Genomic DNA, 57,671 nt, shown 5'->3' with positions numbered 1-57,671 from the left:
GCGCAAGTTTTTCCTTTTCCTGATTAAAAAACGCTGCAAATGCCGAATCAAGGCAGCGAGTTTCATGACCCGGGGCGGTCTCCAGCAAAACGGTATTGGTGGCAGCGATGGCCTGTTCCTGAAATTGCGGCTGGATGGCGCCTGTAGTTACAGCCTCTTTTGTGTATAAGTAGGATGTTCCCATCAGCACGCCAACTTTAATCCCCCTGGCTGCAAGGGGGGCAGCCATGATGGCAACAAATGAAGCGGATAATGCATCGTGAATACCTCCTGCAAAAAAAACACTGATTTCTTCCGGATGATCTTCTAACAGTAACCTTTCAATTTGCTTTTCCCAGAGGACCATGCTGGATAAGGGCCCCACATGGCCGCCGCATTCCCTGCCTTCAAATACAAACCGGCGGGCACCCTCTTTTAAGAACATATCCAGTAATGACACTGATGGCACATGCAGAAATGTCTTAATGCCAAGTTTTTCCAGTGATTTTGCCTGTGAGGGCCGACCGCCGGCAATCAGAACTACGGGTGGCATGGCTTCTTTAATATACTCCATCTGTTCCTCACGTAAGTCCTGAGGTGCAAAGCCCAAAATTCCTATTCCCCAGGTCTTCTCTCCCGCCAGGGATTTTGTGTCATTTATCAGCTCCCTGGCCTTATCCCCTCTTAAAAGGGAAAGTGCAATGAAAGGCAATGCCCCTGCCGCAGCCACCGTATCAGCAAAGGGAGCTACATCACTCACCCTTGTCATCGGCCCCTGAGCAATTGGAAAGGGGATATTTAAATCTCTTGCAAGCGCATTTCCAGGACTGATGATATTCAGTGCCTTCGCCTGCTTTAAATGACCGTGTATTGCCTCGTAAAGGGCCGGAATAAATCTGCTTATTTTTTTGTAACGATTCACCAGATCTGCTGCAATAGTAATATCCTGCCCTAATGGTATATAACTATGCTCAAGATTCAGATCCCCAACATATTTTGTAATATCCTTATCCCCATTTGGTAGTTGGGGAGAATTAGGTCGCACCAGGACACGAAAATCTGCGAAAAGCCGGGTTTCATTACCACTCAGTTTTTCACATACCTTCCTGATTTCCTGCGGCGTACCGGCCTCCGGGAATAATGCCAGCTGGCTATCAAATACAACCCCCTGTGCTCCTAAAGCTATTACTGCCGCAGAAGTATGTACGCCAAGACCACCCTGTACATAGACCGCAGTTTCTTTAACTGCGCTAATAACCCGCTGAAAAAGCACAAAAGAAGATTCATAACCCACCTTACCCGCGGCTTCATTTCCTTTAACAATAATTGCATCCGCACCTGCCGCGGCTGCCTCCGTTGCTTCCTCTATGTTATGGACCTGATAAAAAAACTTCAGCCCATCCCTACCTTTAAATTTTAGTCCCCAGGGTAAGACAATCATACTAACTTGTTCAGGAAGCGGGATATCCAGGCAGGAACCAGCAACCACACATACTCCAAATTCTCCGGAATATTCTGATGAGAGTTGATTTAATGCCTGAACAGCCGTATCAGGATCTCTTCCCAGATGAAGTATCGGGAAAGCCTGAGAGATATATAACTGGGATATAAGATGGACATCAGGTTTTTCAAATGGGGTAATCGCGAGAATCTGGGTAGCTTTCATATCGATAAATAATAGTTTATAGTTAAATAAGAGGCACAGCAGGGTTAAATAACAAACATGACGTATTATATATTGATAAAAATAAATGTCTAAAATCTACATATTTTTATCAACATCAATGATACTAATCATAAAGCTATAGATTTATAATTAAATCTTGCTACAAAATTTTTCAGTCGCATAAATATTACAAACATCTAATATATAAACAATTAGCTGTTTAAACGGTTTAAAACAGGCCTGTGATAATGAACAGAATGAATACGGTTATTAAGTAATGTTTAAAACGTTTTATAAGATATAGACTTAATACCGATTTAACATTAATATAAAAGAAATTTAAAACCAAAAAAATGCATTCAGTTTCATTCATTTTTGTTCACTTTAAAAACTTATTATACTTGATCAGAAATTTGTTTAAAAGAAGAGGATCGCCTGTGACAGAGGAAATGATCTTGTAAAAAAAATGCCCTACCTGCAATAAAGCAGATAAGGCGTATCAGGTGGATCACCAGAAAAAATTTCAGGCGGAAATAGCGCTATGTGTTCTGATCAAAATTCAATAGCCACCTTATCCCAAACTTGTCAGTGATCATACCAAATAATGCCCCCCAGAACTCAACCTTTAAAGGGGAGATATCGCTTCCACCTACAGACAGTCCGTCAAATAAAGTTCTGATCTCATCCTCACTACTGCAATTCAGGGAAAGAGCCGTTGCATTACCCCTGATCAGTTCAGTTGCCCCCATCATATCAGAGGCCATCAGCTGAAGGCTGCCCCTGATCAACTGGGCATGCATTACCGCTCCCGGATTTGCTGCCCCACATTCTCCTTCCATAGGAGTATCCCCCACGGTATTAATCATCAATTCTCCGCCGATACATTCTTTGTAGAAGTTCATGGCTTCTGCACAGTTACCATCAAAAGTCAGGTATGCAATAATTTGTGTCATTTCTTTAAGATTTTGGTTAGTTTTAATAACAGCTAAGGTACATCTCCCATACCTATGAGATGATTCCCGCATCAGTCAAATTAGGGGGGTAAATGCGACAAGCTTCAGACCAACCATGTCGCAAAACACCACTGACTTTGACTTGTTTAGCCCTCATAGGTAATTACCCCAATGGTTAAGTTTGTATAATCATCTAAAAAACCTGATCATATGAACATCTTTATCAAAATTCTAATTGTACTGGCAGTGATTGTTGCCATTCCTTTCATTATGGCGCTTTTTATAAAAAAAGAGTACCACGTTGTCAGAGAGATAACCATCAACAAAGACAGGCAGACCGTGTTTGACTATATCAGGTTCTTAAAAAACCAGGAGTATTACAGTAAATGGGTAATGATGGATCCTCACATGAAAAAGACACTAACAGGCACGGATGGCACAGTCGGTTTCAGGTATGCCTGGGATGGAAATAAGCAGGCCGGAAAAGGTGAGCAGGAAATTATCAAAATTAATGAGGGCGAGGGAATTGATGTTGAGGTACGTTTCATCAAACCATTTGAGGGCATTGCCTACACTCCTATTACCACTTATTTTGTAACAGCTGGCCAAACAAGAGTAAAATGGGAAATGAAAGGAAATAGCAAATATCCACTTAACTTTACCAATCTTTTTGTAGATAAAATGCTGGGGACGGACCTTGAAAAAAGTCTGATCATTTTAAAAGGGATCCTGGAGAAATCGTAAACAATTCAACAGGATCCCCCTGTTAATCTATGTTACAGGAACAATTTCATCTTCAGGAATCTCTTCATCTGTAATTGGTTTGCGATGCCAGTATGACGCAAGAATAGACCCTGTGACGTTCATCAGCGGTCCAAAAACTGCCGGTGCCAGTCCTACAGTGGCCATTTTACCCATCTCTTTTGCCAATCCGGAGGCTAGTCCTCCGTTTTGCATTCCTACCTCAATTGCCATGGTACGGCAGTCGCGTTCTTTCATTCTGAATAAGCGGCCTGACCAGTAACCCAAAGTATAACCCAGCAAATTATGGATCAGCACCAACAGGATTAGCTTGAAACCAATATCCAGCAGACTGTCATGTCCTGCAGCAGTGATAATCACAATGATAAACGCAATACCTGCCATCGAGATCATTGGCATGATCGTTTCGAGCCATTTATCACGTCCTTTCAAGAGTTTGTTTACGATCAATCCTGCAGCAATAGGGACGATTACCATTTTCAGGATATCCAGCATCATATGCATCACATCGATCTTTATAAAAGCTCCTGCAAAAAACTTCATTAGTAGCGGTGTCAGCAAGGGCGCCAACAGAGTAGAAACTGCGGTAATCGTAATTGAAAGCGCCAGATTCGCCTTCGCCAGATAAGATATCACATTTGATGCCATCCCATTTGGCGAGCAGCCAATCAGGATAATTCCCGCAGCGATCTCCGGCTCGAATCCACTAATATTAGCTAACGTATATCCCAGCAACGGCATAATCAGGAAATGACTGAACACACCGATAAAAACCCCTTTTGGCATTTTTACTACACCTACAAAGTCACCCAGACTCATTGAAGTACCCATACCAAACATGATCACCTGGATCAAGGGGGTAATCAGTACCGCAAACTTAAAACCATCATATTCTACAAAATAAGAAGGATAATAAAGTGCTGTGGATACAGCAGCGAAAATAATTACAGTATAGGCAAAGCCTTTGAGTGTTGGAAAACCTCTGAAACCGATAGCCAGCAAAATAAAGAAAGCGATCACAACTGGCCCTGCCTGTGCAAGACCAGTTGTGAAAAGGAGTACCAATACGGTAAGTACGCACAAAGCTGCTAAACCTAAAGACAGCTTGTAGATATTAAATTTGTTCACAGTAAAATTTGGTTAGATAATTTTAAACAGTCTTCAACAATACTTCCTTAACGCGGTTGACAACAATATCAACTTCCTCAGGTTTCAGCAACACAATACCTACATGCAATGCATTTTTATTACCGTTGATGACAATACTTGGGGTACCGTTTTTTAGAGCCGTTTTAACATCTTCACCAGTTACTTTATATTTTGATTGGTCCCATGACACTTCCAGACCAGGAAAGGCATTTGCAGGTCCCGGAGCGATCACAGTTTTTGACTTAACAGTTGGGACAGCTTCCAAAGCTTTATTCATACGGGCAGCGCGGTCCAGCCAGTCTTGCCATTCTTTTTTATGATCCTTCTCAATATATGCCTTCAACGCGGCATACATACCAAACATCTCTTCTTTATTCACTTTCATCGGTCGTCCGATCGGAGCTTCATTTGGGCTGTGGTTCGCCCTTGCGGCTTCAATGAGATCTTTCCGGCCAAACAAGACACCAGCACTCTGAGGTCCTCTGATCATTTTACCACCTGAGAAAGTAACCAAGTCAAAACCTATTTTTTGGAATCTAAACAGGTTCTCAACTGGTGGCACATCCGCGGCAGCATCTATAAATGAAGGAACTTTGTGCTTTTTAGCGAGCTCTACAAACTTCTCGTGACTGATCGGGTTTTTCCCAACTTCGCCAGCATTGAAAAACAGTGCCATCACGGTGTTTGCATTAAATGCTTTATCCATCTCTTCAGCACTTTCCACTTCTACGAATTTTGCGCCAGTCGTGGTAATTGCCTGATCAAATAAATAACGGTGTGATTTCTGGATGATCACTTCCGGACGTTCACCCGTAAAGTTCGGAAGCATCTTGATTTTTTGCTCATCCAATCCTGTGATACATGCTGCTGTTCCCAACAGCATTGCACAGGCAGCCCCAGATGTAACCATCGCTGCCTCAACATGAAGCATTTCAGCAATCTTTGCCCCTACCTTATCTTGCAGTTCATACATGTTTGCAAAGTGGTGGCTCGTAGAGTTGATCGCATCCATTACTTCCGGAAGCATCAGTGAACCTGATAAAAATGTCATCGTTGCAGCTGCATTAATAACAGGTGTTACACCCAGTTCCTTAAAAAAATCACGTATCGGTGCCACTGGTTTCTCTGCTGCAAAAGCAGATAATCCACTGCCGATAATACCTCCCGCCAGAGGCAGTGCTGCTAAACTTTTAACAAGTTCTCTTCTTTTCATAATATAATTAGTAAAATTCAGGCTGATTCAACGTAAAGACACTTAAATCTGGCAATCAGACTAATTAAATCTACGAAATTTCAAAATAAAAGATAAATAGGTAAAACCTTATCAGATAAATCTTGCATTGTTGAAAATTAATATTTTACTTTGTATTTCAAAGTTCTTTCAATAATGCAAGAAAAAGACATCTATAACGAACTCAGCTCCATCAGAAATCTAATGGAACGTTCCACTAAGTTCATCTCACTCAGCGGACTTTCAGGTGTGTTGGCGGGGATTTATGCACTGATAGGCGCATTTATTGGCTACAAACTGGTTGATAGTGACTTTGGAGAGTTGGACTACAAAGACCAATACGTTACCGAACCCCGGGTACTACTAGAATTGTTTCTGATAGCGGTTACCGTACTGTTGTTATCATTACTTACATGCATTTTCCTCACCATCAGACAGGCACGCAAAAGAGGTGAAAACTTCTGGAACCCGGTTAGCCAGCGTTTAGTAGTTAACATGTCTATCCCGCTCTTTACGGGCGGACTGTTCATGCTGATCTTACTATTTCAGGGTAGTTATGGGATCATTGCTCCGGCATCACTGATATTTTATGGACTCTCGCTGATTGCAGGAAGTCAGTTTACCTTTTCCGATGTTAAATGGCTGGGCTACTGCCAGATCATCATAGGTCTTGCGGCAATGCTTTTTCCCGCTTATAGTATACTATTTTGGATGATGGGCTTTGGTCTGCTTCATATCATCTACGGTTCTGTCATGCATTTTAAATACAAACAGTGAACGTATCATTAGAAGAATTTGATAAAGCCTTTGAAAACCGTATACGCCTGCAAATTATGAGCGTATTGGTCGCAAACGACCGTTACGATTTCAATTCACTGAAAGAGTTATTAAATGTAACTGACGGAAACCTTGCGTCCCACTTAAAAGCTTTAGAAAAAGAGGATTATATTTCAGTTAACAAGACCTTTTTAGGCAGAAAGCCCAACACGCAGTATGCTGCCTCTGATAATGGCCGTCATGCTTTTAAAAAGCATCTGCAGGCACTTGAAAATTTAATCAAACAGCAGCGGAAATAATTTTTTTATCTATACACTTTGAAATACAAAGTACTTTCATTATAACATAACTCATCATGGACACTCAACAAACATCGCAGTTAACTGCCGCAAGGAACTGGTTCGGGGAATCAGTTTTAGTCAAATTAGGTTTCATAGGTTTTTTAACCCTCATTTTGCTGATCCCATCCAACGCAATTCAGGAGCTAATCAAAGAGCGAGAGGAGCGGCAGGATGAAGTAGTAAAAGAAATATCTGATAAATGGTCAGGTAAGCAACTGATAGAAGGCCCGGTGCTTGTATTACCTTACACTCCATCCGGCACCAATATCTATATCTTACCCGAAGTATTGAATATTAATAGTCATGTGGATCCTGAAGTATTACACAGGGGAATATTTGATGCAGTGGTTTACAATACCAAAATCAGGGTAGACGGAAAGTTCAGCGAACTGGAAATCAGCAAATCCGGAATCAACCCGGCGCTGATCCAATGGGACAAGGCGAAAGTAATTATCGGACTAAGTGATCTGAAAGGCTTAAAAAACAACCCGTCTATTAAAATTGATGGTTTGTCCCAGGCTGTAGAGCCGGACTTTGGCTCCCTGGATCTCTTTACGAATAACCTGGTCAGCCTGCCTAACCTAAGCACACAGAAGAACACAGCCCTGACTTTTAATTTTGAGCTCGACCTCCGTGGAAGTACAGAACTGAACTTTCAGCACCTGGGTAAAAGTACGAATGTTACTGTGGAAGGAGCTTGGAACAGTCCTAGTTTTACCGGCCGCTATCTTCCGGAAAGGAGAAAAATCTCTGCAAAAGAATTTACTGCCAGCTGGAAAATGGCTCACTTCAACAGAACAGTACCCCAGCAATGGATAGCAAAAAATACGGTACTCAACACCAGGGGGCCTGCAAAACAAAAAAATGAAAGAGATTTACCCTATGACACCCTAAAACCTGAAAATGCCGCAGATGACAACACATTTGGCCTGAAGTTTATATTAGGTGTTGACCAGTACCAGAAAACAATGCGTTGCGCCAAATATTCAACATTAATTATCCTGCTCACCTTTATATCTCTTGTCTTTTCAGAACTCATGCTCAAAAGGAAAGTTCACTTTTTACAATATATACTGATCGGGGCAGCGATGACGATCTATTATACTTTGCTCATTTCTTTCAGTGAACAAATTGGTTTTGACAGCGCTTATCTGATTGCTTCCTTGTGTACAGTAGTTCTGATCAGCTCTTTCATAGCTGCTCTGTTAAAAAGTAAAAAACCGGCAGTTGTCTTTGCCGGGATACTCAGCCTTTTTTATGGCTTTATCTATGTGATCATTCAGCTCCAGGACCTCGCATTGATCGTAGGCAGCATAGGGTTGTTCGTAATTATATCTGTTACTATGTTCTTATCTGCCAGAATAGATTGGACTAAAAAATAATACGACATTATTCCATAGTTGTAAGAACACGCTGAAAGCCTGAATGTCAGGCTTTCAGCGTGTTCTTACAAAAATTTGAAAAATTAGATTTTCACGTATAATGAAATTTACTATTTTGCATTTTACAAATCGAACAGACAACAATAACGACAAAATAGTTCTTTTATTAATAATTATTACTAACTTTAGTTATCTGAAATGAAAATATTTGTAGAAAATAAAATTATTTTAGAAAAGTAGCAAAAACCTTAAACCAGACGCAGCAATTTTACGTAATACCTTATAGACCAGACCCTATAGCTATGAAACTACTAAGAAACCGGCACCTTGTAAAGGTGCGTATGATCCCGATGCATGCTATATCTTCAGATTACTTCAACAAGATGCGGGAACTCAACTCAGATGAAAAAAGCAGATTATTGAAACAGGGTTTTGAAGATGGTTACGACAGATGTCTCAGAGACCTTGGAATAGAAGAAAAAGATCACCCAAGAGGTCGTCGGGAAGCGTAGTTAAATATAAGAGTATCCTTGTGAAGTTGAATCAAAGTCGAGCTCCTCAAACACGGCGTTGAGTGATTTTGTATTGACATTCATATTCAAAAACTGGAGATTACCAAAAATACTCGCAAAGGCTGTATCTACAGCATCGACCCCTGTAGCAATTTTCACCAGGCCATTTAAGGGAGCGAGTTTAGTAGCATCAATCACGATCCAGTGACCACCCAAATAGGCTTCAAAACAGGCATGAAAATCTGGTGGGGTAAGGCGGTAAGCATATCCTGTGAAATATCTGGCCGGAATGGTCAGCGCTCTGCACAGCGCCACTCCAAGATGAGCGAAATCACGGCACACTCCTATTTGTTCGGTAATGGTATCATATGCTGATGTTTGTGCGGTGGTAAAACCACCATATTGCACATTTCTATAAATCCAATCGCGCACAGCCATTACTTTTTGATACGCATGCTGATGACTTCCAAACTGATGGTAAGCGAATCTGTATAATCTATCCGACTGGCAATAACGGCTGGGATTTAGATAATTCAATGCAGAGGCAGGCATCAAACTAATCGGCACATCATCAAGTTTTTCAGCAGGTATAATCTTGAATCGATTCTCCACAATTGCCTTATAGCTAACCGTAATATCACCTGCCTCGGGGATCTCAATAATTTTGAACCTTTTCTCACCGGACATCGCGTTCAGTTCTTTCATTTTCAATGCCGGACTGGTTGTAAAACTCTCTTCCAGCACCACCTGCTCTGAAGATCTGAATGGCTGCACATTCAGAATCAGCGTGGCATCTGAAAATGCTTTATAAGATACATTTGCAGCTACTTCAAACTTCATATTTCATTGTCATTAGAAACCTGCATTTTATTAAAGGCTGTATCCATCCAGTCGGTTGGGATCCTATCCAATGCCATTTTTAGTTCTTCTGCCCACTGCTCAGAAATATTCTCAAGATCTTTTTTTGTATACCGCTGTTCAATCATCTCAAAACTGTTGTTTTGATATAACACCACATCAATCGGAAAATCAACATCATTTGCACTCACCCGGGTAGAATCAAAAGAGAGAAAGCCACTTTTTAATGCCATGTGCATACTCGATTCATTACTCAGCGTCCTGTTCAGAATAGCCTTACCATGACCTGAGTTACCTACAATTACAAATGGCGCTCCCTGTCCCAATTCTACCCAGTTTCCTTCGGGATACAACAAAAACAACTTATGTTCTTCATCGTCTTTCAGCTGCCCGCCGATAATGGTATTCAGGTTAAATTTAAATCCTGATGCTTCCAGCGATTCTTTGTCTTCCCTGGCTACACGTTTTACCTGCTCCCCAAAGTCATTTACTGCTTTATACAACTTATTGTGTTCTATACCTTCATCAATCCGCTCTTTAAAATAGAGTACCGCTTTGTCCCTCACAGACCTCAAACCGCTGGTCATGATGAAAAGCGAGTATTTGTCTTTCTGATAGAGATATATTTTCTTTTTCTCAGTAGTATCGGTACCCGACGTGACCCTTGTATCTGCGATTGCCACCAATCCATCCTTAACTTTTATACCCAAACAATACGTCATAACATCTCTTTACATTAAATCTATTGCTAATTACATCTGCCAGCTCTAAAATCAGTTCATTTTACTAAAATAATTCGATATTAACAGATGTTATCTATAATAAACTTGTTTATAACACATAAATATTCATATTTTAACAAAATAAAACACTCATACTCTCAATATTTCACCTGAAATTATATCATCCGGCTAATATGATTAAAAATACACACACAGAATTATATAATATGCCCGGCAATACCTGGGATGAAATGTTTGATCATTCGAAACAGGTCAGGAATGAGTACAAAATAGTTATGGATTACCTTGAACTTGAATCTACTGAGGAACTCAATAAAAAAGAAGAGTTATCCAAAGTTCTTTTTATGAGTCAGGGAATCACCTTTACTGTCTATAACAGTGGGGAGGGCATCGAAAAGATCTTCCCTTTCGATATCATTCCGAGGATCATTAATGCTAAGGAGTGGGAATATATTGAAAAAGGTATTAAACAAAGGGTGACAGCCTTAAATCTTTTTCTAAAAGACGTTTATAGTGATCAGTTCATCATAAAAGATGGAATTGTACCCATCGAGATTATTTATTCCTGCCCTCATTTTCTGAGGGAAATGTGTAATGTAAAAGTACCTCATGACATTTACATTCATATTGCAGGTATTGACCTCATCAGGGACAACGACGGCACATACTATATTCTTGAGGATAATGTGCGTACCCCTTCAGGAGTAAGCTACATGCTCGAGAACCGCGAGATTACCAAGAGGCTGTTTCCGGACCTGCTACCGCAGTGTAAGGTCAGGAGTGTAACAGAATATCCAAATGTATTATACAATAATCTTCGGGAATTATCACCGCGGCAAATTGACAACCCTACGATCGTACTGCTGAGTCCCGGCAGCTTCAACTCGGCATATTTTGAACATACCACCCTTGCCCGATTAATGGGAATTGAACTGGTAGAAGGTCCCGATCTGATTGTTGAAGATCATAAAGTCTATATGAAAACTACTGCCGGATTGCAGCAGGTAGACGTTATTTACCGGCGGGTTGATGATGAGTACCTGGATCCGCTGGTTTTTAATGCCAATAGTTTGCTGGGGGTAGCGGGCCTGATGAATGCATACCGCAAAGGAAACGTCACCATCGTAAACGCAGTTGGCAATGGTGTAGCAGATGATAAAGCGGTTTATGTATATGTACCCGACATGATCAGGTACTACCTGAACGAAGAACCTTTGTTAAAAAACGTACCAACTTATCAATTGGGAAATAAAGAAGAACGTGCGCATGTTTTTGATAATATTCATAATATGGTGGTGAAACAAACCAACGGCAGCGGAGGTTACGGGATGCTGATGGGACACGCAGCCAGTCCTGAAGAAATTGAAGCATATAAAACGGAGATCATGAAGGATCCGCGTCAGTTTATCGCGCAGCCAACGATCAGCCTGTCCTCAGCACCATGTTATATGAATGGAGTATTACAGCCCAGAAGAGTCGATTTCAGGCCTTTTGCCGTTTGCGGACCCAGCGGGATCACCATCGTTCCCGGCGGGTTAACAAGGGTAGCCCTAAAAGAAGGCTCATTGGTAGTAAACAGTTCACAGGGCGGTGGCAGTAAAGATACATGGGTACTTTCATAAATTAAATGATCAGAATAATATGTTAAGCAGGGTTGCAGAGAGTTTATATTGGATGAGCCGTTATGTAGAAAGAACGGATGGTATGTTGCGCATGCTTAAAATAAATTATGCAGCTTCGCAGGATGCAGTGTCCGAATTTTCATGGCGCCCGGTGATCCGCATTTTTTGTGGTTCCGATCCCGGGGGTGCTGAAGGGATTGAGTTCAACAGTCGTGCTGTACTGCAGTTTATGGTGACGGACAGGAATAACCCCAATTCTATTATCAACATCATTACGCAGGTTAGAGAGAACGCGCGCAGTGTGCAGGATCACATTACGAAAGATGTATGGCAGTGTCTCAATGAGTATTATCATACGGTAAAAGATCCAAAGCTCAGGCTCATGCTAAAAAAGGATGATCCGATCTCGGTGCTGGATATTCTGATCAAGCAGGGAACTTTGTTTTATGGCACTACAGAGGTTACAATGCCCAGAAATGAATGCAGTAGTTTTATGCGCATAGGAAAATACCTCGAACGCAGTATTCAATCGGTTGATGTCCTTGATATCAAGTTTGGATCCGTAGATCACAATCCCGACCTGCTCACCAACACGAGTTACTGGAAACATCTGTTACTATCGATAGGCGGCTATGAATTGTATTTAAAAACTTATCGCCAGGGTATTGAAGCAGAAAATGTACTCGCTCAGGTGGTACTGAACAACGAATTTCCGAGGTCGGTTATCTATTCCATGAACCAGCTGAATAAGTATTTTGAGCGTTTAAAGGTTGACGGGCATATTAATCCGGGAGACCTGGCGTTTCTAATCGGCAGACTGCAGAGCAAAGTAAAATACAGTGCACTCAAGGGACTGAAACAAGATGACCTGCACCTGTTTCTCGCAGAAATCAAGTCCGAACTGTACGGCATAGGAAATGCTTTCAACCAAACTTGTTTTTCATTGTCTTAAAAACTTTCAACATGCCCGAGTTTAACATTAAACATATTACGAAATATACCTATGAGTCCCTGGTGAAAGACAGTGTGAATCATATCATCTTATATCCTAAAGAAAATGAGCACCAGAAAGTGCTGAAACACGATTTGAAAATTTCAGGAAAACCCCGTGTAGATACATTTGTAGATTACTATGGTAATCAGGTTGGATTCTTCACCTATAGCGAGCGGCACAGGGAACTGGAAATTTATTCTGAACTCACGGTAACTACAACAGCGAAGGAATTACCATCTGAGACGATGTTTGGAGCAATGGAATGGGACGAAATCCAAAGGTTACGCTACCAGGTTCCCTATATTGATTACTTGAAATGGGAAGCATTTGATGGCTTAACGCAATTGCGAATGATGATCAGTGAGAGCATTCCAGAAATTGGCACCCCCTATCAGACTGCCCTCAGTTACTGTACTTTCGTCTATGAAAAATTTAATTACATACAGGGGGTAACAACTGTTCAAACCCAGCTGGACGAAATCTGGAAGCTGAAAGCCGGCGTATGTCAGGATTTCGCCCATATTCTTTCACAAATGCTGAGGATGGTTAATATTCCGGCAAAGTATGTAAGTGGTTATATTTGCCCCAATAAGAACGGTATGCGCGGTGAAGGTGCTACCCATGCCTGGGTAGAAGCATACATACCTTCTTACGGATGGCTGGGACTTGATCCCACTAACAACTGTATTGCCAATGAAACCTATGTTGTTCTTGCCTATGGCAGAAGTTTTACAGATTGCTCACCGGTCAAAGGAGTTTATAAAGGTGCCTCAAGTCATAAATTGACCGTCCAGGTGATTGTAAGTTATGATGACGGAGTAACAGAAACCCTTGATCCTGTCGCAGAAATTAATGATCCGGAACCAGAAATTCCGGTAGGTCAGAGCAATAGTTATCGCAGAAATCTCGAATTAATGCAGCAAATTCAGCAACAGCAGTAACTCACTGCTTCAGCAGTTGTTCAACAATAAATGCTGCATCTTCCTTCATACCATAGATCACTCCTGATTTGCGGCTGCGGAGCCATGGAAATCCCAGAAAAAAAAGCCCCCTGATCGGTGATACTCCCTGCTCATGAACCAACTTACTTTGCTGATCAAACACTGGCAGTTTTAGCCATCCGAAACTACCTCGCAACCCAGTAGCCCAGATTACAACAGTAATTCCATGTTCTGCGATATCCAGTTCGGTATCAGGCGAAGCGCTTAATCCGGTAGGGTCCGGCAGATCAGCTTCATCCAGTTCGCCCTCTACAGCCTCAATGCCATTTTTCTCTAGATAACCATCAACCATCTGTTTTAATTTTGCAGATACCTCATCACCAAAACGGATGTTATCAACGGTATCTGACGCAAAAAGAAGCTTTCCTTCCTCTGCCCCGAGCAGTCTGCCCAAAAGTGTTACTCCCTCCCTATATAATCCCTGTAAACTCAAAGTATGCCCCAGAAGACCACCGCCAGAGATTAAAAAAGGAGCTCCATTACCAGAAAGTGCAGGATCGGAATCATCACCTTTCATGTCAAAATTGCCTGAGCCAACTAACCACTTCGTGATTTCCTCGCCCCTGTACCGCCGTGGTATCCGGCCGACCTTACTTGTTGCAAGGTAAACTTTATGTACTGTTGCGGCCAGTTCTTCAGCGATCTGAGCCCCTGATTTTGCACCACCTACGATTAATACATTGCCTGCAGGCAACTGGTCAGGATTTCGGTATTGGGAAGAATGAAGTTGCATCATCTGAGCTGGTAATTCTTTACTCATTAAAGGGATCACAGGCTCGTTCAATGTTCCTGAAGCCACAATTACTTTCTTCGCAAGCCAGATTTTCATTTCTCCCTTATGGATGGTTTCTATATCGAACAGTCCTGTGCTGTCATCTTTATCTACAGCAGTTACCTGATAATGCTCCTTTACTATAATATCATTTATCCGAACATATTCAACCAGTCCCTGATAAAAATCTTTTGCTTCCGTAAATCTGCCGCTGTTTACCGGATCAGGAATTTCTCCCGGTAAACAGTTCATCCATGAGGGTGTATCCAGTTGTAAAGAATCCCAGCGCTGGTTGAGCCAGGATTCCCCGATGTTGCCACGTTCAAAGATTACATAGCTGAGATGATGCTGGTTAAGCAAATATCCTGCGGAAAGGCCGGCCTGGCCGGCGCCGATGATAACGACATCGTATATTTCAGAAGTGTTTAAAATCATTCAGCAAAATTTGCTAAAAAGCACAAAATTTTAAATCCCCTATAGCGGTGAGTATTTTTCAGCTAAACATGGTAAATTGCGGCATGAATAATGAAATTGCTGTGATCTTTGATATGGATGGTGTAATCTGCCATACCAACCCCTATCATTCCCTAGCCTTCCGCGAGTTTTTTTCTGCAAGAAATCTCGCTCCCACAGATGAAGAGTTTGCCCAGCATATGTTTGGTAAAAGCAATAGTTATATCCTCAGTCATTTTTTAAAAAGACCTGTTACCGGAGAAGAGTTTCTTCAGATGGAAGACGAAAAGGAGGGACTATTCCGGAAGATCTATGAACCGCATATTGATCCGATTGCCGGCATTGTGGATTTCATTGCAGACCTAAAAAGCAATGGTGTGAAACTTGGGGTAGCTACCTCTGCACCGCGTGCAAACCTGGACCTAATTCTCACGAAAGTACCCATCAGAAAGCATTTCGGATCTGTACTCGCCAGTGAAGACGTCTCCAAACATAAACCTGATCCTGAGGTGTATTTGAAATCTGCAGGCAATCTTGGAGTCTCCCCTGACCAGTGCCTCGTTTTTGAAGATTCATTTTCAGGCGTATCGGCGGCTTTAAACGCAGGAATGCGTGTTGTGGGCGTACTCAGCAGCCATACTAAGGAGGAGTTGCCGCCATGTAGCATCTACATAGAAAATTATAAAGATTTGCAGTATAGCGATATCAGGGCACAATTTGCACCCTGATATCAGCAATTATTTTACCGCTGTAAGCGTAACTGTAAAATCAAGGATGGAGTTTGCCGGAATAGCGCCGGCACCTGAATTTCCGTAACCATATGCAGAAGGAATAATCATACGGATCTTACCTCCGGCCTGTATACGCGGAATTGCGATCTGCCAACCGGTAATTACACCGCCCAATGCAAAGGTAACTGGCGATCCACTTTTTGTGGCATCAAAAACAGCACCATCTAATAATTTCCCTTCATACTCAGCAGTGATTTGAGTATTTGCAGTATAGGTAGCTGAGCCAGTACCAGGAGCAATGATTTGGTAAAACAAGCCAGAGTTATCTTTTACTGCAGGAATGTTATTGGCAATAATAAATTTGCGGATAGCTGTAGTATCGTACCTGAACTGTGCATCAGCGTCGAAACTATCTTTTGAACAAGAGGTGAAACATACAGTTGCACACACCAGTAGAAGTAGGTATTTAATTTTCATGATTACGGCAAATATAGATAATCATCGCAAACAATTTCTGATGATCAAAAAATCGTTTTAATATTTTAATAGCTAAAGATTCATCGTTTTATTTGAAATCCAACACATTTACTTAAAATAACGACTATTTATACTTTCAAACGAGTAGTTTGTCATCTTAAAAACATATCTTACTGCTTCCTAGCAAAACTACTACTATGAATAAAAAAACTAGCTTCAACTGGTCGGACGAAGTGGAACCGCATAAGCTGCGTACAAAAACGATTATAAAAGAACATCCGGAGATCAGATCGCTGATCGGCCGTAACCCATACACCTTCCTCATTATTTTGTTTTGTGTAGGTCTGCAGGTAACCCTCGCAGGAATTCTGCAATACCAGGCCTGGTGGTGGAGTGTGATTGCAGCATACCTTATTGGTGCTTTCGCCTGCCATACCCTGTTTATCTGTATCCACGAATGTTCACATAACCTGGTATTTAAAAATAAGACATTAAATGTCATCAGCAGTATCATTGCAAATCTTCCGCTGATTTTTCCAAGCGCAGTATCCTTCACGAAATACCATATGAAGCATCACTCTTACCAGGGGGTTGAAGAACTGGACGCTGATATGCCCAATCGCTGGGAAGCCAAACTGATCAATAATTCTACCGCCGGCAAAGCTGTATGGTTGTTATTTTACCCTATTTTTCAGGCACTCAGACCCATGCGATTAAAGGAGATCAATTTATTTGATACCTGGACGGTAATTAATATTGCCGTTCAAGTTGTATTTGCTACTGCAATTGTTTACCTGTTCGGATGGATGGCCTTTACATTTTTAACACTGAGCTTTTTCTTCTCTGTGGGCTTGCACCCGCTTGGAGCAAGATGGGTACAGGAGCACTTCCTCACACATGGAGATCATCAGGAAACAAAAAGTTATTATGGCAGATTAAATCTGGTAAACCTAAACGTAGGCTTTCACAATGAGCACCATGATTTCCCTTCGGTACCATGGAATAAATTGCCGCAGCTAAAAGCGATCGCAGATCAGCACTATGAAAGCCTGGGCTATCATACTTCATACACCAGGTTATTGTTCCAATTTCTTTTTAACCGTGAGATTTCTGTGTATTCCAGAACAGCACGATCAAACAGAGGAGGTGCTAAGAAAGCCCCTGTGGTTGCTGCTTCTGCTGTAAGTTACTCTGAAACGACAGTGCAATAAATATTATTTTGTGCCTTCAAAGTTGAGCGTACCCCACAAAGCAGGTGTAAGCTCCGCTTCTGAAGGCACATCTGAAACAATCCCTGTTGCTTTATTCATCCAATAAACCCTCGCAACAGTCTGTTCCTCCTCTCCTCTGAGAATCCCGATATCACCTTTCAGCTGTATCCCCGCGGCAGGTTTTAAATTTAGCAAAGCCAAGGGTACTGATACTTCATATTCTCCATTTTTACCAGCGGCGAATTGTATTTTATCACTGATATCTTCTACCTGATCAAAGGTGACAGTCCTCAATGGAGAGGTAAAAGGCACTTTATCTGCTTCCTTCACACCACTAACAATCGCCCGGTATAAAAGTGCTCTGGGCTTTCCTTTAATCAATGTCACCAGCAATCGCTGATCTCCTGCTACAGGCATCTTGCGATCAGACTTCGCCGCGGGATCAGAACTGATCATCAGATCCAGCGCACCTCCCGTTTTAAACAGAGCTGCCGGCATTTCGCCTGAGTTTTTCAGCAAGGAAGCATTGCCGGTTTCATAGGCCAGAAATAGTCGGTCACCAGCAACCGCAATTGCCCCTTTGATATCATATGGTTTGGAATTGGAATTAAAATTAGCTTTCACACCACGTTGATCGATCTCTGCCCAATCTGCTCCCGTCCAGTCGTCAAACTTCCCATCAACCAGCAGCGGTTTGTTGTGCAAATCTACACGCAAAGTTTTTTTTCTCTGGCCCTGCTGGCGGGCATTTTCGGCACCAGCCAGGAAAAGACGGCTTTTATCCAGATCATTTTCTTTTACAATGATTGAAGTTGCAGTTATTTCACGAAGACTTTGTAATCCATCTACTTTTACTATACTACTGCGCCCACCGTCCACCAGATATACCTCTCCTCCAGGAAGCTGGGTAATGGTAGGCCAGAAATTTTCTTCTGCTAGACTCAAGCCCTCGAGGCTCATCCCACGACTGGCGGCTGGCATTTGCCAGCGCTTTCCGGTACGCATAGGCTCGAAAAGTGTAGTCACAAACAAGCCATCACTGGTAAAGATGTAAACCATACCGTGGTTGCTGTTTACAGCCCATAGTTCAGCTATACCTGCACCTGCGCTTTCCATTAAACCACCCAACAGATGCGTCGTGCCGATCAGCTGCCCCGGGAAAGAAGGGATGGGCGCCTCGTGTGAAGCATGTAGTCCCGGCCACAGATTAGGATAGCTCCACATCGCCTTTCCATTTTTAGCACCGCTCAGAGAATACCGGTTAAAGGGAAGAATTCCATTCAATGCTACCGTCCAGCCATTTGCCGCTGCCAGTACCTGATTACCCCCAGATGAGGCTGAAGGCTGCAGCCCTTCCGCAAGGATCTTCCTGTTTGAAGACTGATATACAGGAACACCTTCTGAAGTCCAGCTGTCCACCGGAAATTGTACTGCTTTACCATCAAGTTGTGCAATACAGAAGGACAGGTCTTTCATTACAGTTACCCCCATGGCATTACCTTTTTCAAAATTCAGCTCCTCTGGTTGTACCTGCGCATCTGCATTCAGGTCCACCCATATAAAATATGCAAGTGCCTTGTCGTTTTTTGCATTTAAATCCACACCTGCTGGCAACAGCTTTTTGAAACGCTCTTCTTTCAGCAGATCCCACTGATCTGCTCTGCCCATAGCCGCTGCAGGAAAAGTCACACCGTTCCTTTCTGCAAATATGAAAGTTACTGCGTTTCCACTGGTGGGGTTGGAATTATAGCAATTAGTAAAATATCTCTTCCCTTTGGAATATAAAACCGTTTCCGGAGCTCCACTCCTGCTCGGAAGTGGCAGTGTTTCACTACTGCTGCGGTAAAGTATACGCTTTAGTTTTGAGCTGCCCTTTGTCCAGTCGAGCTCAAACTCCATGGCACCCAGACTTTCCTCTCCATAGTAAAACTTATTCTTATCAACAGGGTCTATGGCGCCACCACCGCCATATTTAGCTGGTCCGTAAAATGCTTTCAGTAATTTACCATCGAGCGACCATACACTTACCCTTTTTGGTAAAAAGTCGTTTTCCGTGACCCATAACTGCTGCTTTTCATCGATAGTGATGCCCGCAGGATTATTCATATGCAGTTCATCATAGAGGCCCGCCTTTGGTGCGCCGGGTTTACCAATTGCGCGTATAAAACTGCCCTTCGCCGAAAACACCTTCACCTGATGACTATTACCCCCGTCACTGATGTACAGGTTTCCGGCAGCATCGAGCGTCACAGCAACAGGTGCTTCCAGCCCTTTGGAAATCAAAACCTGAGGAGCTGCAGAACTACCAAGGTCTGCCACAGAATTAAATTTCAGCAGCTGATTACCCGAGAGTACCAGCAAATGTTTGTCTTTGTCAAACGCCAGTCCCCGGGGAGCTTTCAATTCAGAGGTACTGACCGTCTTTCCATTGCTCAAATCAGCAAGCAGCAATTGATTTCTGCTGAAGAGACTTATCACTCCCGTTCCGTCGCTAACCGCAAAACCAGTCATCTCAGTCTTCTTATCCGCCTTATCTTTCAGCAGCCCTATGTTTTGCAGTAATACTTTCTTATCCGCCTTTGCGGTCAGACCTGTGATCCTCAGTTCGGCTTCTCCGGATTGCTTTGCGGTCTCCCATACCGAAGCTACATAGGCATAAATTCCTGTTGATGCCGTCGCACCTGCATCTGCTGCGAGATATGGTGCCGCTGTCCATGCTCCACCGACCCACTTTTTTCCCCCAAGTTTCTTCCCATCCAGGTCTACCCATGCAAGGCCATCAGGCCCTTCTGTAATATAACTTCCCAGCATAACAACCGGCTGACCGGCAGGAGACTTAGCAGCAGGCACAAACAATGCTGCCTGAGGTGGGGTATGGTTGGCGAGCCAGCCGCCGGTATGGTCATTGGTACTCCAGGGAGGATTACCCGTTGTATACACAGAAAATTCATACGAGGTCTTGATCTTCTCGTGTACCAGGCCCCGTACTTTATAAGTTCCGGGTGCAACGAATTTAGCCGGAATATGGTAAACGCCGTGATGGGTAGCCTCCACGTCACGGCCCAAGTCATCAAGTCCATCCCACCATGCTGTGTTATTCCCCGCATTGTACCAAGTGTCTGAGACCAGATTTCTTACACGAACACCATCCTGATTTTCAACAACAAGGGTGACATATCCTGCTACTTTCAAGGTAAAAGGTATGGCAATCGGTGGATTTGAATCCTTTGCCGCCGGGGCCTGAGCGCTACTAATTCCAGCAACAATGATCAGGTTTAAAATCAGTAATACAGCATATCTGACACGATGAATTCTCATAAGGTTGATCTGAATAATTTATCAATTTCAATACCGGCAAACAGCAGGCCAAGCAATCCGTGCGAATCATTATCTGCGGTCGGCCTGTTCATATAATCATTTACATTTTCACTACTCATGGTACCTACACAGATTTTGTGCACCGTACCATCCGGGTCAATGCATGAAGCAATGTAATTCCAGCCCCGCTGCACCGCTGGAAGATATTTCTCCTTTCTCAGCCATCCCTGATTGATACCGCGTGCGATGTTCATACTGATGATAGCAGTTCCTGAAAGCTCGTCGTAAGAATCCGGGCGGTCGAGCACATTATGCCAGCAACCCGTCTGCTGATCCTGAAGTTTTACAAGCGCATCTGCATGACGCTGATACGCGGCCAGAATCTGTTCTCGCAGAGGATGATTTTTCGGCAGCTGCAGCAACACTTCGGTACTGGCCCAGATCGCCCAGCCATTAGCGCGCGACCAGTATGGAAGTCTTGCCTTACGTCGCGAATATTGTGCATGATGGTACAATCCTGTGGATGGATTGAGCAATTGCTTATTGAACGCCAGCACCTGTCTTGCCGCATCATCCAGCAGGGCATTTTTTTCTTTGGGCTCCTTACTTTGCATCGAGGCCTGAACGAGGAAAGGGATACCCATAAACATGTCATCCACCCAGGTCGTATATTGCTCTGGAGTCTCTCTCGTAAAATTTCCTTCCGGCATTCTAATCTGATGATGAACCACATAGTCTTTAACGTCATTTACAAATGCTTCGTACTCAAGACGCTTCTCAAAATTTTTATCTTTCACCAGTCGATAGACGAATGGCAGAGCCGGGGCCGCAGTAAAATCCAGCAACGGGGTATTGAAAAGCTGATGATGGGTAGACTGGAAGCCGTTCAGCTCCTTAACCTGATAGCCAATAAAGGGCTTTATTTCCAGCATGAAATCTGTCCAGCGCTGCGAATAATCCTCATATTTTCTCTGTCCAGAAGCTTCGGCAAGATGAGACATTGCCCAGGCCAGCCCCCCGGCATGGTAATTCCAATTGTAATAGGTTCCCCAATACGGTTGTGGATTGATGACGTCGGCAAAAATCTGCAGCTTCGGGATGGTCCAGCTGATATCTTTCATCCCGTCCGAATAGAGTTTCCCTATCTCAAAACCTCGTTCAGGACCATACGCAGTACTTGAAGGATATTTTCCAGAAACCATAAAAGGCCCGGCAACAAGCCAGTTGCTGAGTTTTGCGACGCCAGCTGTGACGCCCGGAAGCTTCGCTATACTCAAGTCCGGATTCCATGGTTTTCTTTCTTCGATCAGCGCCCCCTTTGGCTGCAGATAACATATCCATTCCTTCCCGCGTGTTTCAGACTTTAGCAATATCTGATTCAATCCCTTCCTGAGCTTCACAGGGAATTCATATTCCAGAAAAATATCCCTTTCCCTCGGTTGAATTTTCAGAGGCCTTGCACCCTCTTTTTGGTACACTACTTCCTGATTGACCCAGATTTTCAGCGCATCGTTATGACTTACCTGGATCATAAAAGAAGTATCACTCTTACTATCGAACTGACTGATTGCATAAGCGACAGCCGGGCTACCCAGACCAAAAGTCTTTCCAAAATCCACATATTGTACAAAGTCAAACTGTGGATGATTGGGTTGAGGAACAAGCTGAAATTTAAATGGCGTTTCCCTGATGATCCTGTCGGCAACCGTTTGTACCAGTGCAAGTGGACTTTTGTTGTTTGGAACCCCCGCTTTCTGAGCGGATGAGGAAAGATGAAAAATGCAGAGCAATCCACAAACGATCATCGGCTTAATCATAGTTGTCATGTTATTTTTGTTTATTGATTGGATAGACTAAAACTGGCATTTCATCTTCTTTGAGGGGGTCAAATTCAGGGAAACCATTTTCATGATTTTCAGTATCTCTTCTGAATCCCTCGCCGCGCATAGGTTCCCAGTTGAGAAAACTAGAAGGGTCGGTGCTGGCGACCGTACTGTTTTTACTTTCATTACTGCTATTCAGCGCTGTAACTATGTAATCATAAATTAACCCTGACCGGGGCTTCTGATCCCTGAACTGGTTCATTCTGCCCTCATAGATCTTTACAGGACCAGCGGCCGAAGGCCTGGATATTCTGTATAGCCGGTAAGTTTCGGCTCCCGGCGTGCTGCCCCAGCTGATCCTGGTTTCCCTGCCAGTCAGATCAAGCATTAACCCTTCCGGTGCATGTGGAGTCTGACCGATAACTATATTACCTGCTATAAAAGCGTTAATTCCAGGTGTATCAGGCCTTAACACTGTACTGCTCCAGGCCCAGCGATGTTTACCTGCAGGGATAGTAAAATTATCAGTCCTGGTTCCGTCAAGATAAAAACGGAGTTGAGGATCAGTAAGACCAAAAACTAACTTTTCAGCATTGCGGCTCTGGACTATGCCACTATAACCTGTAGCGCTTTGTTGAATACTGATTCCGGCTTTGCTGCCTGTGGGAAGTTCGATTTGGATTCCCGGGATACTGATCACCGTACCCTCAAATAATGCTGCGGAGATGTTGCCTGATTGAAACTGTACAATCCCCGCTCTGCCACTGAAGCTTATTCCGTCTTTGGCGTACTGTACCGGCTTAATGTTTCGGAAAATCAAATCAGTCTGCCGGTCTTTTTTCTGAACAATGCAGCCGAAATCTGTTTTTTGTACGCTGATTTCAGGCTTATGGGTCACGATAGTCAGGAAACTTCCTCTTCCATCGTAGTAGCGGCCTTTAGTGGGCAGCACAGGGGGATCTTTGTGGTAACTGCTTTTGCCAGGGACCAAATCTGCATCTTTAAAAGCAGCTCCAGGCATCAGCTGATGGATATAGGGAAATTCGTCATTCGCCCCTACGAACCAGGAAAACCTGCCCTCCGTTTGCGGATCAGAGACTTCGTCAAATACAGCAATATAATCTGATGACGACTGAAGAATACTCCTCGACCGGTAGTCGCGTGCGATATCTTTATTACTCAAAACAGAGGCGAACTGTGCAAAACCAAAATCATATAATGGCTCAGTGAGATCATTGCGGCCTACACTTCGGTAAGGCCCGATTGCACGATAGCCCCCAGGCTTTTTCACCCCGAAATTCGTGATCCTTTCCGTATCTCCAAATGGCCCGTCGCCGGCATCTTCCGGACCATTGTGGCTATAATTTTTGCCATTGGCGTAATAATAAATCACCCCGTTCCCTCCCATAGCAGCGCGGCCCCAGCGATAGTTTGGCCCTTCGTCAATCTGCTGGAGATGGACGTACATCTCATCCTTAGTAGCGAAAGCAGATCTCAAGACAAAACCATAACCAGTAAACTTGGCCGACTTCAACCAGGGATTTATGCCTTTATAGTTTCCCCATCCAGCGTCAGACAGATCTTTCCAGACTTTAGCTTTTTCTTTTGTACTTTCAAAAGGTTTATCATTCGTATCAGTTAACCATAACAGCTGCTTACTTAGCTTAGGGTCATAATACATCAGTTGCTGCGCAAACAGGCGAAGTACGTCTGGCAGTCCATCCTCAGTTGTGCGGGCATGTGCACCCTGCGGGGGATAAGCTCTTCTGTTACCCAAACTTTCCAATGGAGAGCTGACCGAATTCAAGAGCCAGTTTCCCAACGAAGATACACCTGGCTGAAGAATCCTGTTTTTACCATCAAAGTGACGACGCAGCAACTCATTTGTACGCACCATAGGAGTGAGTGCCGCCCAGGTATAGGTAGCCAGATTTTCGGTCCACCTTCCTCCCATAGCTTCCCAGCCTGGTACATCCGGGCGGATATGGTAATTAAAGTTTAGCTTTATCATTTTCTCAAAATGATTAGCCATGCGGGCTGCGTCAGGATGTTTGGGGAAAAGAAAGGCTGCAAGGCCAGTCACTCCTTTAATATCTGCCATGAAATTGGGGTGTCCGCTCAACAGGTTGCGCAAGGGCATCAGCGCTTCATCCTGATAGAGGTAGCTCACAAAGAGATACCATGCCCGTAGCCTACGGTATTGCGAAATAGGCATCTTCGCGGCATTCAGATCAAAGGCAGGAACGATCTGATCATAATAAATTCTTGAACCAACCGGAGTAGGTCCGTTGATCCTTTCGGATCCTTTCGCGATCACCTGCAAGTTCGCCGACAATGATTGCTCCAGTGCTGTGAGACTGAGGTTTGGGGTCGCATTTTCTGGTTTAAAAAATCTCGGATATCCGCTTTCCGGCGTCTCATAGTTCAGTATCCAGTTTTTCACTTTATCCAGCGGAATCCAGCCGTGCCAGCGCCGAAGGTCGTCTATGTAGGCTAGTGATGAATTGTTGAGTAAATCTTTCTCCTGAGGGTAAGCGGCCAATGCGGTTGAACGGCTGCCTGTAACCAGCGGAAAAGTATAATCCAGCCGTTGGTTGTTCCAATGAAAGCTGATATTCAAGTCTTTTTTTGAACCCCATAGGGCATACTTGCCATCGTTCCATTTCTCCGTATCCTTGATGAAGAGTCCAATTGTCGTTTTTTCCTTTCCACTGCTGAAAGCAACACCAGGCAGGCGCCACCATGATAACCAGTTATCATAGGGAGCTAATCGGAACGGAAGAAGTCCGTCTTTTCCATTTTGCTGGTCTCTTGCAAGCAGTGGGTGCTGTTCGCCAGTTGTCGTCCTACCTTCCATTGGTTCCCAGTCGTTAAAATCAGATGCCCGGGCCTTCCCCGGTTCCACACGGGTAGACGCATAACGGTGATCTGGGACAATGCCGTCCCAAACTATTTTCCAGGATAACTTTTCCCTTACTGCAAAACCATACATTTTCTCTTCCAGCTCTGCAAACTCCATCCCTGCCGTTAATTTCAGCAGCACCGTATAACGCCTGTTGCCTTCCAGCTCATACTGCATCCTGAATACCACCTGTACCGGACCCTTTGCCAGAATCTCGACACTGAAACGCTTGAAATTGTTCAGCTGCATTTCGCCATGTCCAAGCCAATGTCTGGCATCGCCATAACGGCTGATAGGAGCCTGTATCTTTGCTTTCTGATGGGCGGGAATTTGTACTCTGATCTTCCCATTATCCAGCTCGTAATAATCAGTAGTTTTCAGGATCTGAACAGGGGGAGCATCTTTTGGCATTTTTCCGCTTGCAGGGAGCAGCTCAAAGGTTTTAACAGCCCCGGATGGGAGATCAGACATAAAGCAAAGCGTATCGGCATTCAGCTGAAAAGGAATTCGCTTCCCTGTTTCTTTTTCTCTGAGCAGGAGTTCCTGCCCCGGGTTACCAGAACTCCCGAAATCGATCTTGTATTTAAGGAGACTACGTGGCCATGAGAATGCAGGGTGAACAAGTTCATCTTTCAGCATAATGGTTATGCCACCGGATTTCCATTGCAGTGCAGATTCATTTTTCCTTTCCTTTTCAAGAATCACGGTCCCTGTGGCTGTTGTCACAGGTGTATCAACATCCTGGAAAACAGGAGACTTGATCACTGTCTGATCTATAGGTCCATACAAGCGGTAACCGACATCCGCGTTTATAGCGGTATTGCCTTCGAAGATTGTTCCTCTTACGCCTGTTACTCGCATTCCTGGCATAATTCTACCCTGCTTAGGCAGCACTTCATTAAAGTAACCCTCCCCGCGGACAAAGCTGCTTGCGTTTTTCCCCTGCCGGTATGCCTGCACAAGGTTTCTTCTGATCTCCACTCCTAAACTGCCCGTGCCCAGCAGGGTATCAGGTTTTGTTCCAATAGCGAGTACATTACAAACATAGGCAGGACGCAAGCCATTGGTATTTACAACCTTGTTGTCGCAAACTGAAACATTCCAGCTCAGATTGTAGCGGCCCAGCTCCAATCTTTGATCTGAGCGAACATAAATACCCTCTGAGTTAGTCAGCGTATTGCCCGTAATGGCAACATCGGTACTGCCACAGTAAAACCATATCCCTCTGTTGTTATCCTCGAGGATGTTGTCTTTCACAAGCCAATCCTCTGCAGACCAGCGCATCACAGCATATCTACTGGTTTTATCCGGGATCACGCCCCATGGGCGGTACAGTATAAGTGTGTTCCGGGTATTGCTTTTTAAATAACGCCATTGTCCCATGCCCTTCCCGTAGATGATGGCTACCGCATCTGACGAGCTTAAGGAAGGCGTCCGGATTGGTCCCCAGTTCCGATCACTGTCCCTCAGTGTATTTGGAGTAGCAGCACTTACATGGCCTGTAGCCATCTGTTCAGGATTACCCCCCTGACTTAGTATTGTTTCACCCTGATTCAGGTCAGGAATGCTCTTTCCTTCCACATCAAGACGATTTTTTAAGACCACAATGTCCTGTGCGTAATCGATATTAAAACCTCCGGTTTCACCTTTGGGATTTATCAAATCACCCAACCTGGTAATGTGATTGTTTTCTATGATGCCATTAAAGCTGTCATTAAATCCGAAACGCCCGGCAGCATATCTCACACGGTTGTTGCGAACCACAAAATTTGTAGCGCCTGTACAGTGCCAGAGCCAGGGCCAGGTCACCCGCGCCTTACTGTCGAAGATACAGTCGGTAATCATCATCCTGTCTACGTACGCCCAGGATAAACCCCAGGCTACAGCAAAGTCAAAGCGGCAATTCGCTGCAAAAAATTTTGAACCAGAACCTCCCGGTTTTTTAATTGACGGAGGCATAGTTTTCAGGCTGTGCCGCCATAAACCACTGGTATTCACATTTTGCAGGCAGAGCTGGTATAATCCTGTAAGCGTAGTATTTAATGGCCATAATATGGCAACACCTTCTGTAGTAGCATTGGGCCAGCCATCTTTACCTATCGGCTCGGGATAAGGAGGTGGAGTTCCGAAACCATATTGTATAAATGTTTTCTGATATCCTTCCCCTTTCAGAACCACCCTGGACTTCATTACCAGGCCAGTACCTGTGGGGATATCGAGTTTATACTTTCCTTCAGGGAAATACAGCACCCCGCCCCCGCTGCTACTGGCCAGGTCAATCGCCTGCTGGATTGCGAGGCGATCGTCTGTCAGTCCATCGCCTTTGGCTTTGAGCCTTAAGCGGGGGTCCTCCCGAACATTATATACGTTCCTGTAGAAAGTAAATTCAGCTCCCCAGGGTGCTTTCAATCCAAAGGGATCAGCTGCCGCCACCACGCCTGTAAGAGTTTCCTCTGCTGTCGTTTCAGCAATGACTTTGTCTCCTCCATTGCCGTTGCTCAGCATCAGCTGATACTTTCTGCCGGGACGGACAGACCGCGGAGCAATGATTTGGAGCGTAAAAAGATCTCCGCCAATAACATGGGTCCTGATGCTCTTCTGGCTTTTTACATCCACAAAGCGAAGCCGGGGAGTATATCCCTTGAATGTAAGATTGCGCCCAAAAACGCGGAAAGTGTGGCCGGGCATAACCTGATCATACTCCAGCGTGACTGCCCTGGCCCTGTTCAGGTACACCGCCTTGCTCCATGAACCGGAAGTTCCTGCCCGCTTCACCCATACAGCAATCAGGGCACCTGGCTGGAAAGCCGGTTCATCAGGAATAAGTACAGACAGCTGCTGATCTGAACCACTGACGATCTTTAGTTTACGTAAGGGCTTCAATGACCCTAGCACATCGGAAACTACCGCACACCATACTTCCGCCTTCAGGCCAAAAAAAGCGCCCTGAAGACCGAACACCTCTCCGCCTTTCACCGTTTCACTACTATTGAAAATTACTGGCCGTATCTTTTGTTCAGCAGATTGTACAGAGGCACAGCACAACCACAGAAATATACTCAGGACAGCTGACATCACTAAGGAATTGATCATGAATTTGATTTGATTCGTCATCATTTAGCGGATTACTGAGTATCAGTTCTGAATGGTGATGCTGGCAGGTCATGTTCATTGTAGAGGTTCACATCCGGCGTGTTGGCCCAACCATACCTAACCGCCACGGGTATAGGAACATCAGGGCTGTACACCACCAGTTTGTCGCCTTTAAGCTCTGCCCTGGCGGGTACAAAGTTTTTATCTGCACCGGCAATCATAAAACCCCTTAATTCACCGCCTTTAGCCACCAATTTTTTCTGATGTGTAAACGAAAGAATTGCTTTTGAATCCCTTACCATCAGGGACTCATAGACGGGCCCGGAGTATTCAATTTTTTCCTGGTAGGCTAATGCACGCGCTGCCAGTGCCAGTCGGGCACCCACAGGTTGCTTCAGCACAGGGTGGATATCCTCTGCGTTTCCGCAGTCGGTAGTCACCACCATCGCCGTATTTGGTGTCTTCTGCCAGCTGATGAGCTGTGCTTCGCGGATCTCAGGACTCATGCCTTTAAAAGGTGCAATTTGTACAAAGAGAAAAGGGAAATCCCCCTGTCCCCAGCCCGATCTCCAGTCGGCAATCAGCGTAGGAAATAAAGTCTGGTATGTGTTCGCACTGGAGTTGTTAGCTTCGCCCTGGTACCAGATGACACCTCTGATCGCAAATGGCTGCAGCGGCTCGATCATCCCATTATAATAACCACTGGCACTGCCCGTCTCTTCAGGATTTTGTGGAGGGCTGGGTTTTCGGGGAGCTGGTTTATTCTCTTTTTTTGCAGCTTCAGCATCCAAATTGTACTTCTCCAACAGGGCAGGTTCCTCCGCTTTGTACTTAGCAAGGCGTGCCGGATAAGTGCTCACCTGGCTCTTGTAAGTCCCTAATGTATGTTTAAACAAAACATTACTTTCCAACGCTGTACGGCTCAACCAGTATTCTGCGGGTGTTCCTCCAACTGAAGAGGAAACCAATCCGATCGGCACATTCAGCGTTTTGTAAAGATCCCGTGCAAAAAAGTAACCTACGGCTGTAAAGTTTTTAATCAGATCCGGACTGCACAACAGCCAGTTGCTTTTCACATCTTCAAGGTTCTGACGCGCAGCTTTATAGGGTACATTGAACACCCTGATCTGCGGATAATTTGCATTCTTCATCTCCTCAGCGCCATTATGGATATTTGGATTGAGCTTGTAGGCCATATTGGATTGCCCGCCGCACACCCACACCTCGCCGATAAGAATATCATTTACCGTAACAGTATTATCTCCCCTGATTGTCATCGTGAATGGCCCCCCAGCTTTCAGCGGCTTGAGTTTCAGTAACCACTTTCCTCCTGAGGCAATGGTCTCTGCCTTCTGACCTGCGAAATCGACACTCACCTTTTCACCATCTCTGGCGGTACCCCATACTGGCAGCACCTGGTTCCTTTGCAGCACGGCATGGTCACTGAACAGGCTATTGGGAACAACGTCAGCCTTTGCAGGATGTTGAAAAATGACAAATAGAATTGCGATTATTGTTAAAAGATTATGTTTCATGTTTATGATGGTTTAGGATTTACTAATCTGGATTTTGTAAAACATTGGGACTTGCCGTGATTTCTGCATCAGGGATCTTGAACAGCAATTGATTACTGTTCCATGGCAGAGGAAGAGCCCCTAAACGGCTTCCGGCATTGATATTGGCGCGCATCCGCCGCAGGTTATGGAGCCTGTCACCCTCAAACGCCAGCTCGCGGACCCTTTCCTTTCGCACTTCGGCCAGCACCACAGTGGCATTGACCGTTACTGTTGTAGCGGGAACATAGCCCGGAATGGCCCTGTCGCGCAGCACATTGAGGTCGGCCAGTGCGGCGGCATGTGCTGCTGGATTACTTACCGCATTCATGGCGTTGATTTCTGCCCTGTCCAGTATCAGTTCAGCTGAACGGATCACCGGCACATTCAGCAGTAGCCTGTCGTATTTCCTGGAGTAGTTTTTAGCGCCCGCGGTAGTGATCAGGCCCACTCTTCGTGCATCCGTTGTACCAAAGGCCGCATCAGCCAGAAAGGCACTGCTTATCGAAAGATGTGGTTCTACGGCCACAGTTCTCAGGTATTTTCTGCTGATCGCTCCGTTCACCGGAGCTGAGACTACGCTCACAAAATCAAAGATATTTTCTGTAGCAAGACCGGTTCCTGCACCAGAAGTGTTAAAGGCGGCCAGCACATTTGCAGCGGCCTGCGCGGCATTGATAGTACCGGTCAGCGGAATGCGTGCCAGGGGGTAGGTCTGGATAGTCCCGGGAATACTGCCAATCACCTTGTTGATCTCTGTCAGTGCATTCTGATAGTCGTTCATCTGAAAGTACACACGCGCCAGCACCGCTGCAGCGGCATAATTGCTGGCCCTGCCTCTTCTCGACAAATCATTACCTACAGGAATCAATGTCTGCGCAGCTTTGAGGTCAGTAATGATCTGCTGGTACACCGCCTCCACTGCTGCCCGCGACTCGTTCTTCAGTTCATCGATGCTGGTTATATTGATCGCAGGTTTCGTCCGAAGAATAATACCGCTGTTTGCTGAAGACGAATTATGACCATACTGATGCCCATAAAAGCGAATCATCTCAAAATAGGACAAGGCACGCAGAAAGCGCGATTCCCCTTCAAGCCTGCTTTTATTCAGATCTGTGAACTCAGGATCTTTTTCCTTTGTGACGATGTTGTTCTCTATTGCATAAATTACCAGGTTAGTGTTCTGGATAGCCGTGTAGCCTAGTTTCCAGCTTTGCGCATATTGTGCTAGCGCCATATTGCGGTCGTAAAGTTGCCTGTAAGGATCTGCAGGCAGGTTTTCCGTCACATTCAGCTCCACATGATCGGCCAGTATCTCAGGAAACACACGCCAGTACCCGGATAGAGCATTGTCATTGGCCAGGGCACTGTAGGCACCGTAAAGTAAGTTATCCAGGTCGCGGCTTGTATTGAGCACAGCCGATGTGGTCAGCGTAGAGTGATCCGGTCCGTCTAGTTTTTTACATCCTCCAAGCAGTACGGAAATCAGCAGCAGGTGTAGGATTATCTTTTTCATTGTTGTTAGCTTAAGGATTAGAAGTTGAGGTTAAAGCCGGCGGCGAATGTCCGTACCTGAGGCACATCCATATAGGTAATGCCCTGGTTGAGATTGCGGTCCAAGCTTGTGCTGTAGTTCCCCGATACTTCAGGGTCCCATCCTTTGAATTTGGTTAGGGTAAAAAGATTCTGGGCTGAAACATATAAGCGGGCATCACGGAGGAATTTGATCTTCCTGATATAATTTTTGAAAGAATAGCCGATGGTGATATTTTTCATCCTCAGATAAGAAGCATCATGCAGGAAACGGGTAGTATTACTCCCTGCGATCGGGTCATTATACACGAGCTGTGGAAAATCTGTACCGGGCGACTGAGGTGTCCACCTGTTCAAAGCTCCTTCCCGGACGTTATTCGTTCCTGAAAGGTAACTCAGGTAGCGCTCCCCTTCATCCAGCACATAGTTACCATAAGAATAAGTCATCAATGCTGTCAGATCGAAGTTCTTATAAGTCAGGGTATTGCCAAGGCCGCCGAAAAACTTCGGCGCTGCAGCTTTATCATACTGAGGCTTCCGGGCAGCATCAATTTGAGCTGCACTGAGGGCTGCCACCCTGTTTCCATTCAAATCGTAAATCATCTCTCTGCCTGTGGCTGCATCTACTCCGGCATATTCTGCAAGATAAAATATACCCAAAGGATGCCCTTCGCTGGTAATGATATTCTTATTATACCGCAACTGTTCAGAGCTAATGCCACCTAAATCCAGCACTTTGTTGGCATTATGTGCAAAAGAAAAGGAGCTGCTCCAGGTGAATAGCCTGCTATTAATATTCTTTGAGGAGATACTTAACTCAACACCTCTGTTGCGCAATGCTCCGGCATTTAGTAATAATCCTTGCTGGGCCACGCCCACTGATAATGGCGCATCGTAACTCAGAATCAGGTTTCTGGTGTGTTTATCATAGAAATCAATGGAACCTGAAATTCTGTTCTTCAAAATTCCATAGTCAATTCCGATATCCAGTTGTGTTTGTTTTTCAGGTTTCAGGTCCGGACTGCCCAGGCTCTGCATCTGTATACCCGACTGCAGCAAGTAGCGCGAGTTGGAGTTTAAAGACCAGCGCTCTACCGAAGAGTAGTTGCCAATGCCTGAGTTACCACTCTGCCCATAGCTCGCGCGAAGCTTAAGCTGACTAAAAATGTGTTGCTGTTTCATAAAATTCTCCTCAGAAAGAATCCATCCTGCAGACACTGCCGGGAAAGTTACAAACTTATTATTGGCACCAAACCGTGAGGATCCGTCCGTCCTGAGCGTTGCTCCCAGCAGGTATCTATTCTTAAAAGCATAGTTGACATTGCCAAAGAAGCCAAGGAAGGCGTGGGTATTGGCAACCAGCGCAAGTCCTGTAATTTGATTTTTATAGGCTGCAGCACTTGGCTCCCTTGTAAAATCGTTGGCATATCCCTCGCCTTCACCAAAAAATTCGGGATTTTCATTGTAGATATACTCAACACCGGCAAGGGCGGCAATACGGTGGTTCCTGCTGGTCTTCTTATAGTTCAGCATACTGCGCCCGGTAGTGAGGTTATTGGAATACTTTTCATAACCTGCATATGCTGTTGGGAATCCCTCTCTTCCTATGCCAGAACCTACAGAGCCATTGCGCAGTCTCTTCGACAGGTAGTTAGCGCGGGTATGATAGTATTGTTCCAGTGCTGCATCGGTAACAAAACTGAGCGATTCAGAAATTTTATAGCTGAAATTTGCAGCAATAAAAAACCTGCGGGTATGCTCTTCATTGTAGTATTCTTTCCGGCTTTGGTAAGATGCCACATTGTTTCCTGGTATATTGAACACTACCGGGTCACGGGGGTAAAAATACGTACCGTCGCTATTGTACAGCGGAATCACAGGCAGGTTAGCCTGTGCGGCATTAAAACCACCGCCCGGACTTGAACCTACCGGCATTACTGTCTGATCCGTATAATTGATTCCTAGCCTCACACCAAGCGTAAGCCTCTTATTAATCTGGTTACTGACATTCATGCGCCCAGTATAACGCGTCAGTCCATTCCCACGCAGCACACCCTCCTCGTCACGATATGAACCGGAGAGAAAAAAGTTGGTCTTATCACTTCCTGAGGCCATAGATAAGTTCATTTGTCTGAGGCTGCCGTTATGAAGAATCAGTTCCAGATTATCAGTATTTGTGCCGGAGGCAAGCTCCCTTGTCAACCCTGCTATTGCTGGTAATGGTCCCTGCCCCGTCTGCCCGCTGTTAAGCCATGCTTCGTCAAGTAACTGAAGATATTGGGGGCCGTCCAGGCTGTTGATCCTGTTGGTCACACTCGTCAGCCCCTGAGCATAATTGAAGTCGATCTCAGTTTTATTCCGCTGTCCTCTTTTTGTGGTGATCAGGATGACGCCATTCGCACCGCGTGCCCCATAAATGGAAGTCGCAGCTGCATCTTTCAATACCTCTATCGAAGCAATATCTGCTGTGTTGAGATCGCTGAGTGGGTTAAATTGTGCACCCCAGCCCCCGCCAAGGCCCTGATCGGCCACTTCCCGGGGTCCTGTATAGATTGGAATGCCATCCAGCACATACAGAGGTTTTGTCTCCGCGAAGATTGACGAAGTGCCCCGCAACCGCATGATCGTCTCTGTACCAGGCGTACCATTCGACTGGATAACATGCAAACCGGGAACCAGTCCCTGCAATGCACTCTCAACATTGGGCACAATAAGGGGCTGAAGCTGAACACCCGGAACGGTGGTCACAGCGGTAGAAAGCTGCGCCTGCGTACTGAACGATATCACCGTCAGGACCAAAAAACCCGATAATAGTCTTATCATCATAAAAATTTTATCATTTAATTCCTTATTTCTTTATCTCTGCTTCCAGGTATTCATTTGCCAGGTCAATGCTGCTTGCCGTCGTAGAGCCTGAAGTCACGGAGGGAATCTTTTTCAGTGAGATCCCTGCATAGCTGAAGCTGCCGCCGCGGTTGATTTTTGCGATGTAATAGGTTCCTGCCACGAGGTTTCCTGTGCCGGTGGCCGGCACAGGACCAAGTGTTGACACACCACTAAATTCGTTTGCCGCCGAAATCGCATTATAAGCCGTAACATACTGGGCTGGGGCATTGTATTGCGCCAATGTGGCTAGCTTAAATTTTGTTCCGTTCCCACTGCTAAAACCCGTAAGTACCGTGAAGCGCTGGTTTGTCAGGTTATTGATCACTGTCGCGGTAGAGGCTACCAGATCCTGTGTAGCCATAGGCAGCGTTGCCGGCACGCCAGTGCTGCCCAGCAAATCGAGCGCACTGAATTTGAAGTAAGCAGCAGCAGCGGGACTATACAAACGTGCCCTGCGTTCCCCAGTGCCCACCAACCTTACCGTATATTCCTTTTCGTAGGCTTCAGTGGCAGAGGCAGCACTAAACCTAAACTTCATGTCTGCTGAAACTGCAGTTGCAGATGGCGGAAGCGCAAATTCAAAAACACCGAAAGCAGGTGTAAACTCTGAAGGCTCGCTGAGGTCTGCGTAGGCAGGCAGAGCTATATAATCCGCGCTACCGGGAAATTTGAAGCGAATCCCAAACTGTGTAACCGGGGTATCAGCTTTTACCCTCACTTTGAAGCTGACGATGGCGCCAGGCAGAGCTTCCTGATACGCTTTTACAGGATTAAACTCAATACCTTGTATATTGACTACTACCGGATCCTTTTTGCATGCGGCAAAGCCACAAGCAACTGTCATCAGTATGATAAATGATAGAAATTTCATAACCTGCATTTAATAATTGTTTACCAGTAGTGGATTTTTGTCCTGCTCGAGCAGGAAATACTTGAATACAGTTTCCAGACCATCCCAGGGCAACATGGCGACTGCGGTCCTGTCGCCCGGTGGCAGCGGCAGTTTCAGCCGCTTCAGGTTCCAGAAACGGTCGCCCTCAAAACACAGCTCCCTGATCCTTTCGGTACGTACCGAATCCAGCAGCGCTGCAGGACTGATGCTTTCCGGCAGCGGCGGCAGAAATGCCCGCTGCCTTACCACATTGCAATCTCTCACACCACTGCTCACATTATTTTCCAGCGCATAAATCTCTGCCCTGTCCAGCACCATCTCGGCAGATCTGATCAGCGGAATATTCGAATTGTCCTTTGAAGAATATTTTATCGGCATGATTGCCCCCGTGGTCATCAGACTGAAAAGCTTCGCATATCGCTGATCAGAGCCGTAAAAACGCGCATTTTGTTTGAAGGCATTACTCGCCAGGCCGTTTACATTGGCAGGGTTGCTTGTTGGTCGCGCATAGATTGACGTATTACTGTTATACCAGAAGCCATTCAAACCTATACCGGTCACTGAGGCAGTGCTTTGGTAAATCATTTCCGGACTAATCTCATTTGGCCCGGTTGTGGTAAAAGTCTGCAATACATCGGCATCAAGTGTATGGCGTGAAAGCGAGCCCGGGCTTGCGCCGATCAGCCTGTCGATCACTTCCCTGGCTTTCGGATAATTCTGCTGCTGAAAATATACCCTTGCCAGATAGCCAAGCACTGCATCTTTGTAAGCTCTTCCATTATATCCGGAGGGATGAATGCCGGGATTGTAGCGCTCCGGCATCAGTCCTTCAGCTTTCGTCAGGTCGTCCAGGATAAAAGCATATACCTCGGCAACAGTGGATCGTGCTTTTACCTGACTAACGCGGTCGTCTACAGGCTCCTTATTGATGATGATCCCCAGGTGCGAATTATCAGACGTCGCTCCCCAAGGTTTTGAGAAAAACCGCAGCAGCTCAAAGTTGGCAACGCCACGCAGAAAATAACATTCTGCCATGATCCTATCCTTATTCGGTGCAAAGGTGGGGTCTTCCCTAGCCACATCGTTTTGTGTAGCCCGTAGCACGAGACTCGCAAAATTTACGCAGTTATACATCTCGCGCTGCTTGATATTGTTTACCCCACGCGGATCTGTGCCACTCACCTGCTCCTCGGCAGCAGCACTGAGGTTGCGGTTGTAATAGTTCAGATAATTATTGAGGGTACCTTTGTAGAACAGCTCATCAGACATCAGTTCCGTCCAGAGCGTCATATTGGTGCCGATGTTACTGTGCAGCAGAAAATAAGCATGGCTGATGGCGGCGTCAATAGATTCCGTTGAGGAGAGGGCACGCTCTTCCACGGCCACAAAATTGGGTACGATTTCCAGTTTTTTTTCGCATCCCCAAAAACTGAGCACCGGGATGGCGAGGAGTACAAATAGTATTTTTTTCATCGTCAAAAGCTTTAATTTTAAAATCCAATGTTCAAGCCGAGGGTAAGTGTTCTCGACTGCGGTACTACGTTTCTGATAATCCCATATCCAAGGTTCCTTTCGCGGTAGTTAGTCTGGATTGTGACCGACTCAGGGTCTATCCCTTTAAAGCGTGTGAGCAGAAATAGATTCTGGCCGGTGATATTCAGCCTTGCGCTTTTCAGCCTCAGCCTGGACAGCAGTTCCGGCGGAAGGGCATAGCTCAGCTGTACATTTTTCAGCCTGATGTAGGAGGCATCAGAAAGAAAGCGCGTGGTGTTCCTGTTGCGAAGAATATTATTTACTGGATCATTGTAGTATACTTTGGGTATGTCGGTGATCTGTCCCGGCGTCGTCCATCTGTTAAGAATTGACACGGGCAGGTTTCCCAAAAAGATATTTGGTACGGTAGAGTTATTGGTCACGCTGATGTTGCCCACATAGCTCATCACCCGTTCACCGGCATCCAGAAGGTAGTTACCTACCCGGTAGGAGAAAAACACACTCAGGCTAAAACCTTTGTAATCAAAATTATTACCCAATCCGCCGTAAAATTTCGGCGCCGGCGATTTATCGTACTGCGGCTTACGGGCGGCATTCAGCTGCTGTGCATTCAGCGAACTTGCCAGCACCGTATTCCCGTCCTTGTCGTGAACCAGCTCTCCACCTGTAGCAGGATCAACCCCCGCAGATTCTATCAGGTAATAAACCGGCGCATTTTTACCCACATACAACTGAACATCTCCGGATGCCGCGGATACCGTATTGGGATCTATACCACCCAGATCGGTAATGCGGGTAATGTTATGTGAAATATTAAAGCTTGCATTCCATTTGAAGGCACCTTTGAGGATATTGGCATTTGCAAAAAACTCAATACCTTCATTATAAAGCGAGCCCCTGTTCTCGAGAAAGGTCAGATCCGACCCAGCCGCGTTATAACCGAAATTTACCGGAGTAGGAATAGACAACAGCATTTCTTTGGTGATATTTTTATAGTAATCGATGGTTGTGGAGAGCCTGTTGTTCAGCAGTCTCATGTCGATCCCTGCATCGTACTTAATTCCCTTTTCCCAATGCAGATTGGCATTTGCAGGCTGGAGGGCGGCATTACCAATTGTACCCATATATCCGGTGTATGGACTACCACTCTGCCAGGTGGTTTTTGAGGAGTTGTTCCCTATTCCACCTGCATTTCCAGTTAAACCAAAGCTGCCCCGGATTTTCAGAAAGCTGATCACCTTACTACGTTTAAGGAAGCTCTCGTCAGAAGCTACCCATCCAGCAGACAATGCAGGAAATGTTCCGAATCTCTTGCGGTCGCCAAATCTCGAGTTACCATCACGGTTCACTACCAGCGACAGCAGGTACTTCCTTTTAAAGCCATATTGGGCACGTAAGAAATAACCCAGGTTGGCGTTCATATCTCCCTGCACACCGGTCTGTATGTTCTGGTCTATCCTCGCCGCCTGCGACGGATATATAAAGTTGGAGTTCGGCACATTATCCCCGTACATGGCTTCATAGTAGGTAGCATTGGATGAAAAGCGCATCCCCAAAACCCCGTCGAGTGCATGTTTTTTGCCAATAACTTTTTTGTAGGTCAGGTAATTCTCCATAGAATTGATATACCCATATGAATTCTGGTGCTGGAGCCTTGAAGTCTGGTCATTAGCAAAAGGACTGATGTTTACATCATTGGTGATTCTCAGTATTCCTGAGATGTAGGTGGGCGCCACCTGGTTGAAATCTTCACGCTGGAAAATACTTTTTAATTTGAGGTCTTTGCTCAGGTCTGCCTCTACAAACAGCGATTCGGAAATCCGGGTTCTTTTGTTATCCCCTGTAAACAGATCCCGGTCCTGGTAAGCTACAGGGTTTGTCCAGGGGTTAAAATAAGTGCCATCCGTATTGTACAGGGGATAGATTGGCAGGTTGGTACTGAGTGCCGCACCATATCCTCCAAGATTGATCGTATTACTGGACCCCAGTCTTTTTTCTTTATTGAATGAAGGTGTAACGCTAAGTCCGAGCCGGATGTATTTACTGATATTGTGGTCCAGGTTCAGTTTAAAGTTATACTGCTTCATGCCTGTACCTTTTATCGTCGCCACATTGTCCCGGTACGTACCACTCAAATAATATTTGGTGTTGTCAGATCCGTTGGAGGCAGAGAGTGTAAGCTCACGGAACATCCCTGTTTGCAGCACCACATCAAAAGGGTCATTATTTGTCGTGTCTGCCTGTCCCCTGGTAAAATTAGTGATCGCTGGTATCGGCGTCGCGGGCAGCGGCAAATTGATGTTGGAGGGCGTGCTATAAAATGTATTGCGGTAGGCTTCGTCCAGGATGTCCAGCAACTGCGGGCCATTCAGCAATTGCTTAACCTTTGATATCCTGCTGAAACCCGTAATATAGTTGACATTAAAGGCAGTTCTGCCGGCTTTTCCACGTTTGGTGGTGATCAGGATTACCCCACCGCTTCCGCGGGCACCATATATTGCAGTGGCTGCAGCATCTTTCAGCACATCGATAGACTCGATATCATTGGGATTGATATCGGTCATCACATTGGTCTGACTGCTGCCCGCATCAAAGCCGTTATTCAGCGGAGCGTCGCCATCTACCCCGCCGCCGGTAAATACCGGTACACCATCTACTACATACAATGGACCTGCACTTCCGTTAATTGTGTTCAGTCCGCGGATTCTGACGTTTACGGCTGAGCCCGGCACACCATTGGATTCATACATTTCTACGCCAGGCATGCGGCCCTGCAACGCAGATTGAAAGGTATTGACATTGTATAAAGCAATTTCGTCGCTCTTGACACTGGAGATCGAACCCGTAACAGCTCTCTTTTCCTGGGTCCCATATCCAATAATCGCAACTTCATTTAGTCCCCCCTGAACCATCGTCAGGGAAACGTTGATGACTGTTCTGCCATTGATGGGTACTTCCCTGCTGGTATAACTTACATGTGTAAAAGTCAGCGTGCCTGTACCCTGGGCTACGGTAATCCGGTAATTTCCCTTTTCATCCGTCACCACTGCGTTAGTCGTACCCTTAAGGCGGACATTTACTCCGGGAACAGGTGTCCCATCTTCAGACCTCACAGTACCCTGCACCAGCAAGGGTGGCGGAGCAGGCAAAGCTTTCAGATCAGTGCCGCAAAGCAGACAAATCAGAAAGGAGAATAAGTAAATTATTCCCAAAACTCTTTTGAGCGGGTTAATCATACAGTTTATTTTTTATTTGGTTTCGAGTCAAATGTATTGAGAGGACTGATGATTCGGTTGTACTCAGGTAACATTCTTATGTACTCTGGTAATCATTTCATTAAGTCTGTATTTCGGGACGCCTGTACACAATTTTGCAAGTACTGTACACCTCTTTGAATCAGCTGATTTCTACTTTTGTAGACCAGATATAAATCCCAAGAATGAGATACAGCGCGGTTTTCCTGATATTTTTCACAGCTTTTCTGTATGTCCGGGGTAGCCAGGCACAGCCTGTGATTTTTAACCACAGTGAAACTGCCCGCCCCGGAGAAACTTTCAGTTTACAGGGTCATGCTTTCGGCATCGAACCAAAGTTCTGGCTCAGTACCCTTAATGGATCCGGGAAAACACTGCGCTCCCGCAGCAGACTTCAGGCCGTTCAGTTGTCAGCAAACTTTGCGGCTGTAAAACTTCCCGCGAACATACCGGCCGGGCTTTACGCGGTATCGGTTTCCAGCAATGGCCAGTTCAGCAAAACTGTATTTATTAACCGGGCACGCCCGATAGTGTCGCAATTCAATGCGATCCAACCAGGTACAAACTTTAGTGTATATGGCAGGAATATGTCTGTTAAAAACGTACAGTCCAGGGTTACATTTATCCCTTTAGACCACGCACTGCCGAGCCTTACTGTGCCTGCTTTGGGTTCAGAATTTGAGATTAAAGTGACTGCCCCTGAAAATCTCAGTCCCGGAGCATTGTATCAATTGAGCATTACAAACGGTTATGGAGGGCAATATGGAAAAGCGTTGCTGGAAGATACGATAAGGGTACTCAAACCTGGAGCTGATCCTTTCGGTTTTGAGGTACCCTGGGCCGCAGCTTTTGATTTTCACAGCAACGTTTATAATATAAAAACCGATCCACGATTAAAAACGAAGGCATCTGGTGACGGAAAGAAGAACGACCGTGCAGCAATTCAGGAAGCTATCGATCTTGCTGCCGTCAGTGGTGGTGTTGTCTATCTCCCCGCAGGAAATTATAAACTAATGTATGCTGCTGGCAGTGGACTGACGATGCGGTCGCGCGTGGTCATTCGCGGAGAGGGACCGGGGCAGACAACAATCCTCTATGGATATGGCACCCCATTTTCCACAGAACGCGTCAAGGCATCGTATGGCTGGACACTGGGCTGGCCTGACAGCCGTGCTGAGGGAATGGGCATGGTATGGCCCGGAGGGATCAGTAATAGCGGCATGATGGATATCACACTGAGAAACGTGAATGAAAGTGGCAGCTTCCTCCATACCATCAAAAATATGCCCGAGGGAGGATCGCGGCTTGCCTTCAAAAATTGTGTTTTTGAGCTCGATAAAGGCTGGGGTATGGCAATGGTCGGCATCAATCAGTTGCTCATCACAGGATGTACCTTTAAAAGCAGTACCACCGGGGTGAGAAATATCAATGCCCCAACCCGTACATGGCCCTGGGACTTAAAAAATTCCTCCGAGGTTATTTTCAGCAATAATACGATGGAGTACAACGCCGGAAGGTTCGGAGCAAATGGCTGTCACCATGCGGTCTTTGCAAATAACACCTTTATCAGGAATGGCAATCAACAATCAAAAGGTGAAACCGGAGGACTGAGCATGGATTATACCTCGCATATCGTGGTCACCGGCAACACTTTCAAAGTTAGGGGTGCCGCTATCAAAAACGCAAACCAGGGTGAAACTATACTGAGCCAGGGTGGAAATGCCCATCAGCAGAATGCGGGAATGATCAGTAATGCTACAGCCACAAGCGTCACTGATACCAAAAAAGAATTTCAGGACCTGACAGATAGGGTGAGTACCGACTGGCAATACGCAGTTCATCCCGCCAACTACAGCATAAAGATCGTCAGCGGTACTGGCACCGGGCAGCAGCGTCTGATAAAAGGGAATAATGACACCACAATTTTTATCAGCAGGCCCTGGGATATCATCCCTGCTCCCGGCAGCAAGTATGTGCTCACACAATGGTCAGCACAACATATGCTAATTCTGAATAATATTTTACAGGACAATAACCGCGGGATCTGGTTCTATTCGGGGGGCGACGATGTGGTGATCAGCGGAAATCAGCTCCTCAATTCTGAGGGAATATATATCCGCTCCGACCAGAGGTTAAATATCAACAGGTACAACCTGACATCAAATTTTTATATCAGCAATAACCATGTGATCAATACGGATGGCAGAAGACAGTCCTATATCGCTATATGGTTGTTTAAAAATAAAACAGAACCTTTATTGGGTACGGGCACTACTGGTGTAGAAATCAGGAACAACACCCTGCAGGCCTTTCATCCCGGTTCTCTTAAAAGCAGCATCGTCAGCCGTCAGGCATTCTTCAACGATGGCACTGAACCTGAAGGAAAAACCGATCCACTATACCCGGGTATCCTCGGTACCCTCTTTGAAAACAATACTACTATCCATATAGAAAACCCTTACCAAACTGGTAAGGTGGCGGGATATACAACCATTATTACGAGAGGCATCTTAAAAACTGAGAAATGAAAATAAACCGATTCTATACAGCACTGTTATATATTACGCTCGTGTCCAGCTCCCAGGCGCAGGAACAAGCCTTTTCACAGGGCAGTGCCGAAAAAAAAGCACTCCAGAAATATGAAACCCTGCATCCTCCGATGGATACGATGCCGCTACCAAAACCGGCTCTAAATCAAGCGTTTTTTGGCGCCCGCCTACAGCGCAGTGCTTCCCTGCTGCAAACCAGCAGCCGCGAGCGCCACAATAAAGTGAGCGTACTCATCTACGGACAGTCGATCGTTGGCAGTGCAGGATTTACGGCGGAAATAACGACAAATCTTAAGCAGCAGTTTCCTGATGCCGATATAGAGGTAAAAAACCTTGCTATAGGGGGCTTCACGGCAGACCATCTGGTACGCACTGCGGTACATGACCTTTATCCAGCCTATGCCGACCTGATTATTTTCCATGTTTATGGCGGGGAAAGAACTGGTGAACTGGAAGAAATTTTTAGCAATGTACGCCGTTACACCACCTCCGATGTACTGCTGATGAACCATCATATCAATGCAGCACAAACTAAATCCGATGAGAACCAGGCAAAATTCCTCCTGTACATCGCCAGCCGCTATGGCCTGGAACTGGCAGACATTGCAAATGAGTGGCCCCAGTATCTGGAAGAAAATCATTTGAAACCAACCGACCTGCTCAGAGACGGCGTTCACCCCAACCGCAACGGCAACTGGCTCCTGGGAAAACTGGTATGCCGCCATATCAGATACAACCCTTTGTTTCCATCAGACTGGTATAGAAATGTACGCCGGTACAATGCAGTTACAGCATTGGACCAGGAACAGCCAAATGCAATTACCCTCAGCGGCAAAGACTGGAAGATCGATAATGCTGCAATCCTCAGCAGCTCCAAAGAAAGCAGCCTGAAGTTAAGTTTTACAGGCAACAGAGTTGATATCAACTGGGGCCATCCCCTGCAGATCAAATCCACAGGAAGTTTGAAGATCTTACTGGACGGTAAAGCCGTCAAGAGCGGCAATACCGTCTATGCTATCACTCGCCCGAGTACAGGTACGGGTACATGGTGGCCCGCAATCAGGCAAATTTCACATGCCAGACCACTGATCAGTGAAGACTGGAAACTACAGATATATGAAATCAGCCCCGACAGTACGGTGTTCAAATACCGCGTTACTGGTTCTGTAACCGGAGCTGATGGTGAAGGAATCAGCACTATACCTTTTACTTCCAGATCAGGAAGAGTAGTCATCCAGCCGGATGACATCATGTTCTCCCGCATCAGGAAAACATTCAAAGTTGCTACACCCAATGGCTTCGAGGTAAAATGGTCAGCAGTACCAATGTACCAACCTGTGTATACTGCCATTTTGGGAACCGATAAATCCCGGGAGTACCAAACCACCGTTCTTCAGGGGATCAGCAATGGCCCGCATACCCTGGAGATTATCCCCATTGGTGACGGGCCAGTACCTATAGCCTCATTTGAAGTGTTTGAACCTCCTTTGAAATAGATATTAACCAGGAGGATCATTGTCATCAATGGGTGTGTTATCAGGGTTCACCTGTACACTTCTTCCCAATGCCAGCATGGCTTTGTAAATAACCTGGTTAAGCCTCCTCACTTCCCTTAAGCTCAGATATTTAGTAATACCGTAACAACCTACAGTGGCAGACGAAAAATATCTGGTATTGATTAATTGCGTTGCTCCCTGCGCTAAGAGTGTCAGATTGATTTGCCCCCTAGATACCAGCTGGTTCCTGAGCACCGTATTGTAACGTGCGGGCCGGTTTGCCATATCGATATAATTGAGCTGCCGGCCTGTGGCCTGACCGGAAAAGATAAATCCAGGCTGCTCCGTAAAGGTGCTATCTATTACGGCCATTCCCAAACCCGTTAAAACAGATCCATTTTTTCGGATTGAGTACGCAGAGTTATCGCTGCCATAGCCCCCAATATACGTTTCCAGGGGAGAAACACCCGCAGCGGTGAGGTTCACAAAAAGCCCAACATCCCTGAAATCGAAATCCTGTACCTGCCCAACCACGCCATATTTTGTACTTCCGTCCCCTTTCCAGCCGGCATTTTTGCTGAAGTCAGCTGGTGTAAAAGTCTTACTGGCAAAATACTTATACATGGGTTTTTCCCAACCCAGAATGGGGATCCTGGATGCAGCAGCATCCCCAAGCAGCGGATTTATCATTTCTATTTTATTGCGGAGATTAAAGCTGTAAATTTCCTGAAGCAGCTCCTTCCCTGTCAGCGTATCAATGGTTTCCAATTTGCCCCCCAGGTTTTTCACAAGAGTGGTATACACCTTCCAGTCGAGCTCCTGATTTTTCTGCATAGGGAGGTAGTTGATATCACCATAAACCATTGCATCAGCATCCCTGAGCTTGATCACAAAATCTTTGTCGGCACGGTAGGTACCGGTCTGATCAATAAAACGGTTATTGGATACATCTACCCTATCATCCAGCGGCCTTTGAAGGTTGAAAGAAAACTGTGTATAATTCCATCCCTTAAACAGGTTATTTTTAAATATCATCACTTCAGCTGGTACCGTTAGTGTAGGTTTTATACTGGACACACTTCCCCGGATAATATTGCCCAGATTAGGCGCATTGGCATCAGGGTACCATGCAGGCCCAAATCTGTTCACATAGTTGTCCTGTACATCGATATTGATAGGATCTGTCCGGGCCATAAAAGTTTCTGCATAACCAACAAAAGTATTTCTTCTGATCGATATTGCTGATCCGAATACAAACCTCTGACCTTCTGTAAGCTGATTGGTGGCTCCGTAGGGCCACGCACCTGAATATCCGAAAATGTTTACAATGTTGCCGATAATCGTATTGTCTTCAATGGCAACGGTTCCGGACGTGTATACCGATATACCATTTGTACAGCGGTCCGCATAGATGATATTGTTGCTGATTACCATTGCTGCACGTGATGATGCCTTAAAACCCTGGATATCGCTTGCAGCTATTACGTTGCTGGCATCTGATGCTGATATCCTGTTCTTAAAAATCCTGCCGTTAGTGGTAGAAGTGCCGACATTAATTGCTGAATTCAGCGTTACATTGTTGATTTTATGCAAATGTATATCGCAATCCTCCACATCGAAGTTGTAGTTGAACTCTGAAAAGTCAAGTGTAGATTGCCAGAACTTCGTGGTTTTGAATTTGATATCGCCGAAGCTGCGTGCCATCTGCGAATTTCGTACTCCATCAGAGTACACCTCACTATTATTTAAAAACATATCTCTGCCACCGTCTCCGTCCAGCCATAATCCTTCAGAAGTCAATCCCTTATGCGATACTAACCTGATGCGGTTAAAATAGCTTTTTACAGAATTGGATACCACCAGACCATTCCTGTGCCCATCAATGGTCAGGTCTTCGACGGTAGTATTGTAAGCTGTGGAGGGTGTCAGATATATCGCTCTCGCCTTATACACCTTCGTACCTGCCGGGATGATCTCGGTTCCATTACCTTTTCCCAGGTTCCTCAGGGTTACATTATTGCGTGAAACAGCAGTAACCTGGTAGAGATCGTTTCCCAGTGATATCGCCACATTATTGTTCATTGCAGGGGGCGACTGGATTTCTGCAACCGCAGTGGAATTCACCGCCGGTGGTGTAAAAGGCGCCAGCAGCATTCCATTCCAAGAGCTCCTCGCTGCTGTATAATCCCTGGCAAAATTGTATCTGAAAAACAATTTATCCCCGATCAGGGTATCTATGACCTGAAATTCTCCATAGAACTGGTCATAATAATTGGCTCCGGCATTGAAAAAAAGCACTGTATGTCTCTTCAGCAAAGTTTTATCCTGACCTGGCTTCAGTCTGATATCGCCCTGTCCAACCGCAGCGGTATCCAAATAAGTATAAAGAGTTGCGGGATTTAGACTCCAACCCGCGTCACGGTAAGGTGCCAGCTGAAGGCCGAAAGCATTACTCGGCTCCGGGGTAATCAAATAAGTAGCATCCATACCATCACCCTTGATATGGAGGTTACTTCTGTATACCCTCCATCCAGTGGCATCCGACATATATTTACCTTTTGGAAAGTATATTGTTCCTCCTTCCGGCGGAAGGGCAGCTTTGGCACGATCCCAGGCGGGGACGTCATTGGTCAGCCCATCCCCTTTGGCGCCAAACCATCGGATGTTCAGCGCTCCGTCAAATATTCTTTTATACCTGCCACCCGTTGCTGTGTTTACCAGGATCGTCCCTGTATTATCTATCGCGCCCGTGACGGCTGAATAATTCCACAATCCTCCACCAAAATCTGTTGTCTGGTAAATCACGCTGGTATCAGGAGCGGGCAATGCACGCAAACCAGCAACTGTTGAAGTCTGTGCGGTCGTCCGGCATACCATACCGGCAACCAACAAAAATGTCAGTAAAATCTTCATCTGGCTTATATTTTAGGTTAGAATACATCATCAAATGTCGATGATTCAATCACCCAAAATGATCTCAAGAGGGACATTATGGCCAGACAAAAGACCCAAAATGAAAGCTGCCGGCAATTAGGGAAAGACGTCTGTTTGATCAGACATGAATCTTCTGTTGTGCCCGGTATTCACTGGGCGAGCATTGAAAGCGTTTCTTAAATTCCCGGTAAAAATGACTCTGATTGTTAAATCCTGACCGGTAAAAAATCTCCGAAACGCTCAGCTGTGTGGTTTGCAGGAGATGCACAGTATGGTGCAAACGGATATGTTTAATAAACTCGCCAGGCGTCATGTTCGAAAGCGTTTTCAGTTTACGGTAAATCTGCATTCTGCTCACCGACATCTTTGACTCCAAATAAAAAACGTCCATCTCCGTGTCTTCCATATTTTCTTCGATCACCTGCACCAGCTTGTCTAAAAATCGTTTGTCTTCATCGGCAAGATTTTTCTCTTCCAGTCCGGCAATTGGATTTTCATCTTTAAAAATATCGTGCAGCCGCTGCCGGTATTCCAGCAGCTTTCTAACCCTGACCAACAAATGCATGGTGTCAAAGGGCTTAGGAATATAGGCGTCTGCCCCGGCGTCATATCCTTCAGTTTTTTGCTCAATTGAACTTCTGGCTGAAAGCAGAATAAATGGTATGTGACAGGTTTCAGCAGAATTTTTTACTTTATTACACAATTCGAGGCCATTTATTTCAGGCATCATCACATCACTGATAATGAGGTGGGGCGTAATGATCATCATCAATTCTATCGCCTGTTTTCCATTTTCCGCTTCGTAAACAATGTAGTTTTCTTCCAGCAAGTCCTTCAGCAAATAACGTATTGCTGGCTCATCCTCCACGATCAGAATAAATTTTTTTTCTGTCTGCTCAAGACCTGCGATTAATGCCCGCTTGTTGTTTTCCTTGGTGCTGAGCTGTTCAGGGTCATCGTTGCTGGCAGTGATTGAACGTAGCAGGTAGGATGGTGTATGGGCCAGTGGACTTTGGCCGGCAGCATCAGGCTGTGCTTTTACTGAATTCAGCAAGGGAAGTACCACCTTAAAACTTACCCAGTTATTCTCACTGCGGGCACTGATATGACCTTTAAGCAGTTTTACCAGCTCTGCGGTAAAAGCCAGGCCAATGCCATTGCTATAATTCTCCGTTTGCTTGTCGCCCACCACAAAAAACTTTTCAAATATCTGCGACAGCTGACTTACACTTAACTGGCAACCGGAATTCTGAACCACGATCTTCAGTGTATCTTCGTGGTGATTACTATTCACTACAAACAAGATCGACTGGTTCAGATCTGAATGTTTAAAAGCGTTAGACAGCAGGTTAAATATGATTTTTTCCAATTTATCCTTGTCCATCCATCCCACAATACCGGGTTCTACTTCAATGGTATAATCCAGGTTTTTCTGATCACACAGCGGTACAAACAGCCCCGCAATATTGGACAGCAGGCTGGAGACATCCAGATAACTTTCCTGGCTTTTCAGATGTCCGGCTTCAGCTTTTCTGAAATCCAGCAATTGGTTTACCAGGTAGGTGAGTCTCGAAGATTGCTGGTGTACCACCGAAAGGAAATACGCTTCTTTGGGTTGGTTTCCCATGCCGCTGTTGCGGTAGAAGAAGCGCTCGATTGATCCATTTATCAGCGTGAGCGGCGTCTGCAGTTCGTGTGTAATATTGGTGAAGAAGCTCAGTTGCTCCTGATGTATAGCCACATCTTTCTGGCGCAGCAAGCGCTCCGTTTCCAGCGCATTACGCTGTTTGGATCTTCTCATGACAGTCCTCGTTAATATCAGTGTCAACCCGGTTAAAAGGATCAGATAACCCGTGATGGCCCACCAGGTTTTCCAGGGTGGTGGTAAGATATTAATCTTTAATACAGCCGGACGCTGATTCCATTTGCCAAACTTATTGGCTGCCTTTACCTTAAAATAATACGTTCCCGGATCCAGATTGGTATATGTAATGGAGCGTTCAGCGGCGGTGGTATAAATCCAGTCCTGATCAAAACCCTCCATCTGATACGCATATGAATTGTTTGCAGGGTCTGAAAAATGGAGGCCGATAAAACCAAGCGTAAATACATTATTTTTATAGCCAAGGGAAATCTCCCTGCTGTGGTTCAGACTCTGTTTAAGGATCACCTCCCCATTATAAGCGCTGTCGATGGTCACCTCCTTATTGAACAATTTCAGGTCGGAGATCATTACCTCCGGCAATACATGACTGGAAGAGATCTTATCGGGATCAAAGATCAGCACCCCATCTGAGGTACCAAACATCAGCTGGTGGGAACTGAATTTATAGGCACAGCTAAAACTGAAATTCAATGTGGGTAAATAGGGTTCAAACTGTTCCTTTGCGATATCCATCCTGGATAGCCCCCTGATGGAACTGATCCATAGGAAATTTCCTTTCTCGGTGAGTATCCCGTTGACAGATTTATCTGATAAGCCATCTTTTTCAAAATAGTTTTTGATTCTTACCTGGTAAGGTCCATGCTGACCTTCCTGCAGCGTCAATTTGTTTAGCCCTGCCTCAGACCCTGCCCAAATCACATTCCTGGGATGCTCTACAATGGAGTAGATGATATTACCCGCTACATGCTCCCCTGCCCTATTTCCAGCTACCCTGGTAAATCTATCCGTCAGTGGATCAAAATAACTAAGTCCCGAGGTTTCAAAGCCAACCCATATTTTGCCATTATGATCTTCATAGATTGAGCGCACAAAAGAGGAGCTCAGACTATAAGGATTTTTAGGGTCATGCATATAGTTCACACGGGTACCATCCTTCTTTATTTGCAGTAATCCATCATTTTTTCCCAGCCAGAGGTTTCCCTTGCTGTCTTTTAAAAATGCAAATACTGCAGCACCCTCACTAATTTTCTGAGAGCTGCCGGGTTGCTGCTGGTTGAGTGCCAGTGCACCACCCAACGTGCCCATATAGACCTGGTTTTGGCTGTCCACATATATAGACCTGTGTGAATTGAAAGCCTGTGGAAATTTGCTGAGCCTAAAGGTTTCTGTCGTATTTTGAACGAGATTATACTTATAGATTGCATTCCTTGCTGTACCCATCCAGATATCTTTACCATTCACAGAATAAATACTGCGTACCTGGTCTTCTGATCCGGAGTCCTGGAAGGTGAAGTATTGAAAAGACAAGGCATTCAGATCCAATTTATTTAAACCCATCTCAGTTCCGCACCAAAGGTTGTTGGTACGGTCAATAAAAACCTGATAAACGGTATTGTGACTTAGGCTCTGGGCGTTCAGTGGATTATTTTTGTACAGATGAAGCCTGGCAGAGGTGGTACCTGGTTTTTGTATTCGTACGAGTCCCCGGTCGGTAGCCAGCCAGAGATCGCCCGAAGGCGACTTACAAAGATCAAATACCTCGGTATGTGAAAGATCCTGTTCGTGAAATATCTTCAGTTCATCAAACTGCAGGTATCTTCCTGTCTGCGCATCATATCCCAGCCTGATCAGTCCTTGTGTAGCCGTGGCGATATAGAGGTCTCCTTTCTCTTCCATCAAGGACCAGAAATAATTCCCGTAAGGATCAGGCTTCAGGTTAAGCCTGTAGAAATTAGAAACATTAGTCTTTGTATTGTACTGCACCATCCCTGCTGCTGTGGCAATCCAGATCTGGTCACCCTCGGACTTGATTATTTTGCTGATATAGCTTTGTAAGGGATATTGTTTAAAGGTCTGAAACTTGTTTGTGAGCGGGTCAAATCTGGCCAGACCATCCTTGGTTCCTACCCAAAGTTTACCTGAGGGATCAAAGTGTAAAGCTGTAATTTTATTGGAAAACAACGAACTGTGATCATGAGGAATGTTTTTGTAGCTTTTGAACTTTTCTTTCCTGGTGTCAAAAACATTGAGTCCGTTCAATGTGCCCATCCAGATGTTCCCGGCCGCATCCTCGCAAAGGGCAAAAGCCCAGTTTCCTGAGATACCGGAATGACCAGCCTGACTGTCATATTTTTTGAACCCGTAACCGTCATACTTGCCAACGCCGTTCATGGTGCCTACCCACAGATACCCCCTGCTATCCTGGAAGATAGAACGGATCCGGTTGTCGGGCAAACCCTCCTTATTTGAAAAACGGTCAAATAATAGATCTGGAATAATCTTATCCCCAGCGGGAACATTCTTCTGGCTGTATACCATCAGGGAGATTCCCACCAAAAGTAGTAGGAAGAGCGACCTCATCATGCTTAAGAAATTTATACTGGTTAGGAACAGTACAAAATTAAAGATTAAATCTGGTCGAATTTCAGCCCCTTAAAGAGTATACTGGCCTAATACACCATATACTGTGATAAAGTGACCTTAGTACATACAAATGTGATTACTGTACAGTAAAAAATTAATTAGCCGACCAATATGGCGACTCCGTTCTTGCGGTCAGCAGATACTCTTCAATCTTCTTCACCACATCCGGATGTGCCCTGGCAACGTCATTCTTCTCCCCCAGATCTTCATCAAGGTTATACAGTTCAAGTTTGCCTTTATGTTTCACCGCCTTCCATTTACCATAACGTACGGCCTGTTCAAAACCATTCTCAAAAAATTCCCAGTACAGAAAACGGTCAGTTGCCGAAGCCTTACCCTTCATGTCAGGATAAACACTGGTACCATCCGATTTATATCCTCCTCTTTTGCCCGCGATATCAGCGAAGGTCGGCATGATATCAGCGAAATATGCAGGGACTTTACTGATCTTGGGTGCATTTTTCAGGAGAGGCGACCACACGACAAAGGGCACTCTGATGCCACCTTCATACATGTCTCTTTTAAAACCTTTTAATTTACCACGGGAGTCAAAGAAATCAGCTACAGCAGATAACTGAGGGGTAGGTTCCGATCTTGGACCATTATCTGAAGTAAAGATCAGGATCGTATTTTTGGACAGACCACTTTTAATCAGGTAGTCCTTGATTTTACCCACTGACTGGTCCATAAAATAGACCATCGCCGCGTATGTTTTCATATCTTCAGGCCAGTCTTTATCCTTAAAAACTGCCTGATCAGGAACATCCAATGGCGAATGTGGATTATTAAAATTCAGCATCAGAAAAAAGGGCTTTGTACTATTTTTCTGGCTTTGAAGGTATTGCAAGGCCTCGTCTGTACAAAGGTTCGTTTCATAATATCCCTTTTTACCATTTGAATTTTGTTCTATCGTCACGATTTTACCGTTACGGTATCTTTTATCAGGCCAGTACGTGCTGGCATAAGTTTCAGGCTTGTTAATCAGCCAGCCGCTAAACTGATCAAAACCATGTTGCAGCGGTGTGGCTAAAGAATCATAACCGTCAATATGCCATTTGCCTACCAATGAAGTGTTGTATCCTGCATCCTGAAGCAGGTTACCAATGGTATAATCTTTATCACTGATATTGGCACGGTAAACTACCGATTTACCTTTCTTTCCACCAATGCCGCCATGATCTGTGGAGTTGCCCCTGATTGTCGCATGACCTGAATTTAAGCCAGTAATCAAAGAACAGCGTGATGGAGAACAAACCGGGGCTCCAGCATGGAAGTCCGTAAATTGAGTTCCTTCTTTTGCTAGCTGGTCTATATTAGGGGTAAGGATCTGCTTCTGCCCGTAAATGCCTACATCACCATAACCCAGGTCATCCGCAAGGATAAATACAATATTAGGTTTCTGCGGGTTTTGCTGTGCAACAGCGGTGCTGCAGGTGATGAGCACAATCCAAGCAAATAATAGCCGTCTTTTTATCATTGTATGCAATTTAAGATTTTTTTTAACCATTGACAGCTATAGGTGTCGCAAAAAAGCCATTGCCCCTAAATGAAAAAGGTTGTCTGTAAAATAGACAACCTTTTTTCAAAAAAATAACGTTTGAACCTAGAATACGAAACGGAAAGCCATTCCAAATCTTCCTGCCTGACTATCCAGGAAACGGTTGTCACCAATGTAGATACTTGGTCTCCAGTCAAAAGCAATCGCCAATGGCGCACCTTTAATTTTGTAGTCTAAACCAACCATTGGTACCAGATATACTGCAGTGTAGTTATCGTTAAAGAAATACCTGTCTCTGTCATAAATCTGGATTTTTGGTCCACCACCTAAATACCAGTCCAGTCCCGGAGCGCCCTTCACAGGTGCATTGTACTGCAGAAAACCCTGGATCACTGTTGTGTTTCCACCGAACAATACCTCAGCCTGTAAAGCTGTATTTCTGCTGAAATGATGTCTTAATGATGGGCCTACCAAAGTGCTTCCATCACCAAAGTCAAGACCAAGGCCTAGAGCAGTTTTGTAGTTTTGAGCTTTCACTGTTGTTGCAGTCACTGCAAACAGGGCAATACAAGTTAAAATTGTAAAAAGTTTTTTCATCGTGTTTTTATATGTTGTAACAATGACGCGGTCAGAACAATAACGATACCAAATTTCATCATTATAGGAATTAATGCACAATAAAATCAGGCTTAGCTACCCATATCCACTTCATATTTTGAGATCAATACCAGTTAGACTATTCCTCTATACCATTCTCCAAAACTTTTACTTCCTTCATTTGTGGTAAGAGCTGGAAGTATAATTTTTTCTGAATGACTAAAGCAAACAATGATTTTTCCGGATTTGTGCGTGTACGCGGGGCACGTGAGCATAATTTAAAAAACGTCAACCTTGAAATTCCCAGGAATGCCCTGGTCGTCTTTACCGGCATTTCCGGCTCGGGCAAATCCTCGCTGGCATTCGGAACGTTGTATGCCGAAGCACAAAGGAGGTACCTGGAGTCCGTATCACCCTATGCCCGCAGGCTCTTCAACCAGATGGCCATACCGGAGGTCGACGAAATTGAAGGCTTACCTCCGGCGGTGGCCCTGCAGCAACAGCGCGGTGCAGCAAGCACAAGATCTTCTGTGGGCAGCGTTACTACCTTATCCAATCTCCTGCGGATGTTATACTCCCGCGCAGGAAACTATCCTCCAGGGCAGGACATCATTTATGCAGAATCTTTTTCTCCCAATACTCCTGAAGGTGCATGTACTGAATGCCACGGTTTAGGACGTGTATACGAGATTACAGAAAAAACTATGGTTCCTGATGATACCCTCACGATCCGGGAAAAGGCCATTGCCGCATGGCCCTCGGCCTGGCAGGGACAGAATCAGCGCGACATCCTGACCACGATGGGCTACGACATAGACATCCCCTGGAAAGACCTCCCGAAGAAGGAGCGCGATTGGATCCTGTTCACTGAAGAACAACCGGTAGTGCCTGTCTATTCCGGATATACGCATGAGGAAATCCTCCGCTTTATCAAAAACAAAAGGCAGCCCGATTATATGGGGACTTTCACGGGTGCAAAGCGATACGTACGACACACATTTGCCAACACCCAAAGTGCGCTGATGAAAAAGCGTGTAAGTCAGTATATGGTTAGCAGCGAATGCCCTCTGTGCCATGGAAAACGGCTGCGTCAGGAATCTCTTTCTGTGAGATTTGCGGGCTATGACATCGCTGAGATATCAGAGTTACCCTTGGATAAACTTGCAGCCATCTTCGCTCCTTATGCAAGTGGCGAGGCAAAAGAATTGAAACAGTTGTCAGCTAAATCTCCGGAGAAAGTTGTTGTGGCCCAAAGAATAACCGAAGATTTTTTGTCGAGATTACAGGTCATGCTCGATCTCGGACTTGGCTACCTCAGCATTGAACGCAGTACACCTACCCTTTCTCCCGGCGAGCTGCAGAGATTACGACTGGCAACACAGGTGCGCTCTAACCTCTTTGGTGTGGTATACGTACTTGACGAACCTTCAGCAGGTCTACATCCGGCAGACACCGAAGCGCTGCTGAGAGCCCTTGATAAACTGAAAGCCGCCGGCAACTCACTGTTTGTGGTAGAACATGAAATCGAGGTGATCCGCCATGCCGACTGGATTGTAGACGTTGGTCCAAAGGCTGGTGAACACGGTGGCCATGTTCTTTACAGCGGCGTACCGGAAGGACTCAAAAACGTAGCAGATTCAATCACCAGACATTATATCTATCAGGAACAACGTCATGCAAAACAAGAGACACGCGAACCAAAAGAGTGGTTACGTCTGGAAGGAGTCTCAAGGAATAACCTGAAAGATCTCAAAATCAGCTTTCCCCTCGGCGTGTTAACAAGTGTAACAGGAGTTTCAGGTTCTGGCAAGAGCAGCCTGGTGAGCCAGGTTCTCGTAGAACTGGTCGCTGAACACCTGGGCTTACAACTGGATATCTCTGCAGATACAGAAGCAGATCCCCTTGAACAATCAGAAGTGATCACCACCGCCGGGCGGATCACTTCCGGCATGAAAGCAATAAAGAGACTCGTTGTGGTTGATCAGAAACCCATCGGCAGAACTCCCAGATCCAATCTGGCAACCTATACCGGCTTGTTCGACCATGTCCGCAAGCTGTTCGCCGCAACGCCTATCGCCAAATCCCGTAAATACGATGCCGGGCGTTTCTCTTTTAACGTGGCAAAAGGCCGCTGTCCGCATTGTGAAGGCGAAGGCATGGTGATGGTAGAGCTACTATTTCTGCCCAGCGTGTACACCCCCTGCCCCACCTGTGGCGGAACGCGGTATAACCCAAAAACCCTGGAAGTAAAATATAAAGACAAGAATATTGCTGAAGTGCTGGGCATGACCGTTGATGAAGGTGCAGCCTTCTTTGATGAAGAACCCGCGATCAGTCGGGCATTGGAGGTAGTGCGCGAAGTGGGTTTGGGCTACTTACGCTTAGGCCAGCCTGCAACGGAACTTTCCGGTGGCGAAGCACAGCGTATAAAACTGGCAACGGAGCTGCAGCGTACACAACACGGGCAGACCTTATACATTCTGGACGAGCCCACAACAGGCCTCCATCCTTCGGACGTAGAACGGCTGCTCCTGCAGTTGAACAGGCTTGTTGATGCCGGCAATACAGTGATTTTGGTAGAACATGATATGGATGTGGTTGCAGAGAGCGACTGGGTAATCGACATTGGCCCCGGCGCCGGTGAAGATGGCGGGCAGGTTGTCGCTGAAGGAAAACCTGCGGATATTGTAAAAAACAAGATAAGCCGCACTGCGGCCTATCTGTCAAAACACTTGTAAGAGTGCGTAAGTTCTCAAAAAATTAGAGATCTGTAATATTGGTAGATAATACAGTGATTTGCATATTTTACAGGTCTGAATTATGCAGTAATTTTGGGAATGGTGGTAAAACTTTGTGCCCGAGGTGTACACATTTCCTATGCAGAAGACGAATTAAAGGTCATTTTACCCTGCTCTGATACCGGCACAACTACCAAATTCCAGGATCACTTTTCAGCTTCTGACAATTCCTTTACTGGTCTTATCAACAGGTTACCTACTATAAGTACCGAGCGCCAAATTAACACATTGGCGCTCGACTACTATATTCTTGTAAAACCAGGAGAGCGTCCTGATATTCATAAAGGCAAAAAGTGGATTTCTTTCGCTGAAGCCATACAATATCAGGATGAACTTTCATCGCTGCTTGAGGCAGCACTGAAAAAATTGAAGGAAGACTTGAACTATCAACCGATAGAATACCATTTGCTTCCCGGAAAATTTACCATGAAAGAACTTCGGGTTCTATATGAGCTGATCTTAGGTAAGAAACTTGACAGAGGTAACTTTGCCAGAAAGATGGGGATCGCTGATTTTTTACAGCCCGAGGGCTTGAAAACAGATGCTGAATCCACAAAGGCGCCAATGCTGTATACGTTTAATCAGAATTACTTCAGGAAAACTGAGCAGGGGCTTTTTAAAGAATTTTAGGGTATTAAAGGTTAGAAACAAGATCGTGCATCTGTTTGAGCTGATCATCACTTAACCCAGTTTTCCTGGCAATCGCCAGATGCCCCTGAAGCTGTGCTTCTACCCCACCCAGGCTGCTGAGTGCAGCAACAGTTACCAGTTCTCTGTCCTGATTGCTCAGCACTCCCCTGCTGAAAATGTCAGCAAACAAGTGCTCTTTAAGAAATATTTCAATTACCGGAACAAAAAGAGCATATCCTGCCTTCCTGGTTTCTGGTTGCCCAGTGAGGTTCTGCAGGTTCTTCTTACCCAGATCGTACTTGTCGATCCCCTTATCAACAAGTGCTGGTTCTGCTCCGATCGGATCTGTCTTTCCGGCAGCCTTTCTTTCTTCAGTGACTGTTTTCAAAGTGTTTATGGCATTCAGACTACGGGGAAAACCACAATAAGCATACAGCTGTATCAGAATTTCTTTATTCTCGTTGATGCTTAGGCCTGCATCAAGCCCTTTATTTAATT

36 protein-coding genes (2 of these 36 running past the window's edge) are annotated in these 57,671 nt (G+C 45.3%); 14 read left to right on the top strand and 22 right to left on the bottom strand.

All coding sequences use genetic code 11. The features are described from left to right. A protein-coding gene (locus OQY15_RS10230) for a type I polyketide synthase (protein WP_265791030.1) crosses the window boundary here: on the bottom strand, window positions 1-1,645 show its 5' portion. The gene continues 5,372 nt to the left of window position 1, outside the view; the window shows 1,645 of its 7,017 coding nt (coding positions 1-1,645); it begins with the start codon at window positions 1,643-1,645; its stop codon lies beyond the left edge, outside the window. Window positions 1,646-2,184: 539 nt separating this feature from the next. Further along, a complete protein-coding gene (locus OQY15_RS10225) occupies window positions 2,185-2,598 on the bottom strand; it encodes a VOC family protein (RefSeq protein ID WP_265791010.1) in 414 nt (137 codons plus the stop codon). A gap of 210 nt (window positions 2,599-2,808) precedes the next feature. Here OQY15_RS10225 and OQY15_RS10220 point away from each other — a divergent pair, with 210 nt between their 5' ends. After that, window positions 2,809-3,342, top strand: a complete 534-nt coding sequence (locus tag OQY15_RS10220) for an SRPBCC family protein (RefSeq protein ID WP_265791008.1) — start codon at window positions 2,809-2,811, stop codon at window positions 3,340-3,342. Window positions 3,343-3,369: 27 nt separating this feature from the next. Here the strand turns inward: OQY15_RS10220 and OQY15_RS10215 are convergent, their stop codons facing one another. Together OQY15_RS10215 and OQY15_RS10210 are read right to left on the bottom strand one after the other, a co-directional pair. Next, window positions 3,370-4,488 carry a bile acid:sodium symporter family protein gene (locus tag OQY15_RS10215; protein WP_265791006.1) on the bottom strand — a complete coding sequence of 373 codons (1,119 nt, stop codon included), beginning with the start codon at window positions 4,486-4,488 and terminating at the stop codon, window positions 3,370-3,372. 22 nt (window positions 4,489-4,510) lie between these two features. Continuing rightward, entirely contained in the window at window positions 4,511-5,722 is a 1,212-nt protein-coding gene (locus tag OQY15_RS10210; RefSeq protein WP_265791004.1) for an aminotransferase class V-fold PLP-dependent enzyme, read from the bottom strand. A 174-nt stretch (window positions 5,723-5,896) separates the two neighbouring features. On the opposite strand from OQY15_RS10210, the gene OQY15_RS10205 reads away from it, so the two are divergent. From OQY15_RS10205 to OQY15_RS10190, 4 genes are all read left to right on the top strand, one after another. Then, on the top strand, window positions 5,897-6,517 hold the full coding sequence (locus tag OQY15_RS10205) for a hypothetical protein (RefSeq protein WP_265791002.1): 621 nt from the start codon (window positions 5,897-5,899) through the stop codon (window positions 6,515-6,517). Further along, on the top strand, window positions 6,514-6,816 hold the full coding sequence (locus tag OQY15_RS10200) for a transcriptional regulator (protein ID WP_265791000.1): 303 nt from the start codon (window positions 6,514-6,516) through the stop codon (window positions 6,814-6,816). The genes OQY15_RS10205 and OQY15_RS10200 overlap by 4 nt, the downstream gene beginning before the upstream one ends. Window positions 6,817-6,872: 56 nt before the next feature. Continuing rightward, complete coding sequence (creD, locus tag OQY15_RS10195) at window positions 6,873-8,240, top strand: cell envelope integrity protein CreD (RefSeq protein ID WP_265790998.1); 1,368 nt, start codon at window positions 6,873-6,875, stop codon at window positions 8,238-8,240. A 302-nt stretch (window positions 8,241-8,542) separates the two neighbouring features. After that, window positions 8,543-8,752 (top strand): hypothetical protein, encoded by a 210-nt coding sequence (locus tag OQY15_RS10190; protein WP_265790996.1) that lies wholly within the window; start codon window positions 8,543-8,545, stop codon window positions 8,750-8,752. Here the strand turns inward: OQY15_RS10190 and OQY15_RS10185 are convergent, their stop codons facing one another. Together OQY15_RS10185 and OQY15_RS10180 are read right to left on the bottom strand one after the other, a co-directional pair. Continuing rightward, a complete protein-coding gene (locus OQY15_RS10185) occupies window positions 8,753-9,592 on the bottom strand; it encodes a transglutaminase family protein (RefSeq protein ID WP_265790994.1) in 840 nt (279 codons plus the stop codon). Continuing rightward, complete coding sequence (locus OQY15_RS10180) at window positions 9,589-10,332, bottom strand: peptidase (RefSeq protein ID WP_265790992.1); 744 nt, start codon at window positions 10,330-10,332, stop codon at window positions 9,589-9,591. The genes OQY15_RS10185 and OQY15_RS10180 overlap by 4 nt, the downstream gene beginning before the upstream one ends. A 194-nt stretch (window positions 10,333-10,526) precedes the next feature. Here OQY15_RS10180 and OQY15_RS10175 point away from each other — a divergent pair, with 194 nt between their 5' ends. Genes OQY15_RS10175 through OQY15_RS10165 form a run of 3 tightly spaced genes read left to right on the top strand, consistent with a single transcriptional unit; the run spans window position 10,527 to window position 13,910 of the window. Next, window positions 10,527-11,975, top strand: a complete 1,449-nt coding sequence (locus OQY15_RS10175; RefSeq protein ID WP_265790990.1) for a circularly permuted type 2 ATP-grasp protein — start codon at window positions 10,527-10,529, stop codon at window positions 11,973-11,975. A gap of 19 nt (window positions 11,976-11,994) precedes the next feature. Then, entirely contained in the window at window positions 11,995-12,927 is a 933-nt protein-coding gene (locus tag OQY15_RS10170; protein ID WP_265790988.1) for an alpha-E domain-containing protein, read from the top strand. An 11-nt stretch (window positions 12,928-12,938) separates the two neighbouring features. After that, window positions 12,939-13,910, top strand: a complete 972-nt coding sequence (locus OQY15_RS10165; RefSeq protein ID WP_265790986.1) for a transglutaminase family protein — start codon at window positions 12,939-12,941, stop codon at window positions 13,908-13,910. Between the two features lies 1 nt (window position 13,911). Here the strand turns inward: OQY15_RS10165 and OQY15_RS10160 are convergent, their stop codons facing one another. Beyond that, entirely contained in the window at window positions 13,912-15,177 is a 1,266-nt protein-coding gene (locus OQY15_RS10160; protein ID WP_265790984.1) for an NAD(P)/FAD-dependent oxidoreductase, read from the bottom strand. A gap of 83 nt (window positions 15,178-15,260) precedes the next feature. On the opposite strand from OQY15_RS10160, the gene OQY15_RS10155 reads away from it, so the two are divergent. Next, on the top strand, window positions 15,261-15,923 hold the full coding sequence (locus tag OQY15_RS10155) for an HAD family phosphatase (protein ID WP_265790982.1): 663 nt from the start codon (window positions 15,261-15,263) through the stop codon (window positions 15,921-15,923). 9 nt (window positions 15,924-15,932) lie between these two features. Here the strand turns inward: OQY15_RS10155 and OQY15_RS10150 are convergent, their stop codons facing one another. Then, a complete protein-coding gene (locus OQY15_RS10150) occupies window positions 15,933-16,403 on the bottom strand; it encodes an FKBP-type peptidyl-prolyl cis-trans isomerase (RefSeq protein WP_265790980.1) in 471 nt (156 codons plus the stop codon). A 197-nt stretch (window positions 16,404-16,600) separates the two neighbouring features. Here OQY15_RS10150 and OQY15_RS10145 point away from each other — a divergent pair, with 197 nt between their 5' ends. Then, window positions 16,601-17,614 carry a fatty acid desaturase gene (locus tag OQY15_RS10145; protein WP_265790978.1) on the top strand — a complete coding sequence of 338 codons (1,014 nt, stop codon included), beginning with the start codon at window positions 16,601-16,603 and terminating at the stop codon, window positions 17,612-17,614. A 3-nt stretch (window positions 17,615-17,617) separates the two neighbouring features. On the opposite strand, the gene OQY15_RS10140 is transcribed toward OQY15_RS10145, so the two are convergent. From OQY15_RS10140 to OQY15_RS10100, 9 genes are read right to left on the bottom strand one after another with little or no spacing between them, the layout of a single operon-like run. Further along, a complete protein-coding gene (locus OQY15_RS10140) occupies window positions 17,618-20,932 on the bottom strand; it encodes a hypothetical protein (protein ID WP_265790976.1) in 3,315 nt (1,104 codons plus the stop codon). Next, a complete protein-coding gene (locus OQY15_RS10135) occupies window positions 20,929-22,758 on the bottom strand; it encodes a glycoside hydrolase family 88 protein (protein ID WP_265790974.1) in 1,830 nt (609 codons plus the stop codon). Before OQY15_RS10135 ends, OQY15_RS10140 begins: the two co-directional genes overlap by 4 nt. Window position 22,759: 1 nt before the next feature. Further along, entirely contained in the window at window positions 22,760-28,750 is a 5,991-nt protein-coding gene (locus tag OQY15_RS10130) for a glycosyl hydrolase family 28-related protein (RefSeq protein ID WP_322973334.1), read from the bottom strand. A 32-nt stretch (window positions 28,751-28,782) separates the two neighbouring features. Beyond that, the gene (locus tag OQY15_RS10125) at window positions 28,783-30,285 is read right to left on the bottom strand and encodes a sialate O-acetylesterase (protein ID WP_265790972.1); all 1,503 of its coding nucleotides are present in this window, start codon (window positions 30,283-30,285) and stop codon (window positions 28,783-28,785) included. Window positions 30,286-30,307: 22 nt separating this feature from the next. After that, on the bottom strand, window positions 30,308-31,819 hold the full coding sequence (locus tag OQY15_RS10120; RefSeq protein WP_265790970.1) for a RagB/SusD family nutrient uptake outer membrane protein: 1,512 nt from the start codon (window positions 31,817-31,819) through the stop codon (window positions 30,308-30,310). A 17-nt stretch (window positions 31,820-31,836) separates the two neighbouring features. Next, a complete protein-coding gene (locus OQY15_RS10115; protein WP_265790968.1) occupies window positions 31,837-34,662 on the bottom strand; it encodes a SusC/RagA family TonB-linked outer membrane protein in 2,826 nt (941 codons plus the stop codon). 22 nt (window positions 34,663-34,684) lie between these two features. Then, window positions 34,685-35,593 (bottom strand): hypothetical protein, encoded by a 909-nt coding sequence (locus tag OQY15_RS10110; RefSeq protein ID WP_265790966.1) that lies wholly within the window; start codon window positions 35,591-35,593, stop codon window positions 34,685-34,687. Window positions 35,594-35,602: 9 nt separating this feature from the next. Beyond that, on the bottom strand, window positions 35,603-37,087 hold the full coding sequence (locus OQY15_RS10105) for a RagB/SusD family nutrient uptake outer membrane protein (protein WP_265790959.1): 1,485 nt from the start codon (window positions 37,085-37,087) through the stop codon (window positions 35,603-35,605). A gap of 17 nt (window positions 37,088-37,104) precedes the next feature. Then, entirely contained in the window at window positions 37,105-40,344 is a 3,240-nt protein-coding gene (locus OQY15_RS10100; protein WP_265790956.1) for a SusC/RagA family TonB-linked outer membrane protein, read from the bottom strand. 203 nt (window positions 40,345-40,547) lie between these two features. On the opposite strand from OQY15_RS10100, the gene OQY15_RS10095 reads away from it, so the two are divergent. After that, on the top strand, window positions 40,548-42,890 hold the full coding sequence (locus tag OQY15_RS10095) for a glycosyl hydrolase family 28-related protein (RefSeq protein WP_265790955.1): 2,343 nt from the start codon (window positions 40,548-40,550) through the stop codon (window positions 42,888-42,890). Then, window positions 42,887-44,407, top strand: coding sequence for an SGNH/GDSL hydrolase family protein (locus OQY15_RS10090; RefSeq protein ID WP_265790954.1), 1,521 nt, complete (start codon window positions 42,887-42,889; stop codon window positions 44,405-44,407). Before OQY15_RS10095 ends, OQY15_RS10090 begins: the two co-directional genes overlap by 4 nt. A 3-nt stretch (window positions 44,408-44,410) precedes the next feature. On the opposite strand, the gene OQY15_RS10085 is transcribed toward OQY15_RS10090, so the two are convergent. The 4 genes from OQY15_RS10085 to OQY15_RS10070 all read right to left on the bottom strand — a co-directional run bounded on the left by OQY15_RS10085 (window position 44,411) and on the right by OQY15_RS10070 (window position 53,745). Next, window positions 44,411-47,320, bottom strand: a complete 2,910-nt coding sequence (locus OQY15_RS10085; protein ID WP_265790953.1) for a glycosyl hydrolase family 28-related protein — start codon at window positions 47,318-47,320, stop codon at window positions 44,411-44,413. A gap of 139 nt (window positions 47,321-47,459) precedes the next feature. Continuing rightward, the gene (locus tag OQY15_RS10080; protein ID WP_265790952.1) at window positions 47,460-51,590 is read right to left on the bottom strand and encodes a two-component regulator propeller domain-containing protein; all 4,131 of its coding nucleotides are present in this window, start codon (window positions 51,588-51,590) and stop codon (window positions 47,460-47,462) included. 154 nt (window positions 51,591-51,744) lie between these two features. Continuing rightward, the gene (locus OQY15_RS10075) at window positions 51,745-53,127 is read right to left on the bottom strand and encodes an arylsulfatase (RefSeq protein ID WP_265790951.1); all 1,383 of its coding nucleotides are present in this window, start codon (window positions 53,125-53,127) and stop codon (window positions 51,745-51,747) included. 126 nt (window positions 53,128-53,253) lie between these two features. Then, on the bottom strand, window positions 53,254-53,745 hold the full coding sequence (locus tag OQY15_RS10070; protein ID WP_265790949.1) for a hypothetical protein: 492 nt from the start codon (window positions 53,743-53,745) through the stop codon (window positions 53,254-53,256). A 215-nt stretch (window positions 53,746-53,960) separates the two neighbouring features. Here OQY15_RS10070 and uvrA point away from each other — a divergent pair, with 215 nt between their 5' ends. Further along, window positions 53,961-56,483 carry an excinuclease ABC subunit UvrA gene (uvrA, locus tag OQY15_RS10065; RefSeq protein ID WP_265790947.1) on the top strand — a complete coding sequence of 841 codons (2,523 nt, stop codon included), beginning with the start codon at window positions 53,961-53,963 and terminating at the stop codon, window positions 56,481-56,483. A gap of 99 nt (window positions 56,484-56,582) precedes the next feature. Continuing rightward, window positions 56,583-57,173: a hypothetical protein gene (locus OQY15_RS10060; RefSeq protein WP_265790945.1), complete on the top strand. Its 591-nt coding sequence runs from the start codon at window positions 56,583-56,585 to the stop codon at window positions 57,171-57,173. A gap of 4 nt (window positions 57,174-57,177) precedes the next feature. On the opposite strand, the gene OQY15_RS10055 is transcribed toward OQY15_RS10060, so the two are convergent. Continuing rightward, window positions 57,178-57,671 carry the final stretch of a carboxymuconolactone decarboxylase family protein gene (locus OQY15_RS10055; protein ID WP_265790942.1) on the bottom strand. It continues 547 nt past the right edge of the window, so only the last 494 of its 1,041 coding nucleotides appear in the window; its start codon lies beyond the right edge, outside the window — the gene reads right to left on this strand; it ends in the stop codon at window positions 57,178-57,180.

The sequence above is a fragment of the Pedobacter sp. MC2016-15 genome (genome assembly GCF_026239695.1).
Lineage (GTDB): Bacteria > Bacteroidota > Bacteroidia > Sphingobacteriales > Sphingobacteriaceae > Pedobacter.
Note: the sequence above shows the minus strand (reverse complement) of the source record. Positions and strands in the feature narration are given on the sequence as shown.

Coding starts and splice junctions, on each gene's coding strand:
- OQY15_RS10145 (WP_265790978.1), top strand. CDS start 16,601: ATGAATAAAAAAACTAGCTTCAACTGGTCGGACGAAGTGGAACCGCAT.
- OQY15_RS10105 (WP_265790959.1), bottom strand. CDS start 37,087: ATGAAAAAAATACTATTTGTACTCCTCGCCATCCCGGTGCTCAGTTTT.
- OQY15_RS10150 (WP_265790980.1), bottom strand. CDS start 16,403: ATGAAAATTAAATACCTACTTCTACTGGTGTGTGCAACTGTATGTTTC.
- OQY15_RS10115 (WP_265790968.1), bottom strand. CDS start 34,662: ATGATGATAAGACTATTATCGGGTTTTTTGGTCCTGACGGTGATATCG.
- OQY15_RS10225 (WP_265791010.1), bottom strand. CDS start 2,598: ATGACACAAATTATTGCATACCTGACTTTTGATGGTAACTGTGCAGAA.
- OQY15_RS10130 (WP_322973334.1), bottom strand. CDS start 28,750: ATGATCAATTCCTTAGTGATGTCAGCTGTCCTGAGTATATTTCTGTGG.
- OQY15_RS10135 (WP_265790974.1), bottom strand. CDS start 22,758: ATGACAACTATGATTAAGCCGATGATCGTTTGTGGATTGCTCTGCATT.
- OQY15_RS10160 (WP_265790984.1), bottom strand. CDS start 15,177: ATGATTTTAAACACTTCTGAAATATACGATGTCGTTATCATCGGCGCC.
- OQY15_RS10095 (WP_265790955.1), top strand. CDS start 40,548: ATGAGATACAGCGCGGTTTTCCTGATATTTTTCACAGCTTTTCTGTAT.
- uvrA (WP_265790947.1), top strand. CDS start 53,961: ATGACTAAAGCAAACAATGATTTTTCCGGATTTGTGCGTGTACGCGGG.
- OQY15_RS10170 (WP_265790988.1), top strand. CDS start 11,995: ATGTTAAGCAGGGTTGCAGAGAGTTTATATTGGATGAGCCGTTATGTA.
- OQY15_RS10090 (WP_265790954.1), top strand. CDS start 42,887: ATGAAAATAAACCGATTCTATACAGCACTGTTATATATTACGCTCGTG.
- OQY15_RS10100 (WP_265790956.1), bottom strand. CDS start 40,344: ATGATTAACCCGCTCAAAAGAGTTTTGGGAATAATTTACTTATTCTCC.
- OQY15_RS10155 (WP_265790982.1), top strand. CDS start 15,261: ATGAATAATGAAATTGCTGTGATCTTTGATATGGATGGTGTAATCTGC.
- OQY15_RS10210 (WP_265791004.1), bottom strand. CDS start 5,722: ATGAAAAGAAGAGAACTTGTTAAAAGTTTAGCAGCACTGCCTCTGGCG.
- creD (WP_265790998.1), top strand. CDS start 6,873: ATGGACACTCAACAAACATCGCAGTTAACTGCCGCAAGGAACTGGTTC.
- OQY15_RS10070 (WP_265790949.1), bottom strand. CDS start 53,745: ATGAAAAAACTTTTTACAATTTTAACTTGTATTGCCCTGTTTGCAGTG.
- OQY15_RS10190 (WP_265790996.1), top strand. CDS start 8,543: ATGAAACTACTAAGAAACCGGCACCTTGTAAAGGTGCGTATGATCCCG.
- OQY15_RS10110 (WP_265790966.1), bottom strand. CDS start 35,593: ATGAAATTTCTATCATTTATCATACTGATGACAGTTGCTTGTGGCTTT.
- OQY15_RS10165 (WP_265790986.1), top strand. CDS start 12,939: ATGCCCGAGTTTAACATTAAACATATTACGAAATATACCTATGAGTCC.
- OQY15_RS10085 (WP_265790953.1), bottom strand. CDS start 47,320: ATGAAGATTTTACTGACATTTTTGTTGGTTGCCGGTATGGTATGCCGG.
- OQY15_RS10075 (WP_265790951.1), bottom strand. CDS start 53,127: ATGATAAAAAGACGGCTATTATTTGCTTGGATTGTGCTCATCACCTGC.
- OQY15_RS10080 (WP_265790952.1), bottom strand. CDS start 51,590: ATGATGAGGTCGCTCTTCCTACTACTTTTGGTGGGAATCTCCCTGATG.
- OQY15_RS10180 (WP_265790992.1), bottom strand. CDS start 10,332: ATGACGTATTGTTTGGGTATAAAAGTTAAGGATGGATTGGTGGCAATC.
- OQY15_RS10060 (WP_265790945.1), top strand. CDS start 56,583: ATGGTGGTAAAACTTTGTGCCCGAGGTGTACACATTTCCTATGCAGAA.
- OQY15_RS10120 (WP_265790970.1), bottom strand. CDS start 31,819: ATGAAAAAGATAATCCTACACCTGCTGCTGATTTCCGTACTGCTTGGA.
- OQY15_RS10175 (WP_265790990.1), top strand. CDS start 10,527: ATGATTAAAAATACACACACAGAATTATATAATATGCCCGGCAATACC.
- OQY15_RS10185 (WP_265790994.1), bottom strand. CDS start 9,592: ATGAAGTTTGAAGTAGCTGCAAATGTATCTTATAAAGCATTTTCAGAT.
- OQY15_RS10220 (WP_265791008.1), top strand. CDS start 2,809: ATGAACATCTTTATCAAAATTCTAATTGTACTGGCAGTGATTGTTGCC.
- OQY15_RS10205 (WP_265791002.1), top strand. CDS start 5,897: ATGCAAGAAAAAGACATCTATAACGAACTCAGCTCCATCAGAAATCTA.
- OQY15_RS10125 (WP_265790972.1), bottom strand. CDS start 30,285: ATGAAACATAATCTTTTAACAATAATCGCAATTCTATTTGTCATTTTT.
- OQY15_RS10140 (WP_265790976.1), bottom strand. CDS start 20,932: ATGAGAATTCATCGTGTCAGATATGCTGTATTACTGATTTTAAACCTG.